Source organism: Clostridium homopropionicum DSM 5847 (genome assembly GCF_001263795.1).
Lineage (GTDB): Bacteria > Bacillota > Clostridia > Clostridiales > Clostridiaceae > Clostridium_H > Clostridium_H homopropionicum.
The window spans coordinates 57,672-114,916 of record NZ_LHUR01000011.1 but is presented as its reverse complement, the minus strand read 5'-3'; the positions used below and the strand labels follow the sequence as shown (position 1 = coordinate 114,916).

Here is a 57,245-nt window from a genome sequence, read left to right as displayed (position 1 = left end):
CCAGTAACTGGGGTTCCACTACCCTTTATTAGCTATGGAGGATCATCTTTAGTAATAAACTTAACGGCTATGGGGGTTCTTCTTAATATATCTAGACAAACAACTTGATAATGAATATAAGCATTGTGTCAACAATGCTTTATTTGCGTTAGAATTAATTTAATTAAAAAAAAGATTAAACACATTTTATATTAATTTACAATGTGGTATTATATAGATATAGTTTATTACATTAAGGAGAAAAAAATAATGTCTAAGGATTTAACTAGTAATACTAACAATAGAAATATAAGTAAAAACTATTTAATCGAAAAGCGAAGAAGAAAAAGAAAGATAAAAAGATATTTTTTTCTTTTAATTATATTAATATCTGTTAGTATAACCTTGTGTTTGAAACTAAATTATTTTAATATTAATAACATAGATGTTATTGATAATAGAAATATTCCTTCAGAAGAAATTATTAAGCTTTCAGCAATAACTAAAGGGAATAATATTTTTTATACAAATTTGAAAAAAAGTAAGGCTAATATATTGAGTAATTCGTATATATTAAATGTAAATATAAAAAGGAAATTACCCAATACCATACAAATATTTATTCAAGAAAGATCAGCAATTTTTTATATTAAAAAGGGGGACATATATTTAATAGTAGATAGAGAAGGAGTAATTTTGGAGGAAAAACAAAAGATAGATTCAATGAAGCTTATTAAATTGGAAGGCTTTGATAAAGATAATTATAAGCTTGGAGAAGCAATAGAAACTAAGGATGAGAGAAAGCTTAAACTTATCGGAGAAATAACAACTATGATAGAAAACTTGCAAGATGGGGTTCCAGAACCCTCAATTGTAAATATAGAAGATTTAACAGATATAAAGTTTTTTTATGGAGATATGATGATTAAATTTGGGACTAGTGAAGATTTTACTACTAAGTATAATAGAGCATTAAATATTTTAATTCAAAACAAACTTATAAAGAAGTCTGGATATATTGACGTAAGTTTTAAAGGAGATCCTGTATTCTTTTTAAAGGACTAGGGGGATTTATATGAATAGAGCAAGATCACAAATTTCGGTTGGGGTTGTTTGTGTTTTATTAGGTTTTATGCTTACATATCAGCTAAAGGCTGTTATGCAGCAAAAAAAAGAGCAAGGTGATACAAGAAGTGTAGCACAAATCACTATAGAGGTTGAACAACTAAATAAACAAAAGCAAACTTTAGAAAGTAAGGTAAAAGAGTTAGAAACTGAAATTAAAAATTATGAAAAAGCTGCTTCTAGTAACAGTGAATTATCTAAAGAAGTAGTAAAGAAGCTAGAAGAAACTAGAATTTTGACAGGAAGTGTTGATGTTATTGGACAAGGAGTAGTCATATACATTACTCCTCAAGGGGAATTCTTCTCCAATTCTAATGAAGGGCCAACAATACTAGATATAGACTTAATTAAGCTTGTAAATGAATTGAATGCAGCAGATGCTGAGGCTATATCTATAAATGATATAAGAATTACTTCTAGAACAGGAATAAGAAGTGCTAGCAATTATATTACAATTAATGAAGAAAGAATATCTCCATATAAACGAATAACTATAAAAGCAATTGGAGATAAAGTAAAATTAAAAAAAGCTTTAGATTTCCCAGGAGTATTAACTGGAGGATTTACTGGGGCTGAAATTAAATATGAAGTTCTTGATAATATTAAAGTAAATAGAAATAATGGAGACTTGAAATTTCAATATGCAAAACCTATAAAAAATGACTAGAGGTGTTTTTAATGGTTATATTTGTTGGACTATTAATTGGAACAATATTAGGATTATTTTGGAATATTAACATACCTATGAGATTTTCACCTTATATATCTGTGGCAATATTTGCCTGCTTAGATTCCGTTTTTGGAGCTATTAAAGCATCCATAGATAAAAAGTTTAGAGCTGATGTGTTTATTTCAGGTTTTTTTGGTAATGCGGTTCTTGCTGCTGCATTAACTTATTTAGGAGATAAACTTGGAATGCCAATATATTTAGCTGCAATTATAGTATTCGGGGAAAGAATATTCAATAATTTTGCATCTGTAAGAAGATTATTACTAGAAAGGGCAAGGTCACATCAGTGAGGTGATTATTAGATGAAGACAAATGAAGCTACAATATTTGTTTTTATAGCTTCTATTATTATTGGAGTACTTATTTCAACCAGCATTAACTTTAGAAAAATAAATAATATGATGTTTTTGACACCTGCTGAGTACCAAGAGGCTTATGAAAATACAAGTAAATTAAATAATGATATAAGTAAATTATCAAAACAATATGACGAATATTATAATAAGCTTCAAAGTTACAAGAATAATGAAAATAATTTATTATCTGAAGTAAATAAGGAAATTGCTAATAATGAAATGATTTTAGGCTATACTGATATTGAAGGAGAAGGTGTAGTAATTGAATTAGATGATGGAACTGAAGAAGCTCAAGGAGAGGTTATTGATCCAAATGACTGGTGGGCAAAAACTGTCCATGATAATGATGTTGTAAATGTTATAAATGATCTGAAAATAGCTGGTGCTGAAGCTATTTCAATTAATGGTCAAAGATTAACAGATAGATCAAATATTTTATGTTGGGGAGTATTTATAGAACTAGATGGAGTTAAAATTCCTGCACCATTTAATATAAAGGCTATTGGAGATAAAGAAAAGATATTTAGTTATATGATTGCTGATGGAGGATATTTATCTTTTCTTAAAATTAGAGGAATAAACTTAAATATTTATAAAGAAGATAAAGTTCAAATATTAGGAAATGATAAAAAGACTATGTATAGTTATATGAAAGAAATCAAAGAAAAATAATAGACAATAAGTAAGGGGAAGGTTAGAGTGTCAATAAAGGAAAGAATTGATGATTTAAAAGATCAGATACCGATCCATGCAAATTTAATTGCTGTTTCTAAGACTAGAACATTAGAAGAAATTGAAGAAGCATACCTTACTGGTATAAGGGATTTTGGAGAAAATAAAGTTCAAGAATTGGTAGACAAATATGATAAATTCCATAAAGATGTAAAATGGCATTTTATTGGACATCTTCAAAGGAATAAAGTAAAATATATAGTAGGTAAAGTATTTTTAATACATTCACTTGATAGTATTCAGCTGTTGAATGAAATTGAGAAAAAATTTGCTTCTGCTGGAGAGACGGCAAATGTATTAATTCAAATTAATATAGGAAGAGATGAAAATAAATCTGGAATTTTGATAGAAGCTTTAGAAGAACTTATTTCTGCCTGCGAAAAATGCAATAATGTTAAAGTTCTTGGATTAATGACAGTAATTCCAAAAGGAGATGAAAGCAGCAATAGAAAGTATTTTAGAAAAATGAAAGAGATTTTTGATGATTTAAAAACTAAAAACTATAAAAATATTTCTATGGAATATCTTTCAATGGGAATGAGTGGAGATTATAAAATAGCTCTAGAAGAAGGAGCTAATGTAATTAGAATTGGTGAAGGTATATTTGGAAAAAGAAATTACAATAATAAATAGGAGGTATACGAATTGGCTGGTAAAATAGTAAATAAAGTAATGGATTTTTTAGGACTTGAAGAAGAAGTTGACGAAATAGAGGAAGTTGAAAATACTAATGAAGAAGAAGTATCAGAAATAGACAATATCATTTCTTCAAGTAGTAATTCTAAAAAGCAAAAAGGAAAAGTTGTTAGCATCCATACTGCTGCTAATGCAAAAATTTTGATTGTTAAGCCAATGGATTATGATGAGGCAATAGAAATTTGTGATAATTTAAAAAATAGAAGAATACTTGTGATTAATATGACAAACTTAGAAGCAAAAATTGCTCAAAGACTTTTAGACTTTATGGCTGGTGCAAGTTATGCCTTAGGAGGCTCCTTAGAAGAAGTAGAAAAAGGAGTATATGTAATTTCACCTTCAAATGTAGAAATTTCTAATGAGCTAAAAAATGAATTGTCTAGCAAGGGAATATTAAACTGGACTAAATAATAACTGGAGGAAATGATGGTTATTTTATACAATGCTGTAGGTTTACTTTTTCAATTTTTAGAGACATTGATAATCATAGAAGTTCTATTGTCTTGGGTTTATAGAGGAGAAAACTCCTTAACAAGATTATTACATATTTTTACGGATCCATTTTTAATACCTGGAAAAAGAATTCAGGAAAGAATTATTCCAGGATTGCCAGTGGATTTTTCACCTGTAATAGCTTTATTTATATTAATGCTATTAAGAAATGTTATTTATTCTATTTTAAGGTTATTCTAAGATGAATAAAAAAGAATTTCTTTCTAAAATAAACTATGAAGATAAGATTTTATTGTCAAATATATTTGAAAAAATAGAACTTAGTAATAAAATAAATAAACCTATATATCTTAATGAGTTTTATACACCAAATGTTTGGAAGGCACTGCTTTCTTTTAAGAAGGACTTAGGTATTGAAATGGGAACGTATGGAATCTTTGAAGATAGTGATAGAAGAGTAATTAGCTTTTTACCTTATGGATTCCAAGAAGATATAAACTTATATCCATTGAATTTGATAAAAATTAAGAATAAGTCATCATTTAGTCATCTTTCTCATTCAGATTTTCTAGGAACCTTAATGGGACAAGGTGTTAAACGTGAAAAATTTGGTGATTTAATCCTTAAGGATCAGATTTGTTATGTTCCTATTTGTAAGGATATTTTGCCATATATAAAAGAGAATTTAAAGAGAATAGGTGGTAGTCCTTGTGTAATTGAAAGTATAGATTTTACCAAAGAGGAGATTCCAAGCTTTAATTTTGAAGAAAAAATCATCATAGCTTCTTCCTTTAGAATTGATTGTGTGGTATCAGTTTTTACAGGAAAATCAAGAGCAGTATCTGTTGAAATGATTAATAAGGGAGCTGTACTTATAGACTACGAGAGAATTAATGAAAAAGATACAGATGTAAAACTTAATTCTATAATCACAGTTCGTGGTTATGGTAAGTTTAAAATTCAGAGTATTCAAGGTAAAACACAAAAGGATAGGGAAAAGATTCTTATAAAAAAATACATATGAGCATGAGGTGATAAACTTGATAATTACATCAATGGATATAAACAATAAAGATTTTAAGAAAAATTTTAGAGGCTACGATTGCGACGAGGTAGATGAGTTTTTAGATAAGGTAGCAGAAGATTATGAGACTATATACAAGGAGAATTCTTTATTAAAGGATAAGTTAGAGTTATTAGAAGAAAAACTAAAGCATTATTCAAAAATTGAAGCTACTATTCAAAATACTTTGCTGCTGGCACAAAATGCTGCAGATCAAGCTAGGGAGACGGCTAAAAATGAATCAGGGCTTATTATTAAACAAGCAAATGATTCTTCAAAGAAAATAATAGATAAGGCACATAACGAAGTAATTAAGATAAATGAGGATTATGAAAAAGTTAAACAAGAATTCATGAGATTTAGAGCTAAGTTCAAAAATTTTATGAGTTCTCAATTGGATACATTTAATGAATTAGAAAGAGACTTCCTTAAAGAATATAATGTAGGAGTTACTTCAGATTATTCTAAAATTGAGCCAAAAGGAATTGAAAACAAAAGTGAAAATGTAAAAATAAATGAAAAAGAAATAAAAGAATTTAATAATAATGATTTAGAAGCTATTAAAAGTTTCTTTGCAGAAGATAATTAAGGTTCCACTAATTTTGTGGACCTTTTCTTTTGCAGAAAATGGCCATTATTGACAATAAATTTGCTTTACTGTATTCTTATATAAGCAAATATTTTAAGTGATGGAGGAAAGAGAATGGTTATAGGAATTATTGGAGCAATGGACGAAGAAGTAAAAATATTGTTAGATAATATAATAATAGATAATAAAATGATTAAAGCAAAAATGGAATTTATATCTGGAACTTTGTGGGGCAAAAATGTAGTAGTGGTAAGGTGCGGCATAGGAAAGGTTAATGCCGCAGTATGTACACAAATTTTAATTGATGATTACAAAGTAGACAATATAATAAATGTTGGAGTTGCTGGAGGAATTGGCATAGAAATTAATCCTGGTGATATTGTTGTAGCTGATTCTTTAGTTCAGCATGATATGGATACTTCAGCATTTGGAGATAAGCTTGGCCAAATACCAAGATTAGAGGTTTTTGATTTTAAATGTGATAATAAACTTGTAAGAATTGCAAAAGAAGCTTGTAAAAGCAGCAGTGGTCATAAAAGCTTTGTAGGAAGAATAGTATCTGGTGATCAGTTTATAGCAGATGTTAATAAAATTAAATGGTTACAAGGGGAATTTAGGGCACTTGCCTGCGAAATGGAGGGTGCTAGTATAGCACAGGTTGCTTACCTAAATTCTTTACCCTTTGTTATCATTAGATCAATATCTGACAATGCTAATAGTGGTGCTCACATTGATTTTGAAAAATTTATTCCTATAGCAGTTGAAAACTCAACTAAAATATTAAAAAATATGCTTGAAGCTATGTAACTTATAAATAGAGTTTTTATGTAATAAAATAGGCTCCTTTAGAGAAAATAATAACAGAGTTATTAATAATAAAGGAGCTGTTACAATGGAAAAGGCAAGGATTGAATATTTTAAAGATAAATTACTTAAGGAAAAAGAGAGAGTTGAAAAACTAATAAAACAAATTAAGGAATTTGAAGGAATTGATTCAGATAGTGAATTATCCTCTGAATTATCCCTTTATGATAATCATCCGGCAGATACTGCTCAGGAGCTAATTGATAAAGAAAAGGGAGCTGCTCTTCAAAAAAATGAAATAGAAATTTTAAATTCCATAAATGATTCACTTAAATCTATAGAAAAGGGTACCTATGGAAAATGTAATGCCTGTGGTAAAAAAATTGATGAAGAAAGATTAGAATTTATACCATATACACAGTATTGTTTAGATTGTAAAAAAGAGCAGGTAAAATCCATGCCTGGAGATTCTAAAAACGAACCTCCTGAAGAAGAGGTTTTGTATCCACCTTTTGGCTATGGATATAATGACTTTAAAGATAAAGTAGGTTTTGATGCTGAGGACAGTTATCAAAGTGTTGATAGATTTAATTCTATGGAAAAAGTGTACGATTATGGTGACTACTATGAAGATGAGGATATTGGTTTTGTAGAGGAAATAGAAAAGATTAGTAATGAAGAATATAAGAGACAATTACCTGATTAGATGTAGGTTTTATAAATCTAAATATAATTCACAAGGGGTTGGGGAATAATTGGTTATAATATTAATAGTAGTACTTGGTTTATTCTTAGATAGAATTACTAAGCTCTGGACTTTGAGAACTCTTGCAAATGGTAATGACATAGTAATAATTAAAGACTTTTTTTCCCTTCAATATGTTGAAAACAGAGGTGCAGCCTTTGGCATTTTTCAAGGGAAGGTTATTGTATTGGCAATTGTAACCTTTTTTGTAATAATGGGGATGATATATTATCTGTACAAAGAAGGAGCTAATTCTAGAATTATGACAATCAGCTTTTCTTTAATAATAAGTGGAGCTTTAGGGAATCTATATGATAGAGTTTTTTATAAATATGTAGTAGATTTTGCTCTTTTACATTACAAGGAAGTATACTATTTTCCTAATTTTAATATTGCGGATGTATTAGTTGTGTGTGGTACTATTTTACTTGCATTTTATATATTGAAAGAAGGTAAATGATGGAGTTAAGAAAAATAATAGTAGATAAGGAAGCTGAGAATACTAGACTTGACGTATTTCTTTCAAAAATATTTGAAGATAAATCAAGATCTTATATTCAAAAACTTATTGAAGGTTCTCATATTTTAGTAAATAATAAAGAGAAAAAAAGCAATTACAAGTTAAATAACAATGATATAATTACTATAGAATTGCCAGAAGTACAAGAGTTAGTAGTTGAGGCAGAAAATATTCCATTAGATATATTGTATGAAGATGAAGATGTGGTAGTCATTAACAAGCCTCAAGGCATAGTTGTTCATCCCGCACCGGGAAACTATAAAGGTACTTTAGTAAATGCATTGCTTTATCATTGTGAAGATTTATCTGGAATAAACGGTGTTGCAAGACCTGGAATTGTACATAGGATAGATAAAGACACTTCAGGGATATTGGTTATTGCTAAAAATGATAAGGCACATAATAAATTAGCTGAACAATTGAAAAATCATTCAATGATTCGAGAATACATTGCTTTAGTAGAGGGAAGGATAAAACAAGATAAAGGTGTAGTAGATAAACCTATTGGTAGAAATCCTAAAGATAGATTAAAAATGGGTATTGTAAGTGGAGGAAAGAGAGCAGTTACCCATTACGAAGTCATAGAAAGATTTGAAAAAAATACCTTAATTAAATGCATTCTTGAAACAGGTAGGACCCATCAAATTAGATTGCATATGTCGCATATAGGATATCCAATTGTTGGAGATCCTGTGTACGGAATAAAGAAACAAAAGTTCAATCTAAGAGGTCAAATGCTTCATGCAAAAAAATTAGGTTTTATTCATCCAAGTACTGGAGAATATATGGAATTTGAAAGTTCACTTCCTGAATATTTTACTCATATATTAGATCTACTTTCTAATAAAGAAAATAAAAATTAACTATTGATTTTATAGGGGGAAAACCATGGAGTTTAAGTCAGTATTGTTAGATGAAAAGGCTATGAAGAGGACTCTCACCAGAATAGCTCATGAAATAATCGAGAAGAATAAAGGAGTAGAGGACATAATATTAATAGGAATTCAAAGAAGAGGGGTTCCTATAGCACAAAGACTTGCAAAGTTAATAGAGGAGTTCGAGGATGTTGCAGTAAAGGTTGGCAGTGTTGATATTACCTTATATAGAGATGATTTAACTGAATTAGGTGAACAACCCTTGATTAATAATAGCAGTATAGATCTAGATGTTAGAAATAAAAAAGTGATTTTAGTAGACGATGTACTATATACTGGAAGAACTGCTAGAGCAGCAATGGAGGCAATTATTAAACAGGGAAGGCCTGCTAATATACAATTAGCAGTACTTATAGATAGAGGGCATAGGGAACTTCCTATTAGGGCAGATTATGTAGGGAAAAATACACCTACTTCTAGAAAAGAATTAGTTGCTGTAAAAGTAAATGAAATTGATGATGAGGATTCTGTAAAGTTATATGAGTTAATGTAATAAAAGTTGGTTTGATTAATCAAACCAACTTTTATTACATTAAGGTTACATTTAGACTTTTTTTAAATTAGGTTCCTGTGGAGTTATATATATAGTTTGATTAGTGTAGTATATTACCATTCCTGGTTTCGCCCCATTAGGTTTTTTTAGATTTTTAATTTCTGTATAATCTACTGGGACATTAGAAGAATTTTTAGACTTACTGTAATAAGCAGCTAAGTTTGCAGCTTCTTCTAGGGTTTTACTTGGTATCTTGCCATTGGCTTTAATTACAACATGTGAACCAGGTATGTTTTTAGTATGAAGCCATATATCATTTTTATTTGCAAACTTTAAACTTAGATAATCATTTTGTATATTATTTTTTCCAACATAAATATCAAAACCATCGCTAGATATATAATGCATTGGTTTGGACAGTTTAGTTTTATTATTTTTATTAGACTTCTTAAATTTTATATAACCAGTTTCAATTAGCTCTTTCTTTATATCTTCAATTTCATTATAATTATCTACATTGTGAATATTAGTTAATACTGAATTTAGGTATTCTAATTCTTCTTCATTTTGATTAATTTGATCTTTTGCAGACTCTTCAGATTTTTTTAATTTATTATATCTTTTGTAATAGGATTGAACGTTTTGTGAAGGAGTTTTATTTACATCTAAGCTTATAGAAATTTTATCAAAAGCGTCACTGTAATAATTGATTACTTCAATTTCCTTCATTCCTTTTTCTATTGCATAAATATTTGCTGTTAATAATTCACCATAAAGTTTATATTTTTCTTTATCCTCGCATTCCTTTAAGGTAGAAGTTAGAATTTTGTGTTTTTTTGTGCATCTATTTACATTATTAGTAACTATTTTTATTAGGTCAGAACTGGCAGCTTTAAGTCTATCAACCTTATCTTTAATATAATAGAAATCTTCCAGTAAATTAGATGGAGAGGAATAACTGATTTTATCTAAGGAAGCCATAGAGTTTAATGGAATACAGTAAAAATCTAATAATTTATTTCCATCTTTATATTCATAAAAATTAAATGTATTGCTTTTTATATCTAACATTACAGTTTTGAAATAATTAGAGATTTGTACTAAATTATCTTTATAAAAAAATATATTCAATTGATTAAGATTATGCACAATCTCTTTAGATAGTATTTTCCCAATTCCGGTAAAGATATTTGAGAAAAAAGTTTCCGTAAAATTAATATCATTGTCATTGATAAAAGATTTAACCTCGGATATTTCATAACCCAGAGGATTGAGTTTATTTGATTTAGGTGGGAAAATGTATTTAATCCCTGGTAAAACAGTTCTATATGAATTAAGGTCAGGAGAAATATGTTTAATACAGTCCATTACCAGCATATCTCTATGTCTTATTAGAGTTATATTGCTATGTCTGCCCATAATTTCTATAGCAAGTGAATAAACACTATCAAAACCAAGTTCATCTGTACTTTCGAAATCTATTGTAACAATTCTATCCAAATCTAATTGTTTTATATTGATGATTTTTGCACTAGTCAAATATTTTCTTAATACCATACAAAACATAGGAGCTTTTAGTGGATTTTGTTTATTCATATTGGTAAAATGTAGTCGAGGGTAATTAGAGCTTGAACTGATTAGTAGTTTATAGTTTTCTTTACCATTACGTATACTTAATATTATTTCATCAGATTCAGGTTGGTTAACTTTATCTACCTTGCCATTCAAAATTTTATTATTTAATTCGTTAACTATACTGCGTAGGAAAACTCCGTCTAGAGCCATACTATCATCCTTTCTAAATTATATGATAGTATACTTAAAATAAAGCATACACCATATAAGGTACTGTTAATAGTATATTATCAACAAAGATAATAATCAATATTACAAAAGATAATCGTATTGACTGAATAAACTAATTAAAGTAATATAATTATAGCATTTACAGGTGGAATAGGGGGTTGAAAACTTGAAGTTTACAAAGATGCAAGGAACAGGTAATGACTTTATTGTTATAGAAGATTTTGATTTAAAATTATTAAATGAGCAGGATAAATTTGCACAAAAATTATGTGATAGAAGATTTGGAATAGGAGCAGATGGTATTTTATTTGTAAGAAAAAGTGAAGTTGCTGATATCAAAATGGAGATTATAAATGCTGATGGCTCTTATGCGGCAATGTGCGGAAATGGTATAAGATGCTTTGCAAAGTATGTTTTAGATGAAAAGCTGGTAAGTGATAATAATATAAAAATTGAAACTGGAGATGGGATAAAGATAGCTGATGTAAATCTAGATAAAAATGGAGCAGCTAATGTAACTATAGATATGGGTAACTATTCTCTAAATCCAAAAGATATACCAGCAGAATCTGAAGACACAATAATTAATAAAAAAATAGTGGTTGGAAATAAGGAATATGAAATAATTTCTATGCTAATGGGAGTTCCTCATACAGTTATTATATCAAAATTAGATGAAGTGGACATTAACGAGGGTAAAGCAATAGAAAAGTATAATCTATTTCCAAAAGGAACCAATGTAAATTTCTGTGAAGTAATTGATAAGAATAATATAAAGGTAAAAACCTGGGAAAGAGGAGCAGGTCCAACCCTAGCCTGTGGTACAGGAAGTTGTGCTGCTGTAATAGCTTCAAATCTTATTGGACTTACAGAAAAAGATGTAAAAGTTCAAGTACCAGGTGGAGAAATGCAAATTAAAATTAGTGATAATGGAATATTTATGACTGGACCTGCGGTTACAGTATTTAAAGGACAAATCTAAGCAGCGAACCCAAATCTTAAAAAAAAAATCTTGTTATTTTTAACAAGATTTTTTTATTTTTTGATTATTTAAAATAAAATGTGTCTATAATTTCCATAAACTGTTTAATTATTGGTAAGTTGTAGGAGGTTTACATGGAATCTAGGCTTATAAACGCTTTAGTAGAAGAGGGATTAGTAGACAAATCTAGAGCTGAAACAGTGCTTTTTAATAATAAAAATATGGAAAGCTCTTTGGATAGTTTATTAATAAATAATGATTTTATAGGAAAAGAAAAGCTATATGAAATATTAGAAAGTAAATTTAAAATCCCAAGGGTTAGCTTAGATGAAGTAAAAATAGAAGAAGTAGTATTAAAATTTCTTAATAAAGAAACTGTAAATAACTATTGTATTATGCCTTTTAAGCTAGAAGGAAATAAACTTTATGTAGCTATGAATAATCCTTTAAATATAAACATTATAGATGATATTAGCTTTATGACTAATAAGGAAATTATCCCGTTTTTTGAGAAGAAAGATAGGATATTGTTTTTTATTGAATATTATTATCAAAAGAAAATCATAGAAGAATCAATTAGAGATATTAAGAAAAAAGGTTCTTTAGTTAAGTATAAAGAAAAAGTAAATTCTAATAATGGGCAAGATGAGCCTGTAATTAAACTAACAGATACCATAATTAATGAAGCGATTTTAAGAAAAGCCAGTGATGTCCATTTAGATCCACAGCAGGAAGGTGTATTAGTTAGATTTAGAATTGACGGAATATTAGTTAATAAAATGACAATTCCTAAGAATATATATCCTGCAGTATGTGCAAGAATCAAAGTCAAAGCTAACTTAGATATCTCAAAAAAGATGATACCGCAAGATGGTAAGCTGGAATATCAGTATGAAAAAATCTACCTAGATATTAGAGTAGCAACTATGCCAACTTTATTTGGAGAAAAAATTGTATTTAGATTTTTATATAGAAATGATAACTTATGTGATTTAGATAAGATTGTGATTTGTGAAGAGCAGAAAAGTAAGCTGAAGAATATATTAAAAAACAAAAGTGGGTTAATATTGGTTGCCGCTCCTACAGGAAGTGGTAAATCTACTACCTTATGTGCGTTAATTAATGAGATTAATTGTAATGATAAAAATATAGTTACCATTGAAGATCCAATAGAGTACATAATTCCTGGTATCAATCAAATAAATGTTAACTATAAAGCTGGATTGAGCTTTTCTACAGGCCTTAGAAGCCTTTTAAGACTTGATCCAGATGTAATAATGATAGGTGAAATACGAGACGAAGAAACTGCAAAAATAGCTATTAAAGCTGGTATTACAGGACATTTAGTATTATCTACATTGCATACTAATACAACTTATGAAGCAGCCGTAAGATTGATTGATATGGGAGTTCCTGATTATTTAGTTGCAGATTCTATTATTGCTGTAATATCTCAAAGATTATTAAGAAAATTATGCCCAAAGTGCAAAGAAGCTTATTATCCTTCTGAGAAAGAGAGGCATTATCTTAAAATTAAACCCACAGATAAAATTTATAGAAAAACTGGATGTAAGCATTGTGATCATATTGGATATGTAGGGAGAGTTGCAGCTTTTGAATTATTAACTATTGATGATAAGTATAAAAAAGTAATAAAAAATACTCAAAGTTATTTAAACAAAAGCAAAACTGAAATATATAATTCAATTGATACATTAGACAATAGTATAAAGGATTTAATAAGGAAGGGAATAACATCAATTGAAGAAATGACGAGGGTTTACTATGAAGAAATATAGTTATAAAGCAATTGATCTTAACGGAAATATTATAAAGGATAATTGCTTAGCTAATGATGAAAAACAGTTATTCAAAATAATACATGAAAATGGTTTGTTCTTAATCAAGTATAAAAATTCTGAAAAAAAATTAATCAAAAATACCAAAACAAAGGTCTCACATAAAGATATTGCTATGTTTTGCAAACAACTTTCAGAGATGCTTAACTGTGGTATTAATATTTTAGAAGCTCTGAGAATTATTAGAGAGGATAAAATAAATAAATATTTAAAAAATTGCCTTCTAGAATTAGAAGAAATGATCTATAAAGGGTACAGTATACATAAAAGCATGAGTTTGTTCCCAGAAATATTTCCAGCATTTATGCTTGAAATTATAGAAGTAGGAGAAAAAAGCGGACGATTAGAAAAAGTATTATCCAATTTAAGCAAATATTATTTAGCTAAATATAAGTTAAATAAGAGATTAAAGTCTGCAGCTATATACCCAATAATGATTTTCATAATCTCAATAGTATTTATTTTTATAATATTTACAAAGGTGCTGCCCAATTTAGCCTTGGCAATTAGTGATATGACTAATAAGCTGCCTAGTAACCTTGAAACACTTTTAAAATTAAATACCATATTCTCATCCTTTGAATTCAAATTTGGCTTACTAGCTTGTACATTACTTTTATATTTGCTAATAAAACAGAATAAATATAAAGGCTTTTTTCAGAGTTATAAATATAAAATACCAATAATCAAAAAAGTATTTTTAGAAATAAATCAAATGAAGTTTTCAAATGAATTTTACATTTTAATAGGTAGTGGTGTTTCAATAGTAAACTCACTGGAGATTATTGAAGAAAGCACAAAAGATAATTTTTTAAAGGAAAAGTATAAAAATATAATTTATTCAGTAAATCAAGGCGAAAGTTTATCCCAATCCTTAGAAAAAAGCAATTTATTTCATGGAATATTTCTTTCTATGGTTAGAATTGGGGAGGAGGCAGGTTCCTTAGAAGAAATGCTGAAAGTTGTTTTGGAGATAAATGAAATAAATATAAATGAGTTTATAAATAAAATATCAAAACAAATTGAGCCAGTAGTAATTATTGTAGTAGGTTTTATTGTCTCAGCAATTGTAATGAATATATTTATTCCTATAATAGACTCAATGTATTCATTAGATATATTTTAGGAAAATTGGAGGGAAATTATGACTTTGAATAAAAAAAGAAAAGGCTTTACTTTAATAGAATTAATACTAGTTATGTCAATTATTTTAGTAATTTCAAGTTTACTAATGCCAAAATTAAATGGATATAGTTCAAAGGCTCAGGTTTTAAAGGTTGTAGATACTGGAAGACAAATATATATGGCGGCAATGGAAAGTTACACAAGTGGAAATGAACAATTTGATAAGACTAAACTAACTACTTCAGTAAAAAGTTTACTAGGTATCGACTTAGTTGATGTGGCTAATAATGCTGGTGAAGTTACTATAAGCTATAAGGTCGATGAAAAAGGGTATTCAATAAACTTTAATACAACATCGAGTAATTCTTTCACTGTAAAAGATTCTGGAGGTACACAAATATATCCTAAATAATTAAAAGGCTAAAATAGGTTATATTATTAAATTTACTATGATTAAGTATAAAAGAAGTGGCTTTACGCTTATGGAGTGTATTATTTGTATTGGCATTCTATTATTCATTGCAAGCTTTTCAATAACTGGTATTCTTAAACTTAATAGTTCACTAACTAATAATGTAAGTGTTGATTATTATAATAATTATATTTTAAATATTTTTAGTAATTCTACGAAGTATTGTAAAGAAAAAAATAAAGGTGGATATCTACTTTTCGAAGACAATGGGACTATTAAATTTTTTTGCAATAATGTTAAAGTGGAAGCTTTTGAGATACCAAAAGGCTTTAAATTCCTAAACACTGAAACCTTTAATAAAATCATAGAAATTAATAATCTAGGTATACTAACAAAGGCCTGCACAATAAAATATGCTAATTTAGAAGGAGATATAAATTCTATAACAATAAGAGTAGGTACAGAATATGTCCAAATTAAAGAGAAATAAGGGCTACAGCCTCATTGAAGTAATATGTAGTCTTTCTATTTTGCTTATTTTAACTTCGTATTTAATTAGTTATCAATATAAATATTATAATTTAAAAAAACAGAATATTGATATGGTTAATAGGCTTTGCTTTGTAGAGGCTGTATGCAATAATTTTAAATTCCATTATAGCTATGAGGAGCTAATTAATTTTTTAAATTACAATAAAGCAGCAAGTGAGAAAATTTTTTATATTAATAAAACTAATTTGAATTTAGAGAAATTAAACACAAATGGGCTTATTGATATTCTTTCAGATAAGCAGGAAGCATATCCTTATTTAAAGCTTTCGTTCAATCTTACTGATGAAAATATTATAATTATTGATTTATTTTATGTATATATGAGAACTAATAAAGAAGAAAGTTTAAATTTTAGATTTACTAAAGGAGACTTTTAGCTTGAAAAAGGGATTTACGCTAATGGAGCTAATTATTTCATTGGCAATAGTATTTATGGTTATTTTAATAGAAATTAAAATTTTTTCTCAAGAAGTCTACACATTTAAAGAATTTATTAAATCAAATAGAAATGAAGTTTATTCTAGGGAGGCTTTAAGATTTATAGAAGGGGAGATAAATGATTTTAATAATAAAACTATTAAGGTTTATGATGATAAGATTTTATTTGAAAAGATTAATGGTGATAAAAATACCTTAAAGCTTTATAAAATGACTAATGGAAACAATAAAATTGTAATTTCCTATTATAAAGCACTTACTAGCAAGATTACAACAAACACTGTTGTAGATGATATAAAAGATTTAAATATTAGCTATAATGCTAATTTGGTGTATTTATCTATATTCACTTTAAATGGGGAGAAATATGAAAGATGTTTTGGCTCAAAAAAAATAGTAAAGGCTTTGTAACTATCTATACATTATTAATTTTAAGTATAATATTTTCATTAATATTTTTTACATTAAAGCTAGAAATAATGAAAAATAGATACAATAGTACTTGGATTAATGTATTGACTAAAGAAAGTAAAAAAGAAGAGGTTAGAGTTTATCTTTTAAGTAAACTAGTTAATTATTCCTATGATTATATAACAGCGGAGCTTATAGAAGATAGTATTCTTCAGGAAGCGTTAAAATCTGCCGGAAGAATATACTATAATGCTTCTTATTTGGAGTATAATGAAAAGGATAAAAAAATAATACTTACTTTGGTAAGTGAAGACAATTCTAGAATAATTGAAAAATATAGTTATATTATTAAAGAGAATAAAATTAAATTTGAAATGTAGATTTTAAAAAGAGATCAGGAGTAAAAAATGTTTATAAAAGACAAAGTAATTACAGTTGGTAGCAATATTATTAATATTTATACTGTTAACAGTAAGAACAAGATAGAAGAAGTGAAGAACGTAGACGATATCACAAGTTTAGATAAAGAGATAAATAAGGAAAATCTATATATTTTGTTAGAGAACGAAGAAATACATATAAAGAAGCTATTACTTCCTAATACAAGTAATAATAATATTAACTCAATAATTATGAATAAGCTAAATTACCTATATGGTAAAAATACACAAGATATCTACTATACTTATAGTAAATGGGAAAGTAATAATAAGGAAATAGAAATAATTCTATATTGTATAAATTGCCATAAAAATAGAATTAGAAATTTACAAAAGAATAAATTTCAGATTAAAAAAGTTAATTTAATTCAACTGTGGTATATTAAATACTACCAAAAGAGCATTGTAGAAAAAGACTACATTGTAATAATTAAACATAATAGCAGCATATATACTTTATACTTCTGTGATAAAAGGCTGTTAAGTAATCAAATTACCACAGAAGAAAATCTTTTATCTAGTCTTATCTTTATAATAAATAAAATGAAAGTCTATAATTGCATTTTTACTAAGGTCTATTCTATAAATTTAGATCAAAAGATTATAGAGAAATATTTAAAACTAGATTTTGAAAAAGATAAAATTAATATCAATGTAATAAATCTAGGAAGCATTACTGAAGAAGAAATAATCGGGTACTACATTGAAAATAGGAGAAAATAATTGTTATGGATGAATATAACTTTTTGTCTATTGAACAAAGGACAAATTTATATAAAAGAGCAAAAAATATAGATAGAAGTTTTTATTTAAGCTTATTATTAGTCTTATTGATATTTTTATTTAGGCTATATTCATTTAGGAATCAGATTAAGGAATTAAATCTAATTATTGAAAGCAGTAGAAATAAAGCTGTATTTAATAATTTAACAATGGACAAAAATAATATTAGCAGAAGCATTAATACATATATGAATATTACTAATATGCTTAAGGAAAATAAAGAATCCTATGATTTTGATAAGTTAATGGTTGAGAACAATGTAATAAAAATTGAAAATTATTTAATTGATAGTGCTAAAGCTGCTAATTTAATAAACTATTATGAAAAAAATTTTAAAGTCTTAAATTTACATATGGAAGATAGCAGTGACAATAAAGTGAATTTAATCATGGAATTAGAGGTTATAAAAAATGAAAAATAATCGGAATAATTATATTAAACTGACTTTAATAGTTTTATTTTTCACTTTATCTTTGATCCTAAATTATTTTGAAAAAAGTGAAATTATAAATAGGGAAGAGAAGATTGAGCAGGAATGTTATTCTGCAGTTACAATTGAAAGAGAGCCTAAAAGTTTTAGTGATATTTTAGAGTCAATTGTAGATAAAAAATATCTAAAAGTTAAAAAAATATCTAATAGTACTATGGATAATGATTTAATTAATGTAATTATAGAATTTCAAGGAGAACTATTACTGCTTAATAATTTTATGGAAAGTATTAAATTAAATAATGATATACATAGTGTAGATAAAATAGAATTAAAAAAGAATGAAGATAAAACATACACTGGAATTTTAGACATAAACTTTTACTCAGTAAAAAAATAAAATAATGTTAATCAATATATAAAATTTGTAAATAATAATAAATGTATTTGCAAATATTCGCAAGTTTTGATAAAATATCATTGGTCAATTAAATAGTCTGGTATTAATATGAATTTTAGGGTTATAATAATAATATAATTGAATAGTGGAGGGATACATAATGATTTCAGCTGGAGATATAAGAAAAGGAACTACTTTTGAGTTAGATGGACAAGTATTTACTGTAATTGAGTTCTTACATGTTAAACCTGGTAAAGGTGCAGCTTTCGTAAGAACTAAGCTTAGAAACGTAATTAATGGAGGGGTTACAGAAACTACTTTTAACCCAACTGCTAAGCTTCAAGAGGCAGTAATTGAAAGAAAAGAAATGCAATATTTATACAGTGATGGTGAGTTATACTACTTTATGGATCAAGAAACTTTTGAACAAATTCCATTAAGCTTTGAACAAGTAGAAGAAGCAATTAAATACTTAAAAGAAAACATGTTTGCTGTAATTAAGTTTTATAAAGGAAGTGCTTTTTCTGTTGAAGCACCTAACTTTGTTGAATTACTTATAGTAGAATGCGAGCCAGGTGTTAAAGGAAATACAGCTACTAATACTTTAAAACCTGCAAAATTAGAAACAGGTGCTGTAGTTGGAGTTCCTTTATTTGTAAATGAGGGAGAAACAATTAGAGTAGATACAAGAAATGGAGCATACATGGAAAGAGTCTAGTTAAAGACTATCCTAAAGGAAGTGTTATAATGAGTTCTCTAATGTCCCAAATAGAGTCGGTAAAAACAGCTATTGATAAAATTGGTCAATTTGCTAATTCCGAAGAGAAAGACATATTAATTAAGCTTACCGGTATTATAGAAGAAATGGCCAATAGAATAGAAAAAATGGAAAATATTCAAGGGGAAATAAATGAATACGTAACAATCTTAGATGAAAACTTAGGAAATATGGAAGATGAAATCTATGGATTTGAAGAAGAAGAAGAGGAATTTGATCCCTTTGATTATGTGGACATAAAGTGTAGTGAATGTGGTGAAATCTTAGCTGTAGAGAAAGAACTTATTAATAGTGAGAAAAGCATTATTTGCCCAAATTGTCATAATAATATTAGTATAAAAAATTAATATGATTAAAGTATGTAGGCTTTTGCCTACATATTTTTATAAAAGAATATTTTTTAATAAGATATTCTTTTTTTATTTTTTGATTTTAGTCATAAATAAACTATAGAGTAAATAAAAATTTATTAAGAAAGGAGGATAAGAAAAATGAACACTAAAGATATATTTGATATTTTACCTATTTCTATTACAGCAATTATAGAAAAGCTAAAAGATTTAAACAACCTTCAAGAAATTAGATTAAAAGTAAATAAGCCGCTTATTATTTATTCTGGGAATAAAGAAAATATTTTAGACTATATTATTACAAAAGAAAATCTAAATACAATTCTTCAGAGAATTAGCGGATATTCTATTTATGCTTTTGAAGAAGAAATTAAACAAGGATATTTGACAATAAAAGGTGGACATAGAGTTGGGATTTGCGGAACTTGTGTAATTGAAAATTATAAAGTTAAAACAATAAAAAGCATCGGTTCATTAAATATTAGAATTTCAAGAGAGGTAATTGGATGTTCAAATAAGGTGATGCAATATTTTTTTGATAAAGAAAAGCTAGTAAATACTATAATAATATCTCCTCCTAAATGCGGGAAAACAACTTTAATTAGAGATATTAGTAGAAATTTATCTGATGGCTTTAGATTATCAGATAAAAATTTTCGGGGAATGAAAGTATGTGTTATTGATGAAAGAAGTGAAATCGGAAGTTGTTATAATGGAATTCCCCAGATGAATATTGGTATTAGAACTGATATTTTAGACAATTGTATGAAAAGTGAAGGAATTATGATGGCTATTAGAAGTATGGCTCCAGATGTAATTATCTGTGATGAATTAGGAACCTTAAAGGATGTAGAAAGTGTCCTTATGGCAATGAACTCAGGAGTTAAATTAATCACTACAATACATGGATATGGTATTGAAGATTTGGAAAAAAGAGCTGTATTTAAAGAAATATTAGAAAATAAGGTGTTTGAAAGGGCAATTATATTGAACAGTAGAGAGGGAGCTGGAACCATAGAACAAGTTTATAACTTGAATAATAAAGAGAAACTTTGGAGGAGATAATTGTGTATTTAAAAATATTAGGATGTGCTTTGGTGCTAATTGGAAGCACCCTAATGGGGTTTATTTTAGGAGAAAATCTTAAAAAGAGATTTCAGCAGTTAAAGGAAATTGAACAAGCACTTTATCAATTAAAGAGTGAGATAATATACACTCATTCAACTTTACCTGAAATATTTGAAAATGTTTCTAGTAAAAGTAATAAGCCTATAAATAAATTATTTAAAGATATTTCTGAACTTTTATATGAAAACAAGGTAGAAAATGTTTTTCAAGCATTTACGAAAGCTCTAGATATGAATAAAAATATTTTAAATTTAAAGGAAGCGGACAATGAAATTCTTCTAGATTTATCAAAAAGCTTGGGACAATCAGATATTGAAGGACAAAACAATATAATATCATTAACAATCAACAAACTTGAAAATCAATTAGAAGGTGCAGAAGAAGTGATGAAAAACAACATTAAAATGTATAGATATATGGGATTTAGCTTTGGAGCTATAGTAGTCATAATGATTATTTAAACATAAGGAGGTAATCAGATGTTAGATGTAAGTTTGATTTTCAAAATAGCAGCAGTAAGTATTTTAATAATAATATTAGATAAAATTCTAGAATCAACTGGGAAAAAGGATTATGCAGTAATAACAAATTTAGCTGGAATAGTAATAGTGCTTATGATGGTTATAAATCTAATTAATAAGCTCTTTAGTACGGTGAAAACCATGTTCCAATTATAGGAGGGCAAAATGGAAATCGTAAAGGTTGTCTCATTTGCATTTATAACGCTATTTATTGTTCTTGCTTTTAAAGATCATAGGAATGATATAGCTATACATATAAGCATAGCAGCAGGAATAGCTATATTCATCTTTATGTTAGATAAAATTACGTCTATACTACAACTGCTCCAACAATTATCCTTAAAAGCCAACATTGATTTTGTTTATTTAAATATAGTTTTTAAAATATTGGGTATTGCATACTTAGCATCATTTTGTAGTGAAATATGTAAAGATGCAGGTCAAGGTAACCTAGCTTCTAAAGTAGAATTTGCAGGTAAAATACTTATTTTAGTATTGGCCATACCAATACTTATGGCGGTACTTCAAGCAATAGTTAAGATAATGTAGAGAACAAATAGGAGAAATATTATGAAAAAAGTAATATTGATTTTAATTTTATTATTTTTAATACCTATCAATGTACAAGCTACTTCATTGGATAAAGGACCTGCAGAAAATCAATCTGTTGAAGTAGAAGAACTCTATAATTACATAACAAATATGAAAACCAAATATGAAATCTTAAATGATGTAGATATAAAGACCTATGTAAAGGAATATGTAAAGAATGGTACTGGCGGATTCTCTGCTGAAAATATTGCAAAGGCAGTAATAAGTTTTGCTTTTAAGGAAGTAGTAGCCTCAGGAAAGATAATGTCTATGATAATAATCATCTGTATAATTTGTGCATTCTTAAGTAATCTGGAAAGTGCCTTCAGCAATGGAAATCTATCTAATATAGCCTACTATGCTTGTTATGCACTATTAATAGTGTTAATAGCAAAAACATTTTATATAGGAGTATCTACAGCTAAAGTAGCAATTAAAGATATGACTGATTTTATGGCTGCACTAATGCCTGTATTACTAATGCTTCTAGCAACTGTAGGGGGATTTACTCAAGCCGCTATTATGGATCCAATAATTATTGGAGTAACTAACATTAGTGCTAGAGTTTTTATGGACTTAATCATTCCGCTGGTTAGTATATCCTTCGTAATTCAATTTGTTAATAACATATCGCAAGAATATAAAGTAGACAAACTTGCAAAGTTATTGAATAAATCAATACTTTGGATTCAAGGAACAATAATGATAATTTTTATAGGGATTACAACTATACGAAGTATGACTAGTGCAACAATAGATGCTGTTGCAGAAAAAACTATGAAGTTTGCAATAGATAGCTTTGTTCCTTTTATTGGCAAAAGTCTTTCTGATGCTATCTCAACTGTAGCTGGATATTCCTTATTATTAAAAGGAGCTATTAGTAGCATTGGATTGATAATTCTTATAATCATAATAGTTTCTCCTTTAATTAAGCTATTAATAATGTCATTTATATATAAGCTAACTTCTGCATTAATTGAACCAATTAGTGATGCTAGACTAGTAAAATGCATAGCAGCTGCTGGAGACTCACTTGTTTTAATAATGACAAGTTTAATAAGCGTTTCAGTAATGTTTTTTATAATGATATCGATTATGGCATCAGCTGGTAAGAGTATTATAGGTCTATAAGGGGGAAGAATATGCTAGATGCACTTAAGAACTGGATACTAAATATTTCTACTGCAATCTTTTTTATTACAGCTGTCGAGCTGATATTACCTAACAATTCTACTAAAAAATACGCAAAATTTATTTTAGGCTTAATACTAATTACTGTTGTAATAAATCCGTTAATTAAATTTTATGACAAAAATTTCAATATGAATAGCTATGTAAATACCGCTGCAAAGTATTTTGAAGAGAAAAAGTTTAAAGAAGATTATGAGAAATATAAAAAGTCGAGTATTGAAAAGACAGCAGAAGTTTTTTCAAGTAATTTAGGAGAAATGATTTCATCAAAATTGGAAGAAAAATTTAAAAAATATAAATTCAAAGTTACCATAAATTCTGTTTACCAAGAGGAAGAGGGAAAATATGAAATATCAGGGATTAAAATTGGAGTAAATGAAGGAAACATAAGAAAGATTGAAAAGATAAACATAGGAGATAGCAAAGAAGTAAGTAGCAAGGAAACATTAAATAAAGAGCTAGAAAGTACTATAGTTGAGTTTATTAGCAAGGAATTAGATATTGATGAACAAAAAATAATGGTTTATAAAATGTAGCACAAAAAATAAGGGGTGAAATTATGGACTTTAAAAAATTTTTTAATTCTGAGAAACTTAAGGATAAAGTAAGCGAAAAAACCAATAAAAAAAACTTTATGAATTTACTGATCTTAGTTTTAGTTGGAGTGCTGCTAGCTATTCTAAGCAATACCTTTAAGGAAACCACTACTTCAAGTCTTATTCCTTCTAAAAATAATCAAATAACGGAAGTGGAAAAAACTAAAAATGTACAAGAGAATACTGAAACAATAAACAAAGAAGAACAGGATATTGAAAAAAAATTAAAGGATACATTAGAAAATATTGAAGGTGTAGGCAATGTAAAGGTAATGATTTACTTTAAAGGAGGTGAAGAACAGATACCTGCAATAAACATTAATGATTCTACAAGTCTTACAGAAGAAAAAGATGTGGATGGAGGTACGAGAAAGATAACTCAGAAAAATGATGGTAGAAGTATTGTTATGATGAATACAGAGGATGGAACTGAGCCTTTTGTTGTAAAAAAGTACAAACCTGAGGTTACTGGAGTGTGTGTTGTTGCTGCGGGAGCAGATAATAATCTAATTAAGCTGCAAATTCAAAAGGCGGTTATAAATCTCTTTGATTTAAAAGAAGATCAAGTTAATGTTTATGCAATGAAAAAATAACATAACTGAGTTCTATTAGGCATATAAATTTTTGTGAAAGGTAAAATAATAAATGCATGGGAGGTATTAAAATGAACAAAAAACAGGGAGCTATTATAGTAGTATTACTAGCTTTAATAGTTTGTGCTGGAATTCTAGCAACAAAATTAAATGCAGACTTAGATTATGTAGCTGGTAATGATATGTCAAGTGGTAAGAGTACTATCTCTTCAAATGATTCTGCTACAAGTAAAACAGGAAGCAGCTTTTTCCAAGAAAATCAAATTGTAAGAGACAATAATAATACTCAAGCTTTACAAAATTTAAAAGCATTGATAGATGATGAACATACATCTAATGAAGTAAGGGCGGATTTATCAAAGAAGTATACGAATTTAGCACTAGCAACAAGTAATCAAAACCAAATTGAAACAATCCTAAAGAGTAAGGGATATGAAGAAGTACTTTCTTATGTACAGGATAATAAAGTTACTATAATAATCAAAGCTACTAACAAATTAACTGAAGCTCAACAAAAACAAATTCAAGATGTAGTAATGGATGTTACTCACATAAAAGATGTTGAAATTCAATTAAAAGAATAATTATATTTGTAAATTTAAACTGCTTTTGATATAATAATCCTAAGATTAATTTGTTTTGAAAAATCAAAGCAAAGGGGGTACCTAAATGGACGAAAATTTAAACAAAGAAGTGGAACTAGGAATTGTGAAGATATCTGATGAAGTAGTTGAAGTTATTGCAGGTCTAGCTGCTTCTGAAATAGATGGAATTGAAGGCATGGGCACCACATTAGTTGGAGGCATAACTCAAATATTAAGTGGTAAGAAGAACTTATCTAAGGGGATAAAGGTTACTGTAGAAGAGGATAAAGCTACGATTGATATTCATGTTGTAGTAAAATATGGTATAAAAATTCCTGAGGTAGCAAGTAAAGTTCAAGAAAATGTCATTAAATTTGTTGAGTCGATGACCGGACTTAAGGTATCTGCCGTTAATGTATTCATTCAGAATGTAGTACTTCCTAAAGAGGAAGATAAGAATAATGAAAAACAAGATTAGTTCTACACCCTCTGTAAACAGAGGGTGTTTCCATGTTTAAAAGTGAATAATAACCTATTAATTGACAATAATTAAAGTAAATAGAAAAACTATGAACGATTAAATTTTTAGGAGGAACATATGAATAGAAGAAAATCGAGGGAAATAGCAATGAAGCTGCTATTTGAAATGACAATAAATAAAGAAGATTATGAGGAAATACTACTAAATTTTAAAGAAAATACTGACATTAATTTAGAAGATTTAGATTTTCAGTATATAAAAAATATAATAAATGGTATTGAAGAAAATAAAGAAGAGATAGACAATAAAATACAAGAGAATTTAAAAAATTGGAAACTAAGCAGATTATCTAAGATTGACATTACAATTCTTCGCATTTCTACTTATGAAATGTTATATACAGAGGATGTCCCAGACAAAGTTGCTGTTAATGAAGCAATTGAACTAGCAAAAAAATATTCTTCAGATAATTCACCTTCATTTATTAATGGAGTTCTTGGGAATATGATAAAAGGATAAAAAGTTAAAAAACAAGGGGGTTAACTAATGGGAGTTTCTTTAAATGGTAAGGCAGTTGCTGAAAACCTGAGAAATGAAATAAGAAAAAGTATTGAGGTAAAAAAAGCTAATGGAGAAAAAGTACCTTGCATGGCTAATATTCTTGTAGGTAATGATGGGGGGTCATTACACTATGTAAATAACCAAAATAAAGTATGTGCTGACTTAGGAATTGAGGTTAAAAGTATATACTTAGATGAAAAAATAACCGAAGAGGAAATAACAAAGGTAATTTGTGATTTAAATAATGATAATAATATAAATGGAATTATACTTCAATTACCGCTTCCAAAGCACTTAGATGAAGCTAAAATCACATCTTTAATATCTTTTGAAAAAGATATTGATGGACTTAATACAGTAAGTGTTGGTAAGTTATATAAGGGCGAAAAATGTTTTATTCCTTGCACACCAAGAGGAATAATAGAATTGATTAAGAGCACTGGTGAAAAAATTGAAGGAAAACATGCTGTAGTTATAGGAAGAAGCAATATAGTTGGAAAACCTGTTGCACAGCTGCTTCTTAATGAAAATGCAACTGTAACAATCTGTCATTCAAGAACTGATAATTTAAAAGAGATTTGCTCAAAGGCAGATATATTAGTAGCAGCAATAGGGAAACCTGGCTTTGTTACAGAAGAATTTGTAAAAGAAAATGCAATAGTAATTGATGTAGGAACTACTGCCGTAAATGGAAAGTTAGCTGGAGATGTTTGCTTTGATAGAGTTATAGAAAAAGCTAGTTTTGTTACTCCAGTTCCAGGTGGAGTAGGTGCAATGACTACAACAATGCTTCTAAAAAATCTATGTGAGGGTATAGAATAGGATGCAAATTAAAACCTTAACTGTTTCTCAATTAAATACATATATAAAGAAAATATTTGATAATGACTTTATTCTTAGAAATGCATCTATTAAAGGAGAAATATCAAATATTAAGCTGCATTCTACTGGTCACATTTATTTTTCTTTAAAGGATCAGCAGAGTAAAATTAACTGTATAATGTTTAAAACATATACAAATTCCTTGGATTTTATTCCTGAAAATGGAGATAATGTTATTATAAGAGGGAGAGTATCTCTATATCATAGTGAGGGAGTTTATCAATTTTACTGTGAAGAGATGAAAAAAGAAGGTATTGGTGACTTACATATAGCCTTTGAAAATTTGAAAAACAAGTTAATTAAAGAAGGTTTATTTGATCAGAAGTATAAAAAACAAATTCCAAAGTTTTTAAATAAGATAGGGATTATTACTTCTCCAACAGGGGCAGCAATTAGAGATATAATTAATGTTTCAAGAAGACGTAATCCTAATATAGATATTTTAATATATCCCTCCCTTGTTCAAGGAACAAATGCCAGCAATCAGTTGATTGAAGGAATACGATACTTGGATAAAAGGGAGGATATAGATCTTATAATATTAGCAAGAGGTGGAGGGTCTATTGAGGAGTTATGGGCATTTAATGATGAAGCTTTGGCTTACGAAATCTTTAACTGCAAAAAACCAATTGTAAGTGCCATTGGACACGAAACTGATTTTACTATTGCAGATTTTGTAAGTGACTTGAGAGCTCCTACTCCATCTGCAGCTGCTGAAATAACAGTTTACAGCCTTGAAGATTTAACAGAAAGAATTGAGAGTTATACTGAAAGATTGAAGCGGATTACAAATAGTACTATTTTAAATAAAACAAATTATTTCAATATTCAATTTAATAAATTGAAACTGAATAATCCTATAAACTTTATTGCCAATGAATACATTAGATTGGACAATATTAAAGAAAGACTAAAGCTTTGGATATCAACAAAAATTGAAAAGAAAAAAGAATATATTTCAAAATGTAATTCACTTCTTGAAGCAAATAACCCAATGAACATTATAGATAAAGGTTTTTCTATAATTCATAAGGATAAAAATAAATTAGTAACAAAAGTTGATGAGATAAAGCAAGGAGATTTATTAAAGGTATATTTAAGAGATGGAAGTGTATCTTTTACAGTAAATTTGATTGAAAAAAATAAAAGAACTTAAGTATGGAGGTCCTATATGGCAAAGAAAAAAGAATCCTATGAAGAGCTAATGGAAAAGCTAGATAATATAATTAAAGAAATGGAAAAAGGGGAAGTTTCCCTAGAAAAATCAATGAAAAATTATGAAGAAGGAATTAAGATTTCTAATAAGATGAATATGATTCTAAAAGAAGCAGAAGGAAAAATTAAAATCCTTACTGAAAATGGAGAAAAGGATTATATAGAGGTTGATGAATAATATGAATATGGATTATTTAAGACAAGAGATAAATACATGGTTAGATAATTATTTTGAAAATAAAGGCACCTATAATAAGGTAATTTACGATTCAATGGCATATAGTGTTAAGGTTGGTGGAAAAAGAATAAGGCCAACTTTAATGCTTTATACATATAATATGTTTAAAAATGATTTCAATAATATTCTTCCTATAGCATGTGCATTAGAAATGATTCATACCTATTCTCTCATTCATGATGATTTACCATGCATGGATAATGATGATTTAAGAAGAGGGAAGCCAACCAATCATAAGGTTTTTGGCGAGGCAATTGCTGTGCTAGCTGGAGATGGGCTTTTGAATGAAGCAATGAGCATAATGTTTAATGAGTCTCTTAAAGGAGATAAAAATGTCTTAGAAGCATGCTCTATAATTTCTAATGCAGCTGGAGTAGAGGGAATGATAGGCGGTCAAATTGTTGACATAATTTCTGAAGGTAAACTTATTGATAAAGACCAATTATACTATATGCATAAGTGTAAAACAGGAGCTCTAATAAAAAGTTCCATAGTAGCAGGAGCAATTTTAGGTGGAGCTAGTAAAGGGGAAATAAACATATTAGACGAATTTGGTGAAAAATTAGGACTAATATTTCAGATAAAAGATGATATATTAGATGTTGTTGGTGAAACAGAAATTTTAGGGAAAAATGCAAAAAGTGATATAGAAAATAACAAAACAACCTTTGTTACACAATTTGGATTAGATAAATGTATAGAATTCTGCGAAAGCTTAACAAAAGATGCAATTGATTTACTTGAAAAGTTGTCGTTAAATACAAATGATCTAAAGGATACAACAATATTTATTAGCAGAAGAAATCATTAATGAAGTAGATAAATAAATTTTCTTAAAATAAATGTAAATAAATACTTCCTATGGTATAATCCATATATGAATAAATATAAATTTTTATTGGATTTTTATTTAGGACATGTTATTGAGAAGGAAAGATGAAAGTATGTATAATATACTGAATAATTATAATGACTTAGATCAATTGAAGAAGATGTCATTTGGTCAAATATATGACTTTTCTGATGAACTTAGAAATTTCTTAATAGAAAAGGTATCAAAAACAGGGGGACATTTAGCTTCTAATTTAGGCGTAGTGGAGTTGACCCTAAGCTTATATAGAGTTTTTGATTTAAATAAAGATAAGATAATTTGGGATGTTGGACATCAAACCTACGTACATAAAATTTTAACAGGAAGAAAAGACAAATTCGATAATCTTAGAAGGCATGGTGGTATAAGTGGCTTCCCTAAATGCTGTGAAAGTAAATATGACCTTTTTGAAACTGGACACAGCAGTACTTCAATTTCAGCTGCCCTTGGAATGGCAAGAGCTAGGGATTTAACTGACGAAAAATATCAAGTGGTTGCTGTAATAGGTGACGGTGCACTGACCGGCGGAATGGCATTAGAAGCTTTAAATGATGTAGGTTATAGAAAAACTAATCTTATTATTGTATTAAATGATAATCAAATGTCAATTGGTAAAAATGTAGGAGGACTTTCTACTTATTTAAGTAAGATTAGGATAGACCCTAAATATAATAAATTTAAATTTGAATTCAATGAAGCTTTAAGGAAAACAAATTTAGGTAATGGTCTTGCAGATTCCTTGAAAAAAATAAAGTCAGGGATAAAACAAATACTTGTTCCAGGCATGTTTTTTGAAGATATGGGTATTAAATATTTAGGACCTATCGATGGACATAACATTAAAGAAATGACAAAAGTAATGTCTATGGCTAAAGATATAAAAGGACCAGTATTAATACACACTATTACTAAAAAAGGTAAAGGATATATATTTGCAGAAAACAATCCAGATAAGTTTCATGGAGTATCTACATTTGATTGGATGACAGGAAAGACTCCAAAGAGTTCTGTAGAATCATATTCTGAAACTTTTGGAGATGCAATGGTAGAAATAGCTTCTGATGATGATAAAGTTGTAGCAATTACTGCAGCCATGAAAGATGGTACCGGTTTAACTGAGTTTGCAGCTAAATTTCCTAAGAGATTTTTTGATGTTGGAATTGCAGAACAGCATGCTGTAACTTTAGCAGCAGGTATGTCAAAGGGTGGATTGAAACCAGTTTTTGTGGTATATTCAACTTTCCTTCAAAGAGCCTATGATCAAGTTATTCATGATGTCTGTCAGCAAAAATTACCTGTAGTTTTTGCTATTGATAGGGCTGGTATTGTTGGTAACGATGGAGAGACTCATCAAGGAGTTTTTGACCTGTCATATTTATCACATATGCCCAATATTACAATTATGAGTCCAAAGTCTACTGAGGAATTAAAGTATATGCTTAAGTGGTCTGTAAATCAAAAATGCCCTATTGCTATTAGATATCCAAGAGGAGGAGATAATGTAAAAATACATTTAAAGCCTCTTAATGATTTTATACCTGGTAAATGGGAAGTGATTAACAATGGAGGAAAGGTAGCATTAATTGCTACAGGAAAAATGGTTCAGATTGCCATGGAAGTACAACATAAGTTAAAAAACAACGGCATTGAAACTACATTAGTAAATGCATGTTTTGTTAAACCTATAGATAAGAACTTGTTAAAAAATTTGTTAGAGCAAAATTATAAAATTATTACAATTGAAGATAATGTTCTTCATGGAGGGCTTGGATCTTTAGTGCTAGAATATGCTAATTTGCTAAATTACAGAGCTAGTATTACAAACTATGGATTTGAAGATAAATTTATTTCTCATGGAGATGTTGATGTTTTATATAAATTATATGGTTTAGATTCAGATGGTTTAGTAGAAAAAATTATCAAAATAATATAAGGGGTACTATATGAAAGAATCAAAAAGTAGTAGACTAGATTTACTTTTAGTTCAAAAAGGAATATTTGAATCTAGAGAAAAAGCTCAGTCAAGCATAATGGCAGGAGAAATATTCATAGATGGTCAAAGAGTTGATAAATGCGGTCAAAAGGTTAAAGAAAACGCAAATATAGAATTTAAAGGACAACAAATGCCTTATGTTAGTCGAGGAGGCTTTAAGCTTGAAAGAGCCATAAATACTTTTAAGATAGATTTAGAAGGAAAAATCTGTATGGATATAGGTGCTTCCACTGGAGGCTTTACTGATTGTATGCTGCAAAATGGCGCAAAGCAAGTGTTTTCAATCGATGTAGGCTATGGTCAATTTGCTTGGAAGCTAAGAACTGATCCAAGAGTTGTATGCATGGAAAGGACTAATGCCAGATATATAACTAATGAGGATATTGGGGTATTCACTGATTTTGCTAGTATTGACGTATCATTTATATCACTAACTAAAATAATTCCACCTATCTTAAATCTTATGACTGAAAATGCAGAAGTGGTTGCTTTAATTAAACCACAATTTGAGGCTGGAAGAGAAAAGGTAGGTAAAAGAGGCGTAGTTAGGGAAGCAGCTATTCATGAAGAAGTTATAGAGAATATAATAGAATTTTTAATTAACAACAACTTAAAGGTTCTTGGTCTTGATTATTCTCCAATCAGAGGACCAGAGGGAAACATAGAGTATTTAGTGTATTTTACAAAGAATCCAAATAGTGAGATTATCTTTGATAAAAATATAATAAAAGCAGTTGTAGAACAGTCACATAATACTCTTTAATTTGGAGGGAAAATGAAAAATATAGGAGTAAATATTAACAGCAGTAAGTTTATAGATGAAAAAGTTATTAATGAAATAATCGAAAAAATTAGTAAGTATTTTAATAAAGCTAAAATAAAAATTTTTATGGACACTATAGGACTTGAAGAAGAGACAACAAAAAATTTAGATATGGTAATAGTTTTAGGTGGAGATGGTACAATTCTTAGAACTGCAAGGATAATTTCTAAGTTCAATGTTCCTATTTTGGGAATAAACATGGGAAATCTAGGGTTCCTAGCCAGTGTTGAGATACTGGAATTAGAAGAAGCTTTTGAAAAGCTAAGTAAGGGTGAATATAAAGTTGAGGATAGGATGATGCTTCAGTGCGAAGTTTTCAGTGAGGATTCTCAAAAGACTTATAATTGTTTAAATGATATAGTTATTTCAAAAGGTGCTTTATCTAGAATCTTAAAATACGATGTATATATTGATGGAGAGTTTTATACCTCATTTAAATCAGATGGAATAATTATTTCTACCCCTACAGGTTCTACAGCTTACGCACTTTCTGCTGGTGGACCAATAATTTACCCTACACTAGAGATTATGTCTTTGACACCAATTTGTCCTCATTCTCTGCACTCTAGAAGTATAATTCTTGAGAGCAATAGTGAAATTTGTATAAAGGTAGATTCTAAAAATGAAAGATTTTTTTTAACTTTAGATGGTCAAGAGTCTGTAAAACCAGAGCAATGTGAAATGATAATGGTTAAAAAATATGATTGCAAGTGCAAGCTTATAAAAATAAATGGATACAATTATTTTCAAGTTTTACATAAAAAAATTTTTTAGTTTTATTTAAGGAGATGAAAAATGAAAATACAAAGGCATTCGAAGATACTAGAGATTATTAATTCGAAGGATATTGAAACTCAAGAAGATTTAGCAGAGGAATTAAAGAAATTAGGAATGGATGTTACACAAGCAACAGTTTCTAGGGATATTAAGGAATTAAAGCTTATTAAGGTTCTATCAAATAAAGGAACATATAAATACGCTACTATATCTCCTAGTGAAGGCTTAATATCAAATAAACTAGTGAATGTTTTTTCTAATACAGTAATTAACGTTGAGAATGTTCAAAATTTTGTTGTGGTCAAAACCTTATCCGGATCTGGCTCAGCGGCTGCAGAGGCTATTGACTCTATGAACTTCGAAGGTATTGCTGGAACTATTGCAGGAGATAATACTATATTTATTCTATGTTTAAATGAGGAAAAAGCATATGAAATTGTTAAGAAGTTAAGAAAGTTACTTTCAGATAAATAGGAGGTTTATATGCTTCTACAGCTTAATATTAAAAATTTTGCATTAATTGAGAATTTATCTATTGATTTTGAAAAAGGCTTTAATATTTTAACAGGAGAAACTGGCGCTGGAAAGTCAATCATTATAGATGCTATTAATTTTGTCCTTGGTAGTAAATCTGGTAAAGAAATGATAAGGACAGGAGAAAATAAGACTTTTGTTGAAGCAATTTTTGAAATTAAAAATAGCGAAACTATTGAGATGTTAAAAGATATGGAAATAGAATTTGATGATTTAATTATAATCGCTAGAGAAACCTTTAAATCTGGCAAGAGTATTATTAAAATAAACAATAAAGCATTTTCTATTTCTGATGTAAAAAAAATCACAAGTACTTTAATTAATATTCATGGCCAGCATGAGAACCAAAAACTGTTGAATTCCAGTTCTCATATTTATTATTTAGATAAATATGGCAGTGAAAAATTAAATGATTTATTAAATAAATATAGTTTGCTATATAAAAGATTGCAAGAGATTAATAAAGAAATAGATGAGTTAGGTGCAAATAATGGTGAAAGAGAAAAAACTATCGATTTTCTTAAATACCAATTAGATGAAATAAGTAATGCAAAATTAGTAATAAATGAAGATGTAGAATTAAAAAATAAGTTTTCAATATTAAGTAATTCTGAAAAGATAAATAATTCTTTAATAAGTAGTTATAATATACTTTATAACAGTGATGATAATTTTATTTCAGCATACGATTTAATAAACAGGGCAATTAGAGAATTAAGAAATATTGAAAAGCTTATGGTTAATATACCATCATTAGTAAATTCATTAGAAGAGGCTTATTTTAATATAGAACAAAATATAAATGAAATACGTGATATTCAAGAAAGCATAATTTATGACAAAGATGAATTAGAAACTATTAATAGTAGGATTTTTTTAATTGATTCCTTAAAAAAGAAATATGGAGAAACAATTGAAGATATATTGGCTTATAAGTCTAAAATATCAGACGAATATGATAAACTAGTCAACAGCAACAAAATTATCGATGAGTTAAATAAAGAAAAGAATAAAATAACAAGTTCTATGGGAAATTATTCTAAAAAAATTCACGACACAAGGTGCAATATTGGAGAAGAACTAGAAAAAAAGATCAAATTTGAATTAAATTATGTTGGGCTTGAAAAAAGTAACATTAAAATACAGGTTAATTATGAAGAAGAATTTTTGGTTAATGGTCGTGACAAAGTCCAGTTTTTGATTTCTACTAATCCTGGAGAGCCTTTAAAGCCTTTAGATAAGGTGGTTTCAGGAGGAGAATTATCTAGAATAATGTTAAGCTTGAAAACTGTATTTGTTGATAAAGATGAGATTCCTTCAGTAATTTTCGATGAAATAGATACTGGAATTAGCGGAAGGATTGCACAAAGTGTTGGAGAGAAGATGTATTTGATTTCTACATTACATCAAGTATTTTGTGTAACACATCTTCCTCAAATAGCCAGCATGTCAGATACTCATTTTATTGTATCTAAAGAAGTTCAAGAAGGAAAAACTTATACCCTTATTAAAAAGCTGAATAATTTAGAAAAAGAAAATGAAATAGCTAGAATGATTGGCGGTTTAAATATAACTGATTTAACGTTACAAAATTCTAAAGAAATGATAAAACTAGCTACTGAAAGAAAAAAAAACTTAATTAATTATAAATAAATTCATAATCATGATATGATTATGAATTTTTTTTGTTTTTAATTTTATTTTAATTTATATAATTGTTTATTTATTAAACAATTACTAAAAAGACATATATACAATAGCATAATTAAATCTTAATAGGGTAAATTAATTTTGAATAAAGTATGTTATGCAGGAGGTATAAAAATGAAAAATAAAAGAAAATGCATAATATGCTGGAGTTTAATTCCTATTTTGATTTTCTTTTTAACTATGTATTGGCAAACTCTAAGTATTCCAAGTACAATTTTTGTACGAGAAGGACAGGAATTAAAATCCAATTATATTATAAAGCTAAATAACAGATTTAATAAAATTAATAGCAATGAAAATAATAAAACCTTCGATGTGAGCTTGCTTGGAATGATTCCGGTAAAATCAGTTTCATTAAAAGCTGTTCCTAAAATTTATGTTTATCCTGGAGGAACACCAGTAGGAGTAAAATTATCTACAAAAGGAGTATTAGTTGTAGCATTAGCAGATATTGAAACAGAAAAAGGAAAAGTAATGAGTCCTTCAATTGAAGGTGGGATTCAAGTAGGAGACATTATTACAGAAATAAATAACAACAAAATTAAAAGTTCTCAAGACTTAATCAGTATTCTAGAAGGAAATAAGGACAAAACCCTATCAATAAAAATAGAAAGAAATGAGAATACAATAGTTAGAGAAGTAAAACCTATAAAAGATAAAAAAAGCAATCTATATAAGATAGGTTTGTGGGTAAGAGATTCAACTTCTGGAGTTGGAACTTTAACGTTTTATGATGAGAAAAGTAAAAAGTTTGCTGCCTTAGGTCACCCAATTACTGATGTTGATACAGGTACAATTTTAAAAATAAATGATGGAGAAATTCTTGAATCATCGATAATTTCTGTGAGAAAAGGTGAAAAAGGCAATCCTGGAGAATTAAGAGGAATATTTATAAATGAAGATAATTTTCTGGGAAAGGTTTCTAAAAATACTATTTGCGGAATATATGGAGATGGAGAAAAGAATTTAGTAGGTAATAAGTTTAATAAACCAATTCAAATTGCTTTAAGACACGAAATTAAAGAGGGACCTGCAAAAATAATAACTACTATTGATGGTAATGAACCAAAGATGTATGATATAAGAATAGAAAAATTATTATCTCAAGAAAAACCAGGACCCAAAAGCATGGTTATTAAAATAACTGATCCAGAGCTTATTAAAAAAACTGGTGGAATTGTTCAAGGAATGAGTGGAAGTCCAATAATTCAAGATAATAGGTTAGTTGGGGCAGTAACTCATGTACTAATAAATAAACCTGATGTTGGATATGGCATTTATATAGAATGGATGTTAAAAGATGCAGATATTTTAGGAAAATAATCTAGTAATTGTATCTAAAAAATAGTAAAATAGAATATATAATTATAAAAGATAGCATTAGCTATCTTTTATTTTAAAAAATGTATCCTTATTTTAGAAAAAATTCCTAATAAAGAAGGAATTATTAGCCTTTTGTCGAATAAGTAATTGTTAATAAATGGAATAAAATTTAAAGGAGAGATAAAGTAATGGAAAACAACAAAATAAGTGTATTAATAGCAGATGATAATAAGGAATTTTGTAATATCCTTAACGACTATTTATTAAATCAAAGAGATATAGTAGTTACAGGGGTAGCTAAAGATGGTTTAGAAGCTTTAAGTTTAATTCAAGAAAAAAAGCCAGATCTTGTAGTTCTTGATATAATTATGCCTCATCTTGATGGATTAGGAGTTCTTGAAAAAATGAACACTATGAAATTAGACCCTATGCCTAGAATAATAGTGCTTTCTGCAGTTGGACAAGATAAAATAACTCAAAGGGCAATTACATTAGGAGCAGATTACTATGTAGTAAAACCATTTGACATGGATGTATTTACAAAAAGAATAAGACAAATGTTTAATAATACAATTTCAAGTGATCAAGTAAAGAAAACCGTTTCTATTGTAGATAATGAAGAAATAAAGTTTAAAAGAAATGAACCTGTAGACTTAGAATCTGAAATAACTAGCATTATTCATGAAATTGGAGTACCAGCACACATAAAAGGATACATGTATTTAAGAGAAGCTATTAGTATGGTAGTAAATGATGTAGAGCTATTATCAGCAGTTACTAAGGAATTATATCCTTCAATTGCAAAAAAATATAACACAACTGCAAGTAGAGTAGAAAGAGCTATAAGACATGCTATTGAAGTAGCATGGAGCAGAGGACAAGTTGAAACAATAAATAAAATATTTGGTTATACAATACATAACGGAAAGGGAAAACCAACTAATTCAGAGTTCATAGCTATGGTTGCTGATAAATTAAGATTAAAAAATAAAGTAAGTTAATTTCGTTTTGCATATATCTCCTTTTGCAAACATAAATATTAATGATATTAAAGCAAGGGGAGGAATGAGATATGAAAAACATAAAATTACTGCAAGGGTTTACAGAACATTTTAATAGAAATTTATTTTTATACGCCATAACATTGTTATTTATGTGTATTGGGATAGTTATTGGCGTATATTCTGTAAAATATATGGATGTTTCAGTTAAGACAGAATTGGTAAAGTTTTTAATGAGTTGTTCTAGTAGTTTAAATTCAGAAAGTATTGATAAGAAATATATTTTATATAATGCTTTAAAAAATAATTTTTCTATTATATTAGTAATCTGGTTTTTAGGATTAACTCTTCTAGGATCTCCTCTTATTTTAGTAGTAGATATTATTAAGGGGTATACTATAGGCTTTACTTCAAGCATTATAATTAGCGGATTTGGAACTAAAGGAGTGCTATTAAATTTATTGGCAATTTTTCCTCAAAATCTTATATATTTACCTTGCATAATAATTTCTTCTGTTCTTGCAATAGAATTTTCTATTTCTTTATTAAAGAATAAATCAATGAACAGGGAAGGTAATTTAATTCAAATAATATCTTATTCAAGTATCTATGCTTTCTTAGTTATTATAATGATTTTAGGATTTATTATTGAAATTTATTTTACTCCCAATATGCTTAAAATATTAGTGTAAAGGGGTAGAATAATGAGTGACAAATCAGATAAATATAATGTTTTAATCTTATTAATTAAGTGTTATCTCATTATATTAACCCTTGGATTGATATTTCCTAAAATTATTGAGATTCTAATTAAAGAACTAATTTATAAATTTAATAATAAGAATAGTACCTTTGTTTTTAATTTTTTAAACTATAACGATATGATTTTAAATAGATATTTATACTTATTGTATAAATTTTTCGATCTATAAATTATACTAGAGCACATCTAAAGCATAAAATGCACAGATGTGTTTTTTTATTTTTAAGATAATTATGTGATAATCTTATCTAAATTGGTAAAACTAAGATTACATTAAGAGAAAAGAAAGGAGATACATATGAAAATAAAAAGTAAAGCAATAGTATTAATTATTTTATGTTCAATGTTTTTTACACAGTTTCATAGCTTATCCGTAAAAGGAGAAGAACTAGGTTTGGATGTGGAAGCTAAATCAGGATTACTAATGGAGCCTACTACAGGTAAAATTATATTTGAAAAAAATATACATGAAAAATTTGCGCCAGCATCTGTAACAAAGATTATGACTATGCTGCTTACAATGGAAGCAGTAGATACAGGAAAAATTAAAATGAATGATAAAGTAGTAGTAAGTGAGAACGCAAAGAAGATGGGCGGAAATGGAAGTAGTAGTATGCTTCTAGATACAGGTGAGGTTAGAACTGTTGAAGAGCTAATAAAAGGTGTTGCCATAGCATCAGGAAATGATGCTGCAGTGGCTTTAGCAGAATACATTTCTGGTAGTGAAGATGCTTTTGTTAATTTAATGAATAAAAGGGCTGAAGAATTAGGTATGAAAGACACTACCTTTAAAAATTGTCACGGTTTATCAGCTGAAGGTCATTTAACAAGTGCTTATGATATTGCGGTAATGTCTAAGGAATTACTAAAACATGATAAGATTCTAAAATATTCAGGGACTTATATGGAGACAATTTCTGAGGGAAGAAAACAACCAATTGAACTTGTAAATCATAATAAATTGGTTAGATTTTATAAAGGCTGTGATGGTTTAAAAACAGGCTTCACTAGTGAAGCTAAGTATTGTATTTCAGCTACTGCCACTAGAGATAATATAAGAATGCTGACAGTAATTATGGGTGCACCAACTTATAAGGTAAGAAATAGAGATGCAAGCATGCTTATGAATTATGGATTTTCAAAGTTTGAAGCTAAAAAAGCTATAGAAAAGAATAGTGATGTTGAAAAAATTAATTTAAATAAAAAAGGAACAAAGTTCTATTTTGTAAAAGCAAAGGATGATTTAAATATTATTCTTGAGAGAGGAAAAGAAAATAAGATCACTAAAAAATGCATCTTAAATGAAAGTAGAAAGGAATTTAAAAAGAACGAAGTTATAGGATATTGTGAAATATACGTAAATGACAAACTTATGGGCAAGGTTGATGTTTACAGTGATAGGGATGTAAGGACCTACTCAATATTTTATAATATAAAGAATAATTTAAGTAATTTATTTGATAATGCTATTTAATAAAAGGTCTACAGTATCCTTACTGTAGACTTTTTGCTTACAATATTATAATATTATAAATAATTCTACAAATTGGGAGTTAAATAATGAATTTAATTGAAAAATTTAAATTTGATGAACAAAAGGTTATAAATGCCATATCTGAAGAATGTAAGAAAAAGAATATTGATGTTTTCTTAGTAGGCGGAGTAGTAAGGGATATTCTTATTAATAGAGATTGTCATGATATAGATATTTGCATTGAAGGAAATCCTAAAGATATAATTCCTTTATTAGGAGATGTAAAAGAGTATATATACTATGATAAATTTCAAACCAGCACTATATTATTTAATAATTATGTTAAAATCGATTTAATTACCTGTAGAAAAGAAGTATACAATACTAATGGTTCATTACCTGAAATCACGCCAGCAACTATAAATGAAGACTTATATAGAAGAGACTTTACTATTAATGCAATTGCCTATGATATATTAAAGGGAAAATTAATTGATCCCTTTGATGGTATAAATCACATAGAAAATAAGATTATAAAATCTGTTCATAGTGAAAGTTATTTAGAGGATCCAACAAGAATTTTTAGAGCTTTTAAATATGCTAATAGATATGGTTTTTCTATTTATGATAAAGAAAGCATAAAAAATGCAATTTCACAAAAAGCGTTAGATAGCATCAGCAATGATAGAATAATTAGAGAAATTACTTTATTGTGTCAAGAAGAGTGTTGGATAAATAACATTGTTTCTTGTGAAGAATATGGTATTTTTAAAATTCAACATTCAATATTATCAGCAGAGAACAGTATGTGTAATTATGAAACTTTAAATGATAGGCTTATTAACTTATTTGTAAGTATTATAGATGAAAATTTCAGGGAAATATTTTGTAATAATTCAATTTTACATAAAGAGCAAAGATCCGCATTTAAAAATTACTCTAAATTAATTGATGTTACTAAGAGGAAATTAGAAAAATCCATGGATAATTATGATTTATATATAAATTTAAACAAATTAAGCATTAATGAGATTAAACTTCTTAGCTATAATAAAAAATTGTTCTATAAGCTTTATAACTATATAATAAAAATGAAAAACACAGCATTAAACGTTAAAGGAGAGCACATTTCTGAATTAGGAATATCTAATTTAAGATTGTATAGCAGCATACTTAATTACTTATTAAGACTAAAATTAAATACAGGAATAATTGATGAAAAGAATTATTTGACTAATAACTTAGGAGAGATTTTAAATGTCATTGAATATAAAGATAGATAATTTTGAAGGCCCCTTTGATTTATTGTTACACCTTATCAAAAAAAATCAGATGGATATATATGATATAAAAATATACGATATTACAAATCAGTATTTAAAAGTCTTAGAAAATATGAAGGAAATAGATTTAGAAGTAACATCTGAATTTATACTTATAGCAGCTACTCTTTTAGAAATAAAATCAAAGATGCTTCTACCAAAAGAAAGTAATGAAGAAGAGGAAGAAGATCTAAGAGAAGAATTAATATCAAAGTTATTAGAATATAAAAAATTTAAAATGGTTGCTAACTATTTAAAGGAAAAAGAAGAAAATGTAGGAATCATGTTTTCTAAAAAACCTGAAATAATAGAAGATAATAAACATCAAAATAAAGATATTCTAAAAGATGTAACAATAATACAGTTGTTTCATCTATACAATGAATTAATAAATAATTATATTAGTAAACAAAATAAATTTAATGTGTTGAATAAAGAAATTCCGGTAGACAAATTCACTGTGGAAGATAAAATAGATGAATTATCTATAAGAGTAAAGAAAGAAAGGAATCTATATTTTTCTAAAATTATTTATGAATGTGAAAGCAAAATGGAGATGGTTGTAACTTTTTTAGCCTTATTAGAATTAATTAGATTGAGAGCTGTATCAGTTGTTCAGGATGAAATCTTCTCAGAAATATATATCGAAGGAGTAAATATTGATGAAGGAAAATAACATAAATCAATTAGAAATAGAAGCTGCATCTAAAAAGTTAAGATATTTTTCTATAATTGAAGCACTGCTATTTGTAAGCGGGGAAGCACTTAACTTAAAGAATATTGCTTCTATAATTGAATGTAGTGAAGAATATACTCTAGACCTTTTAAAGGAGCTTAGGATTAAATATGAAGAAGAAGAAAGAGGTATAATATTAATAAACACTAATGATGAATATATGTTAGCTACAAAATCTCAAAATAGTGATTATATACATAAATTATTAAAAACAAATAGTAGACAATCCTTGTCAAAGGCGGCATTAGAAACTTTAGCAATTATAGTATATAGACAACCTATAACAAGAATTCAAGTAGATGAAATACGTGGGGTAAAAAGTGATAAGGCTTTTCAAACCTTACAAGAAAGAAATTTAATAAAAGAATCAGGCAGAAAAAAGGTTCCAGGAAGACCAATTATGTATGTTACAACAGAAGAATTTTTGAAGAATTTTGGCTTAGAAAATTTAGAAGCTATGCCTTCCTTAGAAGAATTTCTAGACAGAGAAATAGAAGAAGAATAGTGCTTATTCTTCCTCTATTTCTCTTTTTTCTTCTTTACAGGGCTTTTCTTTATCTTTACAAGAATCCTTTGTAAAAAGATTAAGTATACTTGGGATTTGATCAATGATTCTATCAAAAATATTTATGTTCATTTGATCTACAGGTATTAAACGAACATTACCTTCTTTTATCACCAAGAAGGCTATGGGCTTTACAGATACACCTGAACTGGAGCCTCCCCCAAAGGGTAATTTATCATCTTCCTCTCTACTTGACCTATTTGATAAAAATTCAGTTCCACCAGATGCAAAACCTAAAGTTACTTTTGAAATAGGTATTATTGTGGTACCATCATGAGATTTAATTGGTTCACCAACAACTGTGTTTACATCTACCATTGCTTTAAGATTTTCTAAAGTACTTTTCATTAATTGTTCAATAGGATGAGAATCCATTTAAACAGCCTCCTTGGGATTTAAATTTTCTTTTGCGCCTTTCCTAAAAGATATATAAATTAGTAAAGTGATATAGATAATTTTAGCTAAATTTATATAAATTATACTTTTAACTGTAAATTCAAGAAAAAATTCATCATATTTTAATTTAATGTTTGGTTTGTAAGAAATAATTCTAAAGAGTTTATTAAAAAAATAGTATCCGCTATTTATAAAAGCTTGTAAAAGCCCATATGACATAGCTGTGGTATAGGCATCATTAAGTCCATATGTAATATCAAAATTTATTTTTAGTGCAGACTTATACAAAAAATAACCTGATTTATTATATATATTTTGAAGAATATTAATGTATACAAGCTTAGGATAAAAGGTATGTTCTTTTGGTTCTTCTATTAGTTCTTTTACACTTCTTCTAGGATATATCTTGAAATTATATACAAAAACGGATAGTTTATTATCTCTAAAGAAAAACTTGAGATATAAGGGAAGGGGAATAAAAAACAAGAGCAATAAAATAACTATAAATGCGATTATCACAAAATTCCCTCCAAAATATTTATAATATACTATTATTAACATAAATCGAGATTTTTATAATTATATATGGAATTTTCTAAAAAATAGATATTATTAATCGGAAAAGATTTCTTGAGTATTAATTATTATTTTGAAAAAAATATATATGAAAGGTAGGTGAAAGTTTCTGTATGAGGAGAAAACCTATTTACTTAATAACTTTAATAATGTTATTTCAAGGCTTCTTTTCCGTAAAAGTTAATGCAGAACCTATGAAAATTTATGTAAACGCTAGAAGTGCCATAGCAATGGATAGCAAATCAAAATGTATAATGTATGAAAAAAATTCGGATATGATTGTTCCTATTGCAAGCACAACGAAGATTATGACAGCATTAGTAGTCCTTAACTATGGTGACTTAGATAAAAAAGTTGAAATTTCTGAAAAGGCATCACATATTAAGGGATCTGTGGTTGATTATAAAAAAGGTGAAAATATTTCAATAAAAGAATTATTATATGGGCTAATGTTAAGATCAGGAAATGATGCAGCCATTGCTATTGCAGAAGGTATTAGTGGAAGCGTAGAAGAGTTCTGCAAGTTAATGAACGAACAGGCCTATAAATTAGGAGCACTAAATACTCATTTTGAATCTCCACATGGACTTGACAGTCAATATCATTATTCTACTGCTTACGATTTAGCCTTAATCACAGCAAAAGCAAAAGAGTATGACCTATTTAATAAGATAGTAAGTGCAAAGGAAGTTAAAGCAGAAGATTATGGTTTTACAAGAAGCTATAATAATATAAATAAGATATTATATAAAATTCCAGCAGCAGATGGAGTAAAAACTGGATATACTGGAGATGCAGGTAAATGCTTAGTAACCTCAATCCATCAAGGAGAGAATGACATTATTATTGTAACTTTAAATTGCAGCAATAGATGGAATGAAACAGAAAAGATTTATAATCATGTAAATAAAAACTACAACTTTACTAAAGTAGCTACAAAAGATGATAAAGTTGAAAGCATTGAAATTAATAAAGACAATATAATAGAATTAGCTGCAAAAAAAGATATAATAATCCCAATGAAAAACAATGAAAAATACAATATAAACATAATTAAACCTAAAATAATTCCGGACAAAATCTCAAAAGGAGATGCATATGGAAAAATAACTGTAAGTAAAGATAATACAATAATTTATAGTGAAAACCTCTATATTAATAACAATATAGAGTATAAAAACAAAAATCTATTGAATAAACTAAAAAATAAATTTCAAATCAACAAAACTAAGGAGAAGTCTTAATTATAAGGCTTCTTTTTGTTTATGAAAAAATATAATTTATTATTTAAATGAGTATTTTTTATTTTTAATAGAATATAAATTATATTAGAGCAAATAAATGGAGGGAATAAAATGAGACTAGCACTAAATTATAAAAATGGTGTTAAAGAGGTGCTGAGTGAGGAAGAGACATCAAAAGTAATAAGCAGCTTAAATTACTTAAAAATAATTAAATATCTAATGAATACTAAAAAGATCGAAGTAACAAAAATTAAAATTTTAGATAGAGAGATTTTGGCAGAGGATTTGAGATCCATGGAAATTCTATTTTAAAATCTAATAAGCTTATAAAATATTATTTTTAGCTTAGAAAAATTCAAACATGAAGGTTTCCTAAAGGTAAGATATTACTTTTGGGAAACCTTTATTTTATTCGTCAACTGTGTAACAAAAGGCATTAACTTAAAATATTTTAATAGTATAGTGGTTAAGGAGGCGCATGTATGAAGTATGAGATAGTTGATTGTATTGATGCTGGAACTGAATATTGTCCTTGCCATCTTGCTGAAACCGGGGACTGCATTTTATGTTCTGAGCTTTGTAATAAAACCTTTTGTGATTGCATTAATTGGAAAGGAACTTGTATATATCAAGAATTTATTTGGAATGGAAATAAGGCTAAAGAAGATAGAAAAAGCTACTTATGTAAAATAGTAAACAAGACATTAATCGATGACAAATTGCTAATTATATCCATAGAAGCTTCTCAGGATTTAATTCAACCACTAGTGCATCCTGGTAGCTATGTATTCTTAAGAAATCCTAATTTTAAAGAATATTTTGATGCTCCAATTTCAATAATGGATATTGATTCTGATAATAATACAATAACTTTTGCTATAGAGATAAATGGAGTTAAAACAAAAAAAATTGAAGAATTAAATATAGAAGATAACATAATGGTAAGAGGACCTTATTGGAATGGTGTTTTAGGCCTTAGAAATATATTAAAAGCTAGTAAGGGAAACTCAATAATAATTGCAAGATCAATTGGTCTTGCACCTATGCTGCCTGTATTAAAAAAGTTATATAGTAATGAAAATAAAGTTACAGTTATTATTGACAAAGCCGAATACAAGGAGATTTTTACTAAAGAATATTTAAAAAAATACAATATAGAGCTAATTGAAATTTCTACCTTTGAAGCTGGAGAGTTAACCAATGAGTTTAAAAAACTATTACATGATCTAATAAAAGAAAAAAATCCTAATCTAATCCATTGTGCAGGTGCAGATATATTAATTTATAAAATTTTAGAATTATTAGGAGATGAGCAGAATTATTCTTGTTGCAACAATGCGAAGATGTGCTGCGGTGAGGGAGTTTGCGGTGCATGTACGGTAAGATTTAAAGGACACGTTATTAAACGTCTTTGCAAGCTTCAAGTAGAACCTAAATACTTATTTGAGGGGAGGAGACTTATATGAAAATAATAGTAATCGGGGGCGGTTGGTCCGGCTGCGCCGCAGCTGTTACAGCAAAAAAGGCTGGTGCAGATGTAACCATTTTTGAAAAGACTGATATGTTATTAGGGCTTGGAAATGTTGGGGGCATAATGAGAAATAACGGAAGATATACTGCCAGCGAAGAATTAATTGCTCTTGGAGCAGGAGACTTAATAAAATTAACTGACGAAAATAGCCTTCATAAAGATATAGAATTTCCTGGTCATGAACATGCATGGCTTTATGATGTAAATAGAATAGAATCAGAAGTAAGTGAATATTTGCTTGGAATGGGCATTAAGCTAAGACTATCTTCAAGGGTTGTAAATGTAAAAAAAGATAAAGATACTATAAAAGGTATATACCTAAGCGACGGCTCCTATGAAGAAGGCGATGTTTTTATTGAAACAACTGGTACAACAGGACCTATGGGAAACTGCTTAAGATATGGAAATGGATGTTCCATGTGCGTACTTAGATGTCCAGCTTTTGGTCCAAGAATAAGTATTAGCCAAAGAGCAGGAATTGAGGATCTAAAGGGAGAAAGGGCAGATGAAGTCTATGGAGCTTTTAGCGGGTCTTGTAAGCTAAGTAAAGAAAGTATTGACAAGGATATTATTGATGAATTAGAAGAAAAGGGGGTAGTGGTAGTTAAGATACCTGATGAGGATATTAATTTGGATAAACTTAAAATAAAAGTATGCCAACAATATGCTTTGAAAGAGTTTGCAGAGAATATCGTTCTTCTTGATACAGGACATGCAAAGCTAATGACTTCATATTACCCTTTGGATAAACTTAGAAAAATAAAAGGTTTTGAACATGCAAAATATATAGATCCATATGCTGGTGGCAAGGGCAATTCTATAAGGTATTTGGCAATTACTCCAAGAGATAACACAATGAAGGTTAAGGGAATTGATAATTTATTCTGTGCAGGGGAAAAGGCAGGTTTATTTGTAGGGCATACTGAAGCAATATGTACAGGTTCTCTTGCAGGAAATAATGCAGTTAGATTATTTAAAGGTAAAGAATTAATTGTACTTCCTAATGAGACTGTAATAGGAGATATTATTAATTTTTCGAACCAAAGATTTTTAGAAGAAAATGATAAAAAGAGTAGATTTACCTTTGCTGGATCAGTTTATTTCAATAGAATGAAGGAATTAGGCTTATATACTATTGACAAAGAAGTAATCAAAAAAAGAATTGAAAATCTAGGATTAACAGATATATTTAATAAAGAAGTATAGTAGAATAGTTTGAGATCAATTTTGGGAAGGGAAATTAATGAATCTGTTATCATTAATAGTAATTTCTATGGTGGGAGAAGCTCTATGGGAAACTTTAAAGATGACTTGGCAAAAGGGTAAATTATGCAAAGATAGAATAGGAGCATTAATTATAGGTATTTTTTTAGCATTTACAACTGGCACCGATATATTCTCATATATAGGAATTAACACAATTATACCTTATTCAGGAGTTATCTTAACAGGTATTTTAATATCTAGGGGAGCAAATTTTACTCACGATTTAGTTTCTGCGGTTAGTAATGTTTATCAAAAAACTAAATAATTCTAAAGAGGACTATTGCTTGGAAAACAATAGTCCTTTACATAAAGTTTTATACTTTTTTAGGCGGCTTTGGCCCGATGTATTGATAGTAATAACATTGAATTCTTCCATTAAATAATTTTCTGTTTTTATCAGATTTCTTGCCAAAGAATTTTTCGAATTCTTCAAAAGAAGTGATAATAAAATATGACCAATTAACTAATTTTTTGAAGACTAAGCCCATTTCTTGATATAGCTTTTCTATTTCTTTTTTTTCACTAAGTCTTTCCCCATAAGGTGGGTTGCAAACAATAGTTCCATATTCCTTACTAGTAGTTAACTCTTGAACTGGTTGAGTTTGAAAGTGAATTATATCATCTACTCCAGCTTTTACAGCGTTTTGTCTAGCGATTCTTATAACTTCTGGATCAATATCATATCCAAAGATTTTAAACTCTTTATCTTGAATAATTGCTTCGTAAGCTTCTTTTCTAACCTTTTTCCAAGTAAGACTAGAAATGATAAAATCCCATTCTTCACAAACAAAGCTTCTGTTAAGTCCTGGAGCAATATTTTTTGCAATTAATGCAGCCTCTATTGGAATAGTACCAGAACCACAGAAAGGATCAATAAAATATCTGTCATACCTCCAATTGCTGATAATAACAAGAGCTGCTGCCAAAGTTTCTTTTAAAGGAGCTGCACTTCCTATTTCTCTATAACCTCTTTTGTGTAAAGCTTCTCCACTTGTATCAAGTAAAATAGTAACCTTATCATTTAATATGGAAACCAAAATAGGATATTTACCGCCAGTTTCTTCAAACCATTCAATTTCATAAGTTTCCTTCAATTTTTCAACTATTGATTTTTTTACGATTGCCTGTATATCAGATAGACTAAATAATTGAGATTTTACGGATTTTGCATTTATTATAAAGTTTGCATCTTCAGGTAAGTATTCAGCCCAATCTATAGCTTTAGAACCTTGAAAAAGCTCTTCAAAGCTGGTAGCCTTAAATTCTGCTAATTTAATATAAATTCTGTCTGCACATCTTAACCAAAGGTTGGACTTACAAATACATTCCTCGTCTCCCTTATAGGTTATCTTACCATTTTCCACAAGTAAATCCTTATAGCCAAGCTTTTTTATCTCTTTTGCTGCAATAGCTTCTATTCCGAAAGCAGTTGTAGCTACAATTTCATAATTAGCCAATAGAACTCTTCCTCTCTTATAAATTTAGCTTATTATAATATATCATTTGTTATTTTAAAATACAATAAAACTTATATTATAGAAAATTTTTAAATAAATGTGTATATTATATATTAAATATTAAAATATTTGGAGAAGATAAAATGTGTTACTGTGTTATTTGTGGTAAATCAAGTGAACGTCATCATATAGTATACAAAAACCAAGGTGGTTTTGATATACCTTGCAATTACATAGAATTATGCCCATATCATCATAGAGAAGAGGAAGGACCTCATAAAAATAGAGAAGTAGACTTACTATATAAAAAGAAAATGCAGGATTATTTAATGGAAATATTAAATAAGGACTATTATACAATAGAAGAAATCATTGATAATATAAAGATTAATCCTTTTCAAGCTAAAAGGTTACAATCAAAGCTAAATAAATATAAAAAGGGATATAAAAAAATTGAAATTATAAGAATAATCATGGGCGGTAAGCTATACTAACAGCACAGGATAAGTTTGATTAAAAAATGAAAAGACTATATAATAATTTTAAAAATAAACAAAGGGGATACATATGGAAGAAAGACTTCAAAAATATATGGCAACTTGTGGTGTTGCATCTAGAAGAAAGTGTGAAGAAATAATTCTAGAAGGAAGAGTAAGAGTTAATGGAGAGGTAATTAGAGAATTAGGCTTTAAAGTAACTCCAGGTTCAGATGAAGTTTTAGTAGATTCAAAGCCTATTTTTTTAGAGGAAAAGAAAGTTTATATTGCCCTGCATAAACCTGAAGGAGTAGTTTCTACTGTAAAGGACGAGCGAAATAGAAAAACTATAATTGATTTAGTTGATGTGGAAGAAAGAGTTTATCCTATTGGAAGGCTGGACTATAATACTTCAGGACTAATTTTACTTACTAATGATGGAGATGTATATAATAAGCTAATTCATCCAAGAGAAGAAGTGAACAAAATTTATATTGCTGTTATAAAAGGAATTCCTAGTAAGGACTCAATTTACCAATTTTGCAATGGTGTTGATATTGGCGGGTATATTACTGCAAAGGCTAATTTTAGAATTCTTGAAGAATTAAATGATAAATGCAAGGTGAAAATTACTATACACGAAGGTAAAAACAGGCAAATAAGAAAAATGTGTGATGTAATAGGTCATCCTGTTATTGCCTTAAAAAGAGTAGCAGTAGGGAAGATAAATCTAGGTACACTGGAAAAGGGAAAGTGGAGAAATTTAGATAGGGAAGAAGTTGAATATTTAAAAAGTTTAGGATAGATTTTATGAATAAATAGATTACTAATTATGCATTTTATATTGATTAGTATTTTAATTGATGTTAAAATGAAATAAAAATTTCATTTTTCTGCAAGTTGAGAAAGGATTAGATACTTATGGATGAAAACAATCAGGATTTAATGAGAACCATTCAAATGAAATTCCCAAGGTTAAGTAAGGGCCAAAAGTTAATAGCAGAATATATATTAAAGCATTATGATAAAGCAGCTTTTATGACTGCTGCAAAATTAGGAACAAGTGTTGGTGTAAGTGAATCTACTGTTGTAAGGTTTGCCAATGAACTTGGATTTAGTGGGTATCCAAAATTGCAAAAGGCACTTCATGACTTAATTAAAAATAAGCTTACAACAGTTCAAAGAATAGAAATATCAAATAGTCTTATAAATCAAGAAAATGCACTTAAGGGTGTATTAAAAGCCGATATGGAAAATATTCGTTCAACCTTAGAGAAAATAAATCATAAGGATTTTGAAGAAGTTGTAGATAATATTTTTAAAGCAAAAAAAATTTACATAATTGGGCTTAGAAGCTCAACAGTATTAGCAGAATTCTTAGGATTCTATCTAAACATGATATTAGACAATGTAAAGGTAGTAAAGCATGGAATAAGTGATGTATTTGATCAAATGATTAATGTTACAAAAGATGACTTGGTAATCGGAATAGGTTTCCCAAGATATGCTGCAAGAACTGTTGAAGCACTTTCTTTTGCTCAGAGCAAAGGGACAAAGGTTGTTGCAATAACAGATAGTCTTCTTTCTCCGCTTGCTACTAGAGCAGAATATACTTTAATCGCTCAAAGTAATATGGCATCCTTTGTAGATTCATTAGTTGCTCCATTAAGTGTTATAAATGCTTTAATTGTAGCTGTAGGACTAAGAGAAAAAGATTATATTTCAAATTTATTTAAAGAGCTTGAGACAATTTGGGAAGAATATCAAGTATATTCTTATAAAAAGGAAGAATAGAAAACTAGAGTAAGAAATTATATGTAATTTCTTGCTTTTTTTATGGAAATATAATTGTTTATATATGCTTGAATAAAATAGTTTATTATATTAAATTATATTAGTAAGAATATAATTATTTTCCTTAAATATAGGAGGAAGAAAATGTCTAGAGTAATAGTTGTAGGTGGAGGTCCTGCTGGCATGATGGCAGCTATCTCGGCAGCAAATAAAAATAAAGTAACTTTAATTGAAAAAAATCCTAAACTCGGTAAGAAATTATTTATTACTGGAAAAGGTAGATGTAATGTAACAAATAGCAAAGATATATCTGAGTTTTTTGATAATATACCTGTAAATCCAACTTTCTTATACAGCAGTTTATATACTTTTACAAATGAGAATACTATAGATTTTTTTAACAAACTTGGTGTTGAGCTAAAAGTTGAACGGGGCAATAGAGTTTTCCCAAAGTCTGATAAGTCTTCAGACATAATAAAAGCTCTTGAAAAGGAATTAGCTAATAAAAAAGTAGAAGTTCTACTAAATTCAAATATAGTTGAATTAAATAAAAGTGAAAATAAAATTAATTACTTAACTTTAGAAAATGGAAATAAGATATATGGAGATTACTTCATCTTTGCAACAGGGGGAGTATCTTATCCACAGACAGGTTCCACTGGAGATGGTTATAGATTTTCTAAAGAATTAGGCCACAGTGTTGTTGAACCAAAAGCTGCACTAGTTCCAATTGAGGTAAAAGAACAATATATAAAAGATTTGCAAGGGTTATCACTAGTTAATGTAGAGTTATCAATAAAAGAAAATGAGAAAACTTTGTATAAAGAATTTGGTGAAATGTTATTTACCCATTTTGGCATATCAGGTCCAATTGTTCTTAGTGCCAGTAGAGTAGTAAACAATAGAAAAAATCTTAAGGCTGTAATAAATTTAAAACCGGCTTTAACCAAAGAGGAATTAGATAAAAGAATACAAAAAGATTTCATAAAGTATTCTAATAAAGATTTTAAAAATTCTTTAAATGACTTGTTACCTCAAAAGTTAATAAATACTATTATAAAACTTAGCAATATAGATGAAAATAAAAAAGTAAATTCTATAACAAAAGAAGAAAGAAAAGCTTTAGTTGATTTACTACAGAATTTTAAGCTTGAAATAAAAGGATTAAGACCAATTGCAGAAGCTATAATTACTTCTGGAGGAATTAACACAAAAGAAATAGACCCTTCTACTATGAAATCTAAAATTGTAGATAATCTATATTTTGCAGGAGAGCTTATTGATGTTGATGCCTATACTGGTGGCTTTAATATTCAAATTGCTTTGTCAACTGGTTATCTTGCAGGCAGCAGTATAATAGATTAATACAATACTATATATTAATTTAGAGGATTTTAATATTTTACCTAGAATATAATATTTATGTTTCATTTAAGAAAGGCGGTATTATTTTGAGAATTACTGTAGCTATAGATGGACCAGCTGGTGCAGGCAAAAGTACAATTGCAAAAATGGTAGGTAATAAGTTTAATCTTATGTACATAAATACTGGAGCGATGTATAGGGCAATTACACTTAAAGCAATGGAAATGAAAATTTCTTCAAACAATATCCAAGCTTTATGTAACTTAATAGATAGATTAGAAATGCATTTTGAAAATAACAAGCTTATTCTCAATGGTGAAAATGTAGAAGATAAAATAACCATGCCTATTATCAGTCAAAACGTTTCTGAATATGCTGCAGTTCCTGAGGTTAGAGAAAAATTAGTTTTTCTTCAAAGAAAAATGTCAGAAAGATATAATGTAATTATGGATGGAAGAGATATTGGAACTGTGGTTTTAAAGGATGCACCTTTTAAATTTTATTTAACAGCCTCTCCAGAAGAAAGAGCTAATAGAAGGTATACAGAATTAAAAAACAAAAATTTAGATGTTCAATATAATAAGATTTTAGAAGAAATTAAAGAAAGAGATTATATTGATTCAAATCGGAAAATCAACCCTTTAAGAAAGGCTGAAGATGCAATAGAAATTGATACTACAAACCTCACCATCGAAGAGGTAATAAATAAAATTTGCAGTCATATTTCTAAACAATTATATAAAAAATAAGGTAGTGATAATATATGAAAGAAATTTTATTAGCTGAAAAGTCAGGCTTTTGTTTTGGAGTAAAACGTGCCGTAGATACTGCATTAAATTATCGTGAAAAATCAAATAAAGATATATATACCCTTGGACAACTTATTCATAATAACGATGTAGTTGAACTTTTAAATTCTAAAGGAATACACCCAATTGAAATTAATAATATAGATTCTCTTAAGGAAAATGATATTATAATTATTAGATCCCATGGAGTTTCACCTAAAATTATAAAAATGCTAGAAGACAAAAAGCTTATAATAGCTGATGCAACTTGCCCTTATGTAGCTCATATACATAAAAAAGTAAAAGAATATTATAATCTAGGTTATGGTATAGTAATTGTAGGTGATAGTTCTCATCCAGAAGTAATAGGTATTAATGGATGGTGTAATGATGAAGCTATAGTTTCAAAGGATGGATCTAATGTAGATGAACTACCTGAAAAAGTTTGCTTAGTTTCTCAAACCACAGAAAAGCAAGAAAACTGGGAAAAGGTTCTTAAAAAAGTAAAAGAAAAATGCAGCGAAGTAGTGTCTTTTAATACTATATGTAATGCAACTGATGTTAGGCAAAAATCAGCAATGGAACTTTCTAAAAATGTAGATACAATGGTTGTAATTGGAGGTATTCACAGCTCTAATACAGCAAAATTATATGAAATATGTAAGGGAAATTGCAGTAATACTATTTATGTTGAAAATGCAGGTGAAATACCTGATGAGATAATAAAAAATGGTAAAAGAATAGGTATTACAGCTGGTGCTTCTACACCTGACTGGATAATAAAGGAGGCAATAAATAAAATGAGTGAAAACAAGGAATTAGAATTTAACGAACAGCTAGCTTACATGGAGCAAAACGATGTTCAAATTGCAGTAGGAGATATGGTAAAGGGGACAATAATTTCATTAAATGAAAAGGAAGCATTTGTTAATATAGGTTATAAAACTGATGCAGTAATTCCTTTACAAGAAGCTTCAAGAGATGATAATGCTTCAATTAATGACTTATTTAGAGTAGGAGATGAAGTTGAAGCAAAGGTTATAAGTTTAAAGAATAATGATGGATATGTAGTTCTTTCAAAAGTAGAGATAGAAAGAGAAAAGGCATATGATGAAATTCAACAAGCCTTTGAAAATAATACAACAATAACTGTTGAAATTAAGGAAGCTGTTAAAGGTGGAATAATAGGAAGATTTAAAGGTGTAAGAATATTTATTCCAGCATCTCATATAGAACTTTTCCATATTGAAAATTTAGCAGATTATATTGGTAAAACAATGGAAGTAAATATTATTGAATATAAGATTCAAAGAAGAGGAAGCAAAATTGTTGGTTCAAGAAAAGCTATATTAACTAAAGAAAAATTAGAAAATGAAGAAAATGCATGGAATTCCTTAGAAAAAGGGCAAATCGTTGAAGGTCAAGTGAAAAGACTTACAAATTTTGGAGCATTTGTTGAAGTTAATGGTATAGATGGATTACTTCATGTATCAGAAATTTCTTGGGGAAGAGTAGAAAAACCACAAGATATTTTGAAAGTAAATGATATTGTTAAAGTTTATATATTAGAATTAGATAAAGAAAATAAAAAATTATCTTTAAGCATTAAAAAACTTATTGAAAACCCATGGAATAATATTGAAAACAAATATCCTGTTGGAAATGTAGTATTAGGAAAAGTAGTTAGATTTGCCGATTTTGGAGCTTTTGTTGAATTAGAGCCAGGAGTTGACGGGTTGGTGCACATTTCAGAAATTAGCTATAAAAGAATCAATAAACCAAGTGAAGTATTAACATTAGGAGAACAAGTAAAAGCTAAAATAATTAATGTTAATAAAGAAGAGAAAAAGATAAGTTTAAGCATAAAAGAGACTGAATAAAAATTGTTGACTAAATAAGCTGGAGAAAGTAAAAATCTTCTCCAGTTTTTATTTTTATTTTTTAAATAATATGTAATATTTACTTTAGCATATAGTATATAATTTAGTAATATGGCCATAGGGGGAGTTTCTAAGTGAAGGATGGTAGATTGCTAAAGAATGATACTGAACTTTCTGAGAAGGAAGCAAGGATAATAAATAAAATATTAAAAAACTTCGATATATCAGCTCTTAATATTGAAAAGGTTAGAAGCGTGTATAAAATAAAAACTGCTTCCGGCAACCTTTGTCTTAAAAGACTTAAACATGGCAAAAACAAAGCTGAAAATGGCAATGAGTTGGTAAATTTATTAGAAAGGAATGGATTTAATCAGGTTCCAAAGTATTATAAAACAAAAGAGAACAATTTATTTATCAAATATAAAGGTTTATACTTTTACTTAACAGAATGGATAGATGGAAAAGAGTGCAATCTTGATGAAATAAAAGAAGTAGAAGCTTGTGCTAGATTGCTAGCAAATTTTCACAAAGCTACTAGTAACGTGGAGGCTAATAAATTTAATATAAGAAATAATATTAAAAGTTGGCCTGAAGTCTATAAAAAGAAAGTATACGATATAAAAAATTATGAAAAGATAATTGCTAATAAAAAAATTCCAACTTCCTTCGATATATATTTTAAAGAGAACATTAATTTTTTCTTAAACAGGGCCATGTTATCACTTAAAATTCTAAATACCTCAGAGTATTATAAAATTACATCAAACTCAAAAGGTAATACTCTTTGCCATGATAGCTTTTATTATCAAAATGTAATAAAAAAAGATGATGAATATTATATAATTGATTTAGATAGTATTGTTATAGATTTACAAATTAAAGACTTAGGGAAATTTATAAGGCGATTAATGAGTAAGAAAAGCTATAAGTGGGATTTTTCTAAGGCATTAAAAATTATAGAAGCTTACAGTACTATTAAAAAGCTTGATAAACCTCAATTGGAAGTTATGCTTGCAATCATAATATTTCCTCATACCTTTTGGAAATTAGGACGAAAAAGATATATTAAATGCAAGCATTGGAGTGAACAAAAATTTAATCATAAATTAAAAAAGATCATAGCAAATATGGAGCTAGAAGAAAAATTTACTGAGGATTTTCTAGCTTATTTAGATAAAATTTAAATTAATTATTTCTTTAATACCATAATAAAGAAGGTAACTATATGTATAAAGTATATAATTTAAATAAAAATGATATAAAGCCTTTTCTAAAATTAAATAATTCCAGAAAAAAATTTAATAAATTAAATAAGGATTTTATATCTTTATATTCTGATTCTAATTCAATTCATCAATTACTGTTAAGAAAAAGAATAAAATTATTAAAAAAGAATCATGAATTTAGGGGATATATATGGATTGAGAATAGTTCTAAAAACATTATTAAGATCAATTCAATGAGTGTTTTGGAAAATGAGAACACAATTGAGGGATACAAATATTTATTAGATTCTATAAAAAGTCCATCACTTATTTCTTATGACTGCATAAAAAATCCTTACAATTATTATGTTTTAGAATCTTTAGGATTTAATAGAATAAAAGGCTATATGGAAATGGAAGTCTTAATTAATGAGCCTTTGAAATTAAATTTATCTGAGGGAATAAGCTTTAAACAATTAATAAAAGGAAAAGATGAAAATCTGCGGTTACATCTACAAAATGAAATATTTAAAAGCGAAGATAGAATTCCTTTAGATATTGGAGATATATATTATGATGAAATGCAGGACCATTATCTTGAGGATGGCTCTATTTTTATGAAATTAAATGAAATCTTTATTGGATATGGCCAAGTGATACTTAAGGAGGACATTCCTCAAATAATTAATTTCGGCGTTTTAAATAACTTTCAAAATAAGGGATTTGGAAGTATGTTTATAAAAAATTTATTAAATCTAATACATTCAAAAGGATATAATAGAGCCAGAATAAAGGTTGATTTATTTA

General features: G+C 28.0%; 71 protein-coding genes (2 of these 71 cut by a window edge). 67 read left to right on the top strand and 4 right to left on the bottom strand.

The genetic code is table 11. The features are described from left to right. The 15 genes from spoVE to pyrR all read left to right on the top strand — a co-directional run. Positions 1-108, top strand: the 3' portion of a protein-coding gene (gene spoVE, locus CLHOM_RS02780) for a stage V sporulation protein E (RefSeq protein ID WP_052220161.1). It extends 1,002 nt beyond the left edge of the window; 108 of the gene's 1,110 nt are visible here — the last part of the coding sequence; its start codon lies beyond the left edge, outside the window; its stop codon occupies positions 106-108. A gap of 141 nt (positions 109-249) precedes the next feature. Continuing rightward, a complete protein-coding gene (locus CLHOM_RS02775) occupies positions 250-1,044 on the top strand; it encodes a cell division protein FtsQ/DivIB (protein ID WP_052220160.1) in 795 nt (264 codons plus the stop codon). Between the two features lie 10 nt (positions 1,045-1,054). Next, on the top strand, positions 1,055-1,771 hold the full coding sequence (locus tag CLHOM_RS02770; RefSeq protein WP_052220159.1) for a DUF881 domain-containing protein: 717 nt from the start codon (positions 1,055-1,057) through the stop codon (positions 1,769-1,771). An 11-nt stretch (positions 1,772-1,782) separates the two neighbouring features. Continuing rightward, positions 1,783-2,124 carry a small basic family protein gene (locus CLHOM_RS02765; protein WP_052220158.1) on the top strand — a complete coding sequence of 114 codons (342 nt, stop codon included), beginning with the start codon at positions 1,783-1,785 and terminating at the stop codon, positions 2,122-2,124. 12 nt (positions 2,125-2,136) lie between these two features. Further along, complete coding sequence (locus CLHOM_RS02760) at positions 2,137-2,862, top strand: DUF881 domain-containing protein (RefSeq protein WP_052220157.1); 726 nt, start codon at positions 2,137-2,139, stop codon at positions 2,860-2,862. Positions 2,863-2,889: 27 nt separating this feature from the next. Further along, positions 2,890-3,555, top strand: coding sequence for a YggS family pyridoxal phosphate-dependent enzyme (locus CLHOM_RS02755; protein WP_052220156.1), 666 nt, complete (start codon positions 2,890-2,892; stop codon positions 3,553-3,555). Between the two features lie 12 nt (positions 3,556-3,567). Continuing rightward, a complete protein-coding gene (locus CLHOM_RS02750) occupies positions 3,568-4,029 on the top strand; it encodes a cell division protein SepF (protein ID WP_052220155.1) in 462 nt (153 codons plus the stop codon). 15 nt (positions 4,030-4,044) lie between these two features. Then, the gene (locus tag CLHOM_RS02745) at positions 4,045-4,311 is read left to right on the top strand and encodes a YggT family protein (protein WP_052220154.1); all 267 of its coding nucleotides are present in this window, start codon (positions 4,045-4,047) and stop codon (positions 4,309-4,311) included. A gap of 1 nt (position 4,312) precedes the next feature. Continuing rightward, the gene (locus tag CLHOM_RS02740; protein ID WP_052220153.1) at positions 4,313-5,095 is read left to right on the top strand and encodes a YlmH family RNA-binding protein; all 783 of its coding nucleotides are present in this window, start codon (positions 4,313-4,315) and stop codon (positions 5,093-5,095) included. A gap of 16 nt (positions 5,096-5,111) precedes the next feature. After that, a complete protein-coding gene (locus tag CLHOM_RS02735) occupies positions 5,112-5,723 on the top strand; it encodes a DivIVA domain-containing protein (RefSeq protein ID WP_052220152.1) in 612 nt (203 codons plus the stop codon). Between the two features lie 114 nt (positions 5,724-5,837). Beyond that, the gene (locus CLHOM_RS02730; protein WP_052220151.1) at positions 5,838-6,530 is read left to right on the top strand and encodes a 5'-methylthioadenosine/adenosylhomocysteine nucleosidase; all 693 of its coding nucleotides are present in this window, start codon (positions 5,838-5,840) and stop codon (positions 6,528-6,530) included. 85 nt (positions 6,531-6,615) lie between these two features. Then, complete coding sequence (locus CLHOM_RS02725; protein WP_052220150.1) at positions 6,616-7,233, top strand: TraR/DksA C4-type zinc finger protein; 618 nt, start codon at positions 6,616-6,618, stop codon at positions 7,231-7,233. A gap of 49 nt (positions 7,234-7,282) precedes the next feature. After that, complete coding sequence (lspA, locus tag CLHOM_RS02720) at positions 7,283-7,732, top strand: signal peptidase II (RefSeq protein ID WP_052220149.1); 450 nt, start codon at positions 7,283-7,285, stop codon at positions 7,730-7,732. Next, positions 7,732-8,655: an RluA family pseudouridine synthase gene (locus tag CLHOM_RS02715; protein ID WP_052220148.1), complete on the top strand. Its 924-nt coding sequence runs from the start codon at positions 7,732-7,734 to the stop codon at positions 8,653-8,655. The genes lspA and CLHOM_RS02715 overlap by 1 nt, the downstream gene beginning before the upstream one ends. Positions 8,656-8,680: 25 nt before the next feature. After that, complete coding sequence (pyrR, locus tag CLHOM_RS02710) at positions 8,681-9,220, top strand: bifunctional pyr operon transcriptional regulator/uracil phosphoribosyltransferase PyrR (RefSeq protein WP_052220147.1); 540 nt, start codon at positions 8,681-8,683, stop codon at positions 9,218-9,220. 51 nt (positions 9,221-9,271) lie between these two features. Here pyrR and CLHOM_RS02705 read toward each other — a convergent pair whose 3' ends face one another. Continuing rightward, complete coding sequence (locus CLHOM_RS02705) at positions 9,272-11,005, bottom strand: Rqc2 family fibronectin-binding protein (protein ID WP_052220146.1); 1,734 nt, start codon at positions 11,003-11,005, stop codon at positions 9,272-9,274. A 187-nt stretch (positions 11,006-11,192) separates the two neighbouring features. Here CLHOM_RS02705 and dapF point away from each other — a divergent pair, with 187 nt between their 5' ends. From dapF to scpB, 39 genes are all read left to right on the top strand, one after another. Beyond that, complete coding sequence (gene dapF / locus CLHOM_RS02700; protein WP_052220145.1) at positions 11,193-12,008, top strand: diaminopimelate epimerase; 816 nt, start codon at positions 11,193-11,195, stop codon at positions 12,006-12,008. Between the two features lie 134 nt (positions 12,009-12,142). Further along, positions 12,143-13,807, top strand: a complete 1,665-nt coding sequence (locus CLHOM_RS02695; protein ID WP_074782782.1) for a GspE/PulE family protein — start codon at positions 12,143-12,145, stop codon at positions 13,805-13,807. Continuing rightward, positions 13,794-14,993 carry a type II secretion system F family protein gene (locus tag CLHOM_RS02690; RefSeq protein ID WP_052220144.1) on the top strand — a complete coding sequence of 400 codons (1,200 nt, stop codon included), beginning with the start codon at positions 13,794-13,796 and terminating at the stop codon, positions 14,991-14,993. The genes CLHOM_RS02695 and CLHOM_RS02690 overlap by 14 nt, the downstream gene beginning before the upstream one ends. An 18-nt stretch (positions 14,994-15,011) precedes the next feature. Beyond that, positions 15,012-15,404, top strand: coding sequence for a type II secretion system protein (locus CLHOM_RS02685; protein ID WP_052220143.1), 393 nt, complete (start codon positions 15,012-15,014; stop codon positions 15,402-15,404). Between the two features lie 37 nt (positions 15,405-15,441). After that, entirely contained in the window at positions 15,442-15,894 is a 453-nt protein-coding gene (locus tag CLHOM_RS02680; RefSeq protein ID WP_074782784.1) for a prepilin-type N-terminal cleavage/methylation domain-containing protein, read from the top strand. Beyond that, positions 15,872-16,333 (top strand): type II secretion system protein, encoded by a 462-nt coding sequence (locus CLHOM_RS02675; protein ID WP_052220141.1) that lies wholly within the window; start codon positions 15,872-15,874, stop codon positions 16,331-16,333. Before CLHOM_RS02680 ends, CLHOM_RS02675 begins: the two co-directional genes overlap by 23 nt. Before the next feature lies 1 nt (position 16,334). Further along, entirely contained in the window at positions 16,335-16,805 is a 471-nt protein-coding gene (locus CLHOM_RS02670) for a prepilin-type N-terminal cleavage/methylation domain-containing protein (RefSeq protein ID WP_052220140.1), read from the top strand. Continuing rightward, positions 16,769-17,185: a hypothetical protein gene (locus CLHOM_RS02665; protein ID WP_052220139.1), complete on the top strand. Its 417-nt coding sequence runs from the start codon at positions 16,769-16,771 to the stop codon at positions 17,183-17,185. The genes CLHOM_RS02670 and CLHOM_RS02665 overlap by 37 nt, the downstream gene beginning before the upstream one ends. 27 nt (positions 17,186-17,212) lie before the next feature. Continuing rightward, positions 17,213-17,968: a hypothetical protein gene (locus tag CLHOM_RS02660; protein WP_052220138.1), complete on the top strand. Its 756-nt coding sequence runs from the start codon at positions 17,213-17,215 to the stop codon at positions 17,966-17,968. A 5-nt stretch (positions 17,969-17,973) separates the two neighbouring features. Continuing rightward, entirely contained in the window at positions 17,974-18,450 is a 477-nt protein-coding gene (locus CLHOM_RS02655) for a hypothetical protein (protein WP_052220137.1), read from the top strand. Further along, entirely contained in the window at positions 18,440-18,859 is a 420-nt protein-coding gene (locus CLHOM_RS02650; RefSeq protein ID WP_052220136.1) for a hypothetical protein, read from the top strand. The genes CLHOM_RS02655 and CLHOM_RS02650 overlap by 11 nt, the downstream gene beginning before the upstream one ends. 160 nt (positions 18,860-19,019) lie before the next feature. Continuing rightward, the gene (efp, locus tag CLHOM_RS02645) at positions 19,020-19,577 is read left to right on the top strand and encodes an elongation factor P (RefSeq protein ID WP_052220135.1); all 558 of its coding nucleotides are present in this window, start codon (positions 19,020-19,022) and stop codon (positions 19,575-19,577) included. A 29-nt stretch (positions 19,578-19,606) separates the two neighbouring features. Beyond that, positions 19,607-19,984 (top strand): CD1247 N-terminal domain-containing protein, encoded by a 378-nt coding sequence (locus tag CLHOM_RS02640; RefSeq protein WP_052220134.1) that lies wholly within the window; start codon positions 19,607-19,609, stop codon positions 19,982-19,984. A 144-nt stretch (positions 19,985-20,128) separates the two neighbouring features. Continuing rightward, complete coding sequence (gene spoIIIAA, locus CLHOM_RS02635; RefSeq protein WP_052220133.1) at positions 20,129-21,052, top strand: stage III sporulation protein AA; 924 nt, start codon at positions 20,129-20,131, stop codon at positions 21,050-21,052. A 2-nt stretch (positions 21,053-21,054) separates the two neighbouring features. Next, positions 21,055-21,576: a stage III sporulation protein SpoIIIAB gene (gene spoIIIAB / locus CLHOM_RS02630; RefSeq protein ID WP_052220132.1), complete on the top strand. Its 522-nt coding sequence runs from the start codon at positions 21,055-21,057 to the stop codon at positions 21,574-21,576. An 18-nt stretch (positions 21,577-21,594) separates the two neighbouring features. Further along, on the top strand, positions 21,595-21,792 hold the full coding sequence (gene spoIIIAC, locus CLHOM_RS02625; RefSeq protein ID WP_052220131.1) for a stage III sporulation protein AC: 198 nt from the start codon (positions 21,595-21,597) through the stop codon (positions 21,790-21,792). A gap of 9 nt (positions 21,793-21,801) precedes the next feature. Continuing rightward, positions 21,802-22,185, top strand: coding sequence for a stage III sporulation protein AD (gene spoIIIAD / locus CLHOM_RS02620; protein WP_052220130.1), 384 nt, complete (start codon positions 21,802-21,804; stop codon positions 22,183-22,185). Between the two features lie 21 nt (positions 22,186-22,206). Next, a complete protein-coding gene (spoIIIAE, locus tag CLHOM_RS02615) occupies positions 22,207-23,358 on the top strand; it encodes a stage III sporulation protein AE (protein ID WP_052220129.1) in 1,152 nt (383 codons plus the stop codon). A gap of 11 nt (positions 23,359-23,369) precedes the next feature. Beyond that, on the top strand, positions 23,370-23,954 hold the full coding sequence (spoIIIAF, locus tag CLHOM_RS02610) for a stage III sporulation protein AF (RefSeq protein WP_052220128.1): 585 nt from the start codon (positions 23,370-23,372) through the stop codon (positions 23,952-23,954). 23 nt (positions 23,955-23,977) lie between these two features. After that, positions 23,978-24,607: a stage III sporulation protein AG gene (gene spoIIIAG / locus CLHOM_RS02605; protein WP_052220127.1), complete on the top strand. Its 630-nt coding sequence runs from the start codon at positions 23,978-23,980 to the stop codon at positions 24,605-24,607. A gap of 71 nt (positions 24,608-24,678) precedes the next feature. Then, a complete protein-coding gene (locus CLHOM_RS02600) occupies positions 24,679-25,191 on the top strand; it encodes a SpoIIIAH-like family protein (protein ID WP_052220126.1) in 513 nt (170 codons plus the stop codon). Positions 25,192-25,276: 85 nt separating this feature from the next. After that, positions 25,277-25,669 (top strand): Asp23/Gls24 family envelope stress response protein, encoded by a 393-nt coding sequence (locus CLHOM_RS02595; protein WP_052220125.1) that lies wholly within the window; start codon positions 25,277-25,279, stop codon positions 25,667-25,669. A 120-nt stretch (positions 25,670-25,789) separates the two neighbouring features. Beyond that, positions 25,790-26,191: a transcription antitermination factor NusB gene (gene nusB / locus CLHOM_RS02590; protein ID WP_052220124.1), complete on the top strand. Its 402-nt coding sequence runs from the start codon at positions 25,790-25,792 to the stop codon at positions 26,189-26,191. 27 nt (positions 26,192-26,218) lie between these two features. Continuing rightward, positions 26,219-27,055: a tetrahydrofolate dehydrogenase/cyclohydrolase catalytic domain-containing protein gene (locus tag CLHOM_RS02585; RefSeq protein WP_052220123.1), complete on the top strand. Its 837-nt coding sequence runs from the start codon at positions 26,219-26,221 to the stop codon at positions 27,053-27,055. A gap of 1 nt (position 27,056) precedes the next feature. Next, positions 27,057-28,271, top strand: a complete 1,215-nt coding sequence (gene xseA / locus CLHOM_RS02580; RefSeq protein ID WP_052220122.1) for an exodeoxyribonuclease VII large subunit — start codon at positions 27,057-27,059, stop codon at positions 28,269-28,271. Positions 28,272-28,286: 15 nt separating this feature from the next. Next, on the top strand, positions 28,287-28,508 hold the full coding sequence (locus tag CLHOM_RS02575; protein ID WP_052220121.1) for an exodeoxyribonuclease VII small subunit: 222 nt from the start codon (positions 28,287-28,289) through the stop codon (positions 28,506-28,508). 1 nt (position 28,509) lies between these two features. Then, positions 28,510-29,379: a polyprenyl synthetase family protein gene (locus CLHOM_RS02570; RefSeq protein ID WP_052220309.1), complete on the top strand. Its 870-nt coding sequence runs from the start codon at positions 28,510-28,512 to the stop codon at positions 29,377-29,379. A 133-nt stretch (positions 29,380-29,512) separates the two neighbouring features. Continuing rightward, complete coding sequence (gene dxs / locus CLHOM_RS02565) at positions 29,513-31,372, top strand: 1-deoxy-D-xylulose-5-phosphate synthase (protein WP_052220120.1); 1,860 nt, start codon at positions 29,513-29,515, stop codon at positions 31,370-31,372. A 10-nt stretch (positions 31,373-31,382) separates the two neighbouring features. Further along, complete coding sequence (locus CLHOM_RS02560; protein WP_052220119.1) at positions 31,383-32,195, top strand: TlyA family RNA methyltransferase; 813 nt, start codon at positions 31,383-31,385, stop codon at positions 32,193-32,195. Between the two features lie 12 nt (positions 32,196-32,207). Continuing rightward, positions 32,208-33,029: an NAD(+)/NADH kinase gene (locus tag CLHOM_RS02555; RefSeq protein ID WP_052220118.1), complete on the top strand. Its 822-nt coding sequence runs from the start codon at positions 32,208-32,210 to the stop codon at positions 33,027-33,029. Positions 33,030-33,050: 21 nt separating this feature from the next. Next, the gene (locus CLHOM_RS02550) at positions 33,051-33,506 is read left to right on the top strand and encodes an arginine repressor (protein ID WP_052220117.1); all 456 of its coding nucleotides are present in this window, start codon (positions 33,051-33,053) and stop codon (positions 33,504-33,506) included. Between the two features lie 9 nt (positions 33,507-33,515). Beyond that, on the top strand, positions 33,516-35,219 hold the full coding sequence (gene recN / locus CLHOM_RS02545; RefSeq protein ID WP_052220116.1) for a DNA repair protein RecN: 1,704 nt from the start codon (positions 33,516-33,518) through the stop codon (positions 35,217-35,219). A gap of 171 nt (positions 35,220-35,390) precedes the next feature. Further along, on the top strand, positions 35,391-36,599 hold the full coding sequence (gene spoIVB / locus CLHOM_RS02540; RefSeq protein WP_052220115.1) for a SpoIVB peptidase: 1,209 nt from the start codon (positions 35,391-35,393) through the stop codon (positions 36,597-36,599). A gap of 188 nt (positions 36,600-36,787) precedes the next feature. Further along, positions 36,788-37,600 carry a sporulation transcription factor Spo0A gene (gene spo0A / locus CLHOM_RS02535; protein ID WP_052220114.1) on the top strand — a complete coding sequence of 271 codons (813 nt, stop codon included), beginning with the start codon at positions 36,788-36,790 and terminating at the stop codon, positions 37,598-37,600. A 71-nt stretch (positions 37,601-37,671) separates the two neighbouring features. Next, complete coding sequence (gene spoIIM / locus CLHOM_RS02530) at positions 37,672-38,292, top strand: stage II sporulation protein M (RefSeq protein ID WP_052220113.1); 621 nt, start codon at positions 37,672-37,674, stop codon at positions 38,290-38,292. A 414-nt stretch (positions 38,293-38,706) separates the two neighbouring features. Next, positions 38,707-39,837 carry a D-alanyl-D-alanine carboxypeptidase family protein gene (locus tag CLHOM_RS02520; protein ID WP_423230623.1) on the top strand — a complete coding sequence of 377 codons (1,131 nt, stop codon included), beginning with the start codon at positions 38,707-38,709 and terminating at the stop codon, positions 39,835-39,837. 86 nt (positions 39,838-39,923) lie between these two features. Next, a complete protein-coding gene (locus tag CLHOM_RS02515; protein ID WP_052220110.1) occupies positions 39,924-41,120 on the top strand; it encodes a tRNA nucleotidyltransferase/poly(A) polymerase family protein in 1,197 nt (398 codons plus the stop codon). Further along, on the top strand, positions 41,095-41,835 hold the full coding sequence (locus CLHOM_RS02510) for a segregation/condensation protein A (RefSeq protein WP_052220109.1): 741 nt from the start codon (positions 41,095-41,097) through the stop codon (positions 41,833-41,835). Before CLHOM_RS02515 ends, CLHOM_RS02510 begins: the two co-directional genes overlap by 26 nt. Continuing rightward, positions 41,822-42,400: an SMC-Scp complex subunit ScpB gene (scpB, locus tag CLHOM_RS02505; protein WP_052220108.1), complete on the top strand. Its 579-nt coding sequence runs from the start codon at positions 41,822-41,824 to the stop codon at positions 42,398-42,400. The genes CLHOM_RS02510 and scpB overlap by 14 nt, the downstream gene beginning before the upstream one ends. Positions 42,401-42,403: 3 nt before the next feature. Here the strand turns inward: scpB and ytfJ are convergent, their stop codons facing one another. After that, on the bottom strand, positions 42,404-42,835 hold the full coding sequence (gene ytfJ, locus CLHOM_RS02500; protein ID WP_052220107.1) for a GerW family sporulation protein: 432 nt from the start codon (positions 42,833-42,835) through the stop codon (positions 42,404-42,406). Continuing rightward, positions 42,836-43,375: a DUF2953 domain-containing protein gene (locus tag CLHOM_RS02495; protein ID WP_052220106.1), complete on the bottom strand. Its 540-nt coding sequence runs from the start codon at positions 43,373-43,375 to the stop codon at positions 42,836-42,838. A gap of 170 nt (positions 43,376-43,545) precedes the next feature. On the opposite strand from CLHOM_RS02495, the gene CLHOM_RS02490 reads away from it, so the two are divergent. The 5 genes from CLHOM_RS02490 to CLHOM_RS02470 all read left to right on the top strand — a co-directional run bounded on the left by CLHOM_RS02490 (position 43,546) and on the right by CLHOM_RS02470 (position 47,738). Then, positions 43,546-44,676 carry a D-alanyl-D-alanine carboxypeptidase family protein gene (locus CLHOM_RS02490; protein ID WP_052220105.1) on the top strand — a complete coding sequence of 377 codons (1,131 nt, stop codon included), beginning with the start codon at positions 43,546-43,548 and terminating at the stop codon, positions 44,674-44,676. Positions 44,677-44,787: 111 nt separating this feature from the next. Then, on the top strand, positions 44,788-44,988 hold the full coding sequence (locus CLHOM_RS02485; RefSeq protein WP_052220104.1) for a hypothetical protein: 201 nt from the start codon (positions 44,788-44,790) through the stop codon (positions 44,986-44,988). 170 nt (positions 44,989-45,158) lie between these two features. After that, entirely contained in the window at positions 45,159-46,142 is a 984-nt protein-coding gene (locus CLHOM_RS02480) for a sulfide/dihydroorotate dehydrogenase-like FAD/NAD-binding protein (RefSeq protein ID WP_052220103.1), read from the top strand. Then, complete coding sequence (locus tag CLHOM_RS02475) at positions 46,139-47,413, top strand: FAD-dependent oxidoreductase (RefSeq protein ID WP_052220102.1); 1,275 nt, start codon at positions 46,139-46,141, stop codon at positions 47,411-47,413. The genes CLHOM_RS02480 and CLHOM_RS02475 overlap by 4 nt, the downstream gene beginning before the upstream one ends. Before the next feature lie 37 nt (positions 47,414-47,450). Further along, positions 47,451-47,738: a hypothetical protein gene (locus CLHOM_RS02470; protein ID WP_052220101.1), complete on the top strand. Its 288-nt coding sequence runs from the start codon at positions 47,451-47,453 to the stop codon at positions 47,736-47,738. A 49-nt stretch (positions 47,739-47,787) separates the two neighbouring features. Here CLHOM_RS02470 and CLHOM_RS02465 read toward each other — a convergent pair whose 3' ends face one another. Beyond that, positions 47,788-48,930, bottom strand: coding sequence for a THUMP domain-containing class I SAM-dependent RNA methyltransferase (locus tag CLHOM_RS02465; RefSeq protein WP_052220100.1), 1,143 nt, complete (start codon positions 48,928-48,930; stop codon positions 47,788-47,790). Positions 48,931-49,073: 143 nt separating this feature from the next. Here CLHOM_RS02465 and CLHOM_RS02460 point away from each other — a divergent pair, with 143 nt between their 5' ends. The 8 genes from CLHOM_RS02460 to CLHOM_RS02425 form a co-directional block, all read left to right on the top strand. Continuing rightward, positions 49,074-49,424, top strand: coding sequence for an HNH endonuclease (locus CLHOM_RS02460; RefSeq protein WP_052220099.1), 351 nt, complete (start codon positions 49,074-49,076; stop codon positions 49,422-49,424). A 73-nt stretch (positions 49,425-49,497) separates the two neighbouring features. Continuing rightward, on the top strand, positions 49,498-50,211 hold the full coding sequence (locus CLHOM_RS02455) for a pseudouridine synthase (RefSeq protein ID WP_052220098.1): 714 nt from the start codon (positions 49,498-49,500) through the stop codon (positions 50,209-50,211). A 116-nt stretch (positions 50,212-50,327) separates the two neighbouring features. Further along, positions 50,328-51,200 carry a MurR/RpiR family transcriptional regulator gene (locus CLHOM_RS02450; protein WP_052220097.1) on the top strand — a complete coding sequence of 291 codons (873 nt, stop codon included), beginning with the start codon at positions 50,328-50,330 and terminating at the stop codon, positions 51,198-51,200. 144 nt (positions 51,201-51,344) lie between these two features. Next, positions 51,345-52,565 carry a BaiN/RdsA family NAD(P)/FAD-dependent oxidoreductase gene (locus CLHOM_RS02445; RefSeq protein WP_052220096.1) on the top strand — a complete coding sequence of 407 codons (1,221 nt, stop codon included), beginning with the start codon at positions 51,345-51,347 and terminating at the stop codon, positions 52,563-52,565. A gap of 86 nt (positions 52,566-52,651) precedes the next feature. Beyond that, a complete protein-coding gene (cmk, locus tag CLHOM_RS02440) occupies positions 52,652-53,314 on the top strand; it encodes a (d)CMP kinase (protein ID WP_052220095.1) in 663 nt (220 codons plus the stop codon). A 14-nt stretch (positions 53,315-53,328) separates the two neighbouring features. Continuing rightward, the gene (locus tag CLHOM_RS02435) at positions 53,329-55,233 is read left to right on the top strand and encodes a bifunctional 4-hydroxy-3-methylbut-2-enyl diphosphate reductase/30S ribosomal protein S1 (RefSeq protein WP_052220094.1); all 1,905 of its coding nucleotides are present in this window, start codon (positions 53,329-53,331) and stop codon (positions 55,231-55,233) included. A gap of 134 nt (positions 55,234-55,367) precedes the next feature. Continuing rightward, complete coding sequence (locus CLHOM_RS02430; protein WP_052220093.1) at positions 55,368-56,417, top strand: CotS family spore coat protein; 1,050 nt, start codon at positions 55,368-55,370, stop codon at positions 56,415-56,417. A 41-nt stretch (positions 56,418-56,458) separates the two neighbouring features. Continuing rightward, positions 56,459-57,245 carry the 5' portion of a GNAT family N-acetyltransferase gene (locus tag CLHOM_RS02425; RefSeq protein ID WP_052220092.1) on the top strand. 80 nt of this gene lie beyond the right edge of the window, so 787 of the gene's 867 nt are visible here — the first part of the coding sequence; the start codon lies at positions 56,459-56,461; its stop codon lies beyond the right edge, outside the window.

Coding starts and splice junctions, on each gene's coding strand:
- spoIIM (WP_052220113.1), top strand. CDS start 37,672: ATGAAAAACATAAAATTACTGCAAGGGTTTACAGAACATTTTAATAGA.
- CLHOM_RS02665 (WP_052220139.1), top strand. CDS start 16,769: ATGTTTTGGCTCAAAAAAAATAGTAAAGGCTTTGTAACTATCTATACA.
- ytfJ (WP_052220107.1), bottom strand. CDS start 42,835: ATGGATTCTCATCCTATTGAACAATTAATGAAAAGTACTTTAGAAAAT.
- CLHOM_RS02585 (WP_052220123.1), top strand. CDS start 26,219: ATGGGAGTTTCTTTAAATGGTAAGGCAGTTGCTGAAAACCTGAGAAAT.
- CLHOM_RS02690 (WP_052220144.1), top strand. CDS start 13,794: ATGAAGAAATATAGTTATAAAGCAATTGATCTTAACGGAAATATTATA.
- CLHOM_RS02560 (WP_052220119.1), top strand. CDS start 31,383: ATGAAAGAATCAAAAAGTAGTAGACTAGATTTACTTTTAGTTCAAAAA.
- scpB (WP_052220108.1), top strand. CDS start 41,822: ATGAAGGAAAATAACATAAATCAATTAGAAATAGAAGCTGCATCTAAA.
- CLHOM_RS02760 (WP_052220157.1), top strand. CDS start 2,137: ATGAAGACAAATGAAGCTACAATATTTGTTTTTATAGCTTCTATTATT.
- CLHOM_RS02520 (WP_423230623.1), top strand. CDS start 38,707: ATGTTTTTTACACAGTTTCATAGCTTATCCGTAAAAGGAGAAGAACTA.
- CLHOM_RS02725 (WP_052220150.1), top strand. CDS start 6,616: ATGGAAAAGGCAAGGATTGAATATTTTAAAGATAAATTACTTAAGGAA.
- spo0A (WP_052220114.1), top strand. CDS start 36,788: ATGGAAAACAACAAAATAAGTGTATTAATAGCAGATGATAATAAGGAA.
- CLHOM_RS02650 (WP_052220136.1), top strand. CDS start 18,440: ATGAAAAATAATCGGAATAATTATATTAAACTGACTTTAATAGTTTTA.
- spoIIIAE (WP_052220129.1), top strand. CDS start 22,207: ATGAAAAAAGTAATATTGATTTTAATTTTATTATTTTTAATACCTATC.
- CLHOM_RS02575 (WP_052220121.1), top strand. CDS start 28,287: ATGGCAAAGAAAAAAGAATCCTATGAAGAGCTAATGGAAAAGCTAGAT.
- recN (WP_052220116.1), top strand. CDS start 33,516: ATGCTTCTACAGCTTAATATTAAAAATTTTGCATTAATTGAGAATTTA.
- CLHOM_RS02475 (WP_052220102.1), top strand. CDS start 46,139: ATGAAAATAATAGTAATCGGGGGCGGTTGGTCCGGCTGCGCCGCAGCT.
- CLHOM_RS02595 (WP_052220125.1), top strand. CDS start 25,277: ATGGACGAAAATTTAAACAAAGAAGTGGAACTAGGAATTGTGAAGATA.
- CLHOM_RS02435 (WP_052220094.1), top strand. CDS start 53,329: ATGAAAGAAATTTTATTAGCTGAAAAGTCAGGCTTTTGTTTTGGAGTA.
- CLHOM_RS02715 (WP_052220148.1), top strand. CDS start 7,732: ATGGAGTTAAGAAAAATAATAGTAGATAAGGAAGCTGAGAATACTAGA.
- CLHOM_RS02680 (WP_074782784.1), top strand. CDS start 15,442: ATGATTAAGTATAAAAGAAGTGGCTTTACGCTTATGGAGTGTATTATT.
- spoIIIAG (WP_052220127.1), top strand. CDS start 23,978: ATGGACTTTAAAAAATTTTTTAATTCTGAGAAACTTAAGGATAAAGTA.
- CLHOM_RS02660 (WP_052220138.1), top strand. CDS start 17,213: ATGTTTATAAAAGACAAAGTAATTACAGTTGGTAGCAATATTATTAAT.
- CLHOM_RS02510 (WP_052220109.1), top strand. CDS start 41,095: ATGTCATTGAATATAAAGATAGATAATTTTGAAGGCCCCTTTGATTTA.
- spoIIIAD (WP_052220130.1), top strand. CDS start 21,802: ATGGAAATCGTAAAGGTTGTCTCATTTGCATTTATAACGCTATTTATT.
- CLHOM_RS02480 (WP_052220103.1), top strand. CDS start 45,159: ATGAAGTATGAGATAGTTGATTGTATTGATGCTGGAACTGAATATTGT.
- CLHOM_RS02640 (WP_052220134.1), top strand. CDS start 19,607: ATGAGTTCTCTAATGTCCCAAATAGAGTCGGTAAAAACAGCTATTGAT.
- CLHOM_RS02490 (WP_052220105.1), top strand. CDS start 43,546: ATGAGGAGAAAACCTATTTACTTAATAACTTTAATAATGTTATTTCAA.
- CLHOM_RS02685 (WP_052220143.1), top strand. CDS start 15,012: ATGACTTTGAATAAAAAAAGAAAAGGCTTTACTTTAATAGAATTAATA.
- spoIVB (WP_052220115.1), top strand. CDS start 35,391: ATGAAAAATAAAAGAAAATGCATAATATGCTGGAGTTTAATTCCTATT.
- CLHOM_RS02450 (WP_052220097.1), top strand. CDS start 50,328: ATGGATGAAAACAATCAGGATTTAATGAGAACCATTCAAATGAAATTC.
- CLHOM_RS02675 (WP_052220141.1), top strand. CDS start 15,872: ATGTCCAAATTAAAGAGAAATAAGGGCTACAGCCTCATTGAAGTAATA.
- CLHOM_RS02485 (WP_052220104.1), top strand. CDS start 44,788: ATGAGACTAGCACTAAATTATAAAAATGGTGTTAAAGAGGTGCTGAGT.
- spoIIIAA (WP_052220133.1), top strand. CDS start 20,129: ATGAACACTAAAGATATATTTGATATTTTACCTATTTCTATTACAGCA.
- CLHOM_RS02740 (WP_052220153.1), top strand. CDS start 4,313: ATGAATAAAAAAGAATTTCTTTCTAAAATAAACTATGAAGATAAGATT.
- CLHOM_RS02730 (WP_052220151.1), top strand. CDS start 5,838: ATGGTTATAGGAATTATTGGAGCAATGGACGAAGAAGTAAAAATATTG.
- nusB (WP_052220124.1), top strand. CDS start 25,790: ATGAATAGAAGAAAATCGAGGGAAATAGCAATGAAGCTGCTATTTGAA.
- CLHOM_RS02470 (WP_052220101.1), top strand. CDS start 47,451: ATGAATCTGTTATCATTAATAGTAATTTCTATGGTGGGAGAAGCTCTA.
- CLHOM_RS02775 (WP_052220160.1), top strand. CDS start 250: ATGTCTAAGGATTTAACTAGTAATACTAACAATAGAAATATAAGTAAA.
- CLHOM_RS02555 (WP_052220118.1), top strand. CDS start 32,208: ATGAAAAATATAGGAGTAAATATTAACAGCAGTAAGTTTATAGATGAA.
- CLHOM_RS02695 (WP_074782782.1), top strand. CDS start 12,143: ATGGAATCTAGGCTTATAAACGCTTTAGTAGAAGAGGGATTAGTAGAC.
- CLHOM_RS02445 (WP_052220096.1), top strand. CDS start 51,345: ATGTCTAGAGTAATAGTTGTAGGTGGAGGTCCTGCTGGCATGATGGCA.
- xseA (WP_052220122.1), top strand. CDS start 27,057: ATGCAAATTAAAACCTTAACTGTTTCTCAATTAAATACATATATAAAG.
- CLHOM_RS02570 (WP_052220309.1), top strand. CDS start 28,510: ATGAATATGGATTATTTAAGACAAGAGATAAATACATGGTTAGATAAT.
- CLHOM_RS02455 (WP_052220098.1), top strand. CDS start 49,498: ATGGAAGAAAGACTTCAAAAATATATGGCAACTTGTGGTGTTGCATCT.
- CLHOM_RS02770 (WP_052220159.1), top strand. CDS start 1,055: ATGAATAGAGCAAGATCACAAATTTCGGTTGGGGTTGTTTGTGTTTTA.
- CLHOM_RS02765 (WP_052220158.1), top strand. CDS start 1,783: ATGGTTATATTTGTTGGACTATTAATTGGAACAATATTAGGATTATTT.
- efp (WP_052220135.1), top strand. CDS start 19,020: ATGATTTCAGCTGGAGATATAAGAAAAGGAACTACTTTTGAGTTAGAT.
- spoIIIAF (WP_052220128.1), top strand. CDS start 23,370: ATGCTAGATGCACTTAAGAACTGGATACTAAATATTTCTACTGCAATC.
- CLHOM_RS02600 (WP_052220126.1), top strand. CDS start 24,679: ATGAACAAAAAACAGGGAGCTATTATAGTAGTATTACTAGCTTTAATA.
- spoIIIAC (WP_052220131.1), top strand. CDS start 21,595: ATGTTAGATGTAAGTTTGATTTTCAAAATAGCAGCAGTAAGTATTTTA.
- CLHOM_RS02655 (WP_052220137.1), top strand. CDS start 17,974: ATGGATGAATATAACTTTTTGTCTATTGAACAAAGGACAAATTTATAT.
- CLHOM_RS02705 (WP_052220146.1), bottom strand. CDS start 11,005: ATGGCTCTAGACGGAGTTTTCCTACGCAGTATAGTTAACGAATTAAAT.
- pyrR (WP_052220147.1), top strand. CDS start 8,681: ATGGAGTTTAAGTCAGTATTGTTAGATGAAAAGGCTATGAAGAGGACT.
- CLHOM_RS02745 (WP_052220154.1), top strand. CDS start 4,045: ATGGTTATTTTATACAATGCTGTAGGTTTACTTTTTCAATTTTTAGAG.
- CLHOM_RS02550 (WP_052220117.1), top strand. CDS start 33,051: ATGAAAATACAAAGGCATTCGAAGATACTAGAGATTATTAATTCGAAG.
- CLHOM_RS02460 (WP_052220099.1), top strand. CDS start 49,074: ATGTGTTACTGTGTTATTTGTGGTAAATCAAGTGAACGTCATCATATA.
- CLHOM_RS02515 (WP_052220110.1), top strand. CDS start 39,924: ATGAATTTAATTGAAAAATTTAAATTTGATGAACAAAAGGTTATAAAT.
- dxs (WP_052220120.1), top strand. CDS start 29,513: ATGTATAATATACTGAATAATTATAATGACTTAGATCAATTGAAGAAG.